The sequence below is a fragment of the Flavobacterium psychroterrae genome, from assembly GCF_018380615.1.
Lineage (GTDB): Bacteria > Bacteroidota > Bacteroidia > Flavobacteriales > Flavobacteriaceae > Flavobacterium > Flavobacterium psychroterrae.
Window position 1 is genome coordinate 1 of record NZ_JAGYVZ010000026.1, and the last position, 56,274, is coordinate 56,274.

At 33.4% G+C, this 56,274-nt stretch carries 52 protein-coding genes and 1 pseudogene; 23 read left to right on the forward strand and 30 right to left on the reverse strand.

The genetic code is table 11. The features are described from left to right. Positions 1-171: 171 nt before the first annotated feature. From KHA90_RS20835 to KHA90_RS20850, 4 genes are read right to left on the reverse strand one after another with little or no spacing between them, the layout of a single operon-like run. On the reverse strand, positions 172-942 hold the full coding sequence (locus KHA90_RS20835; RefSeq protein ID WP_213305977.1) for a hypothetical protein: 771 nt from the start codon (positions 940-942) through the stop codon (positions 172-174). Positions 943-968: 26 nt separating this feature from the next. Further along, the gene (locus KHA90_RS20840; RefSeq protein ID WP_317197410.1) at positions 969-1,703 is read right to left on the reverse strand and encodes an MIP/aquaporin family protein; all 735 of its coding nucleotides are present in this window, start codon (positions 1,701-1,703) and stop codon (positions 969-971) included. Between the two features lie 19 nt (positions 1,704-1,722). Beyond that, positions 1,723-3,219 (reverse strand): glycerol kinase GlpK, encoded by a 1,497-nt coding sequence (gene glpK, locus KHA90_RS20845; protein ID WP_213305983.1) that lies wholly within the window; start codon positions 3,217-3,219, stop codon positions 1,723-1,725. Positions 3,220-3,246: 27 nt separating this feature from the next. Further along, on the reverse strand, positions 3,247-4,824 hold the full coding sequence (locus KHA90_RS20850) for a glycerol-3-phosphate dehydrogenase/oxidase (RefSeq protein ID WP_213305986.1): 1,578 nt from the start codon (positions 4,822-4,824) through the stop codon (positions 3,247-3,249). Between the two features lie 154 nt (positions 4,825-4,978). On the opposite strand from KHA90_RS20850, the gene KHA90_RS20855 reads away from it, so the two are divergent. Continuing rightward, the gene (locus KHA90_RS20855; protein ID WP_213305989.1) at positions 4,979-5,749 is read left to right on the forward strand and encodes a DeoR/GlpR family DNA-binding transcription regulator; all 771 of its coding nucleotides are present in this window, start codon (positions 4,979-4,981) and stop codon (positions 5,747-5,749) included. 70 nt (positions 5,750-5,819) lie between these two features. Here KHA90_RS20855 and KHA90_RS20860 read toward each other — a convergent pair whose 3' ends face one another. The 4 genes from KHA90_RS20860 to KHA90_RS20875 all read right to left on the reverse strand — a co-directional run bounded on the left by KHA90_RS20860 (position 5,820) and on the right by KHA90_RS20875 (position 8,981). Then, complete coding sequence (locus tag KHA90_RS20860; protein ID WP_213305992.1) at positions 5,820-6,341, reverse strand: GNAT family N-acetyltransferase; 522 nt, start codon at positions 6,339-6,341, stop codon at positions 5,820-5,822. A gap of 24 nt (positions 6,342-6,365) precedes the next feature. Next, entirely contained in the window at positions 6,366-6,845 is a 480-nt protein-coding gene (locus tag KHA90_RS20865) for a DUF6691 family protein (RefSeq protein WP_213305995.1), read from the reverse strand. 27 nt (positions 6,846-6,872) lie between these two features. Beyond that, positions 6,873-7,436 carry a YeeE/YedE family protein gene (locus tag KHA90_RS20870; RefSeq protein WP_213305998.1) on the reverse strand — a complete coding sequence of 188 codons (564 nt, stop codon included), beginning with the start codon at positions 7,434-7,436 and terminating at the stop codon, positions 6,873-6,875. Between the two features lie 129 nt (positions 7,437-7,565). Beyond that, positions 7,566-8,981 carry an MBL fold metallo-hydrolase gene (locus tag KHA90_RS20875; RefSeq protein WP_213306001.1) on the reverse strand — a complete coding sequence of 472 codons (1,416 nt, stop codon included), beginning with the start codon at positions 8,979-8,981 and terminating at the stop codon, positions 7,566-7,568. Between the two features lie 288 nt (positions 8,982-9,269). Here KHA90_RS20875 and KHA90_RS20880 point away from each other — a divergent pair, with 288 nt between their 5' ends. The 3 genes from KHA90_RS20880 (at position 9,270) to cydB (ending at position 12,590) form a co-directional block, all read left to right on the forward strand. Then, positions 9,270-9,863: an HD domain-containing protein gene (locus KHA90_RS20880; RefSeq protein ID WP_213306004.1), complete on the forward strand. Its 594-nt coding sequence runs from the start codon at positions 9,270-9,272 to the stop codon at positions 9,861-9,863. A 301-nt stretch (positions 9,864-10,164) separates the two neighbouring features. Continuing rightward, positions 10,165-11,511 carry a cytochrome ubiquinol oxidase subunit I gene (locus KHA90_RS20885; protein WP_213306007.1) on the forward strand — a complete coding sequence of 449 codons (1,347 nt, stop codon included), beginning with the start codon at positions 10,165-10,167 and terminating at the stop codon, positions 11,509-11,511. Between the two features lie 2 nt (positions 11,512-11,513). After that, positions 11,514-12,590, forward strand: a complete 1,077-nt coding sequence (gene cydB / locus KHA90_RS20890) for a cytochrome d ubiquinol oxidase subunit II (RefSeq protein WP_213306010.1) — start codon at positions 11,514-11,516, stop codon at positions 12,588-12,590. 776 nt (positions 12,591-13,366) lie between these two features. Here the strand turns inward: cydB and KHA90_RS20895 are convergent. Both KHA90_RS20895 and KHA90_RS20900 read right to left on the reverse strand, forming a co-directional pair. Next, positions 13,367-14,152, reverse strand: coding sequence for a sulfite exporter TauE/SafE family protein (locus KHA90_RS20895; protein WP_213306012.1), 786 nt, complete (start codon positions 14,150-14,152; stop codon positions 13,367-13,369). A gap of 279 nt (positions 14,153-14,431) precedes the next feature. Further along, positions 14,432-15,058, reverse strand: a complete 627-nt coding sequence (locus KHA90_RS20900) for a Crp/Fnr family transcriptional regulator (protein ID WP_213306015.1) — start codon at positions 15,056-15,058, stop codon at positions 14,432-14,434. Positions 15,059-15,657: 599 nt separating this feature from the next. Between KHA90_RS20900 and KHA90_RS20905 the strand changes: the two genes are divergently transcribed. The 11 genes from KHA90_RS20905 to KHA90_RS20955 all read left to right on the forward strand — a co-directional run bounded on the left by KHA90_RS20905 (position 15,658) and on the right by KHA90_RS20955 (position 29,264). Continuing rightward, on the forward strand, positions 15,658-15,969 hold the full coding sequence (locus KHA90_RS20905) for a rhodanese-like domain-containing protein (protein WP_055095772.1): 312 nt from the start codon (positions 15,658-15,660) through the stop codon (positions 15,967-15,969). Positions 15,970-16,044: 75 nt separating this feature from the next. Next, the gene (locus KHA90_RS20910; protein ID WP_213306129.1) at positions 16,045-17,625 is read left to right on the forward strand and encodes an NADP-dependent glyceraldehyde-3-phosphate dehydrogenase; all 1,581 of its coding nucleotides are present in this window, start codon (positions 16,045-16,047) and stop codon (positions 17,623-17,625) included. Positions 17,626-18,000: 375 nt separating this feature from the next. Further along, a complete protein-coding gene (locus tag KHA90_RS20915; RefSeq protein WP_213306018.1) occupies positions 18,001-19,872 on the forward strand; it encodes a M1 family metallopeptidase in 1,872 nt (623 codons plus the stop codon). Between the two features lie 16 nt (positions 19,873-19,888). Continuing rightward, entirely contained in the window at positions 19,889-20,281 is a 393-nt protein-coding gene (locus KHA90_RS20920; protein ID WP_213306021.1) for an ACT domain-containing protein, read from the forward strand. A 179-nt stretch (positions 20,282-20,460) separates the two neighbouring features. Beyond that, complete coding sequence (locus tag KHA90_RS20925; RefSeq protein ID WP_213306024.1) at positions 20,461-21,078, forward strand: hypothetical protein; 618 nt, start codon at positions 20,461-20,463, stop codon at positions 21,076-21,078. Between the two features lie 74 nt (positions 21,079-21,152). Next, entirely contained in the window at positions 21,153-21,557 is a 405-nt protein-coding gene (locus KHA90_RS20930) for a GNAT family N-acetyltransferase (protein WP_213306026.1), read from the forward strand. A gap of 258 nt (positions 21,558-21,815) precedes the next feature. Continuing rightward, complete coding sequence (locus tag KHA90_RS20935; RefSeq protein WP_213306029.1) at positions 21,816-22,199, forward strand: hypothetical protein; 384 nt, start codon at positions 21,816-21,818, stop codon at positions 22,197-22,199. 175 nt (positions 22,200-22,374) lie between these two features. Beyond that, positions 22,375-23,457, forward strand: a complete 1,083-nt coding sequence (locus KHA90_RS20940; RefSeq protein WP_213306032.1) for an efflux RND transporter periplasmic adaptor subunit — start codon at positions 22,375-22,377, stop codon at positions 23,455-23,457. 96 nt (positions 23,458-23,553) lie between these two features. Beyond that, complete coding sequence (locus KHA90_RS20945; RefSeq protein WP_213306035.1) at positions 23,554-26,721, forward strand: efflux RND transporter permease subunit; 3,168 nt, start codon at positions 23,554-23,556, stop codon at positions 26,719-26,721. After that, positions 26,714-28,162 (forward strand): TolC family protein, encoded by a 1,449-nt coding sequence (locus tag KHA90_RS20950; protein ID WP_213306038.1) that lies wholly within the window; start codon positions 26,714-26,716, stop codon positions 28,160-28,162. Before KHA90_RS20945 ends, KHA90_RS20950 begins: the two co-directional genes overlap by 8 nt. A gap of 340 nt (positions 28,163-28,502) precedes the next feature. Further along, positions 28,503-29,264 carry a helix-turn-helix domain-containing protein gene (locus KHA90_RS20955; protein WP_244860492.1) on the forward strand — a complete coding sequence of 254 codons (762 nt, stop codon included), beginning with the start codon at positions 28,503-28,505 and terminating at the stop codon, positions 29,262-29,264. Positions 29,265-29,372: 108 nt separating this feature from the next. Here the strand turns inward: KHA90_RS20955 and KHA90_RS20960 are convergent, their stop codons facing one another. Then, on the reverse strand, positions 29,373-29,561 hold the full coding sequence (locus KHA90_RS20960; RefSeq protein ID WP_213306041.1) for a hypothetical protein: 189 nt from the start codon (positions 29,559-29,561) through the stop codon (positions 29,373-29,375). A 484-nt stretch (positions 29,562-30,045) separates the two neighbouring features. On the opposite strand from KHA90_RS20960, the gene KHA90_RS20965 reads away from it, so the two are divergent. Both KHA90_RS20965 and KHA90_RS20970 read left to right on the forward strand, forming a co-directional pair. Continuing rightward, the gene (locus tag KHA90_RS20965; protein WP_213306044.1) at positions 30,046-30,240 is read left to right on the forward strand and encodes a hypothetical protein; all 195 of its coding nucleotides are present in this window, start codon (positions 30,046-30,048) and stop codon (positions 30,238-30,240) included. 542 nt (positions 30,241-30,782) lie between these two features. Then, the gene (locus KHA90_RS20970) at positions 30,783-31,151 is read left to right on the forward strand and encodes a hypothetical protein (RefSeq protein WP_213306047.1); all 369 of its coding nucleotides are present in this window, start codon (positions 30,783-30,785) and stop codon (positions 31,149-31,151) included. A gap of 75 nt (positions 31,152-31,226) precedes the next feature. On the opposite strand, the gene KHA90_RS20975 is transcribed toward KHA90_RS20970, so the two are convergent. The 15 genes and pseudogenes from KHA90_RS20975 to KHA90_RS21040 all read right to left on the reverse strand — a co-directional run bounded on the left by KHA90_RS20975 (position 31,227) and on the right by KHA90_RS21040 (position 40,452). Beyond that, positions 31,227-32,579, reverse strand: coding sequence for a GH1 family beta-glucosidase (locus KHA90_RS20975; RefSeq protein WP_213306050.1), 1,353 nt, complete (start codon positions 32,577-32,579; stop codon positions 31,227-31,229). 212 nt (positions 32,580-32,791) lie between these two features. After that, positions 32,792-33,001, reverse strand: a complete 210-nt coding sequence (locus KHA90_RS20980; RefSeq protein ID WP_213306052.1) for a hypothetical protein — start codon at positions 32,999-33,001, stop codon at positions 32,792-32,794. A gap of 8 nt (positions 33,002-33,009) precedes the next feature. Further along, positions 33,010-33,426 (reverse strand): hypothetical protein, encoded by a 417-nt coding sequence (locus KHA90_RS20985; RefSeq protein ID WP_213306055.1) that lies wholly within the window; start codon positions 33,424-33,426, stop codon positions 33,010-33,012. A 138-nt stretch (positions 33,427-33,564) separates the two neighbouring features. Next, positions 33,565-33,849, reverse strand: coding sequence for a membrane protein insertion efficiency factor YidD (gene yidD / locus KHA90_RS20990; RefSeq protein ID WP_213306058.1), 285 nt, complete (start codon positions 33,847-33,849; stop codon positions 33,565-33,567). Continuing rightward, entirely contained in the window at positions 33,846-34,079 is a 234-nt protein-coding gene (locus KHA90_RS20995) for a hypothetical protein (RefSeq protein WP_213306061.1), read from the reverse strand. Before KHA90_RS20995 ends, yidD begins: the two co-directional genes overlap by 4 nt. 186 nt (positions 34,080-34,265) lie before the next feature. Beyond that, positions 34,266-35,162 (reverse strand): hypothetical protein, encoded by an 897-nt coding sequence (locus KHA90_RS21000; RefSeq protein WP_213306064.1) that lies wholly within the window; start codon positions 35,160-35,162, stop codon positions 34,266-34,268. A 5-nt stretch (positions 35,163-35,167) separates the two neighbouring features. Beyond that, the gene (locus KHA90_RS25510; protein WP_244860493.1) at positions 35,168-35,605 is read right to left on the reverse strand and encodes a hypothetical protein; all 438 of its coding nucleotides are present in this window, start codon (positions 35,603-35,605) and stop codon (positions 35,168-35,170) included. An 81-nt stretch (positions 35,606-35,686) separates the two neighbouring features. Then, positions 35,687-36,436: a hypothetical protein gene (locus KHA90_RS25515; protein ID WP_244860495.1), complete on the reverse strand. Its 750-nt coding sequence runs from the start codon at positions 36,434-36,436 to the stop codon at positions 35,687-35,689. Between the two features lie 3 nt (positions 36,437-36,439). Beyond that, complete coding sequence (locus KHA90_RS21010; protein ID WP_213306067.1) at positions 36,440-36,835, reverse strand: co-chaperone DjlA; 396 nt, start codon at positions 36,833-36,835, stop codon at positions 36,440-36,442. 11 nt (positions 36,836-36,846) lie between these two features. Then, positions 36,847-37,215, reverse strand: coding sequence for an excalibur calcium-binding domain-containing protein (locus tag KHA90_RS21015; protein WP_244860497.1), 369 nt, complete (start codon positions 37,213-37,215; stop codon positions 36,847-36,849). 12 nt (positions 37,216-37,227) lie between these two features. Further along, positions 37,228-37,449: a DUF4236 domain-containing protein gene (locus tag KHA90_RS21020; RefSeq protein ID WP_213306070.1), complete on the reverse strand. Its 222-nt coding sequence runs from the start codon at positions 37,447-37,449 to the stop codon at positions 37,228-37,230. Positions 37,450-37,540: 91 nt separating this feature from the next. After that, on the reverse strand, positions 37,541-37,699 hold the full coding sequence (locus KHA90_RS21025) for a hypothetical protein (protein ID WP_161595792.1): 159 nt from the start codon (positions 37,697-37,699) through the stop codon (positions 37,541-37,543). A 152-nt stretch (positions 37,700-37,851) separates the two neighbouring features. Beyond that, positions 37,852-38,519 (reverse strand): annotated as a pseudogene (locus KHA90_RS21030) (response regulator). 6 nt (positions 38,520-38,525) lie between these two features. Beyond that, positions 38,526-39,989, reverse strand: a complete 1,464-nt coding sequence (locus KHA90_RS21035) for a tetratricopeptide repeat-containing sensor histidine kinase (protein WP_317197409.1) — start codon at positions 39,987-39,989, stop codon at positions 38,526-38,528. 298 nt (positions 39,990-40,287) lie between these two features. Continuing rightward, the gene (locus KHA90_RS21040; protein ID WP_213306076.1) at positions 40,288-40,452 is read right to left on the reverse strand and encodes a hypothetical protein; all 165 of its coding nucleotides are present in this window, start codon (positions 40,450-40,452) and stop codon (positions 40,288-40,290) included. A gap of 358 nt (positions 40,453-40,810) precedes the next feature. On the opposite strand from KHA90_RS21040, the gene KHA90_RS21045 reads away from it, so the two are divergent. Beyond that, the gene (locus tag KHA90_RS21045) at positions 40,811-41,797 is read left to right on the forward strand and encodes a hypothetical protein (protein WP_213306079.1); all 987 of its coding nucleotides are present in this window, start codon (positions 40,811-40,813) and stop codon (positions 41,795-41,797) included. 95 nt (positions 41,798-41,892) lie between these two features. Here the strand turns inward: KHA90_RS21045 and KHA90_RS21050 are convergent, their stop codons facing one another. Further along, a complete protein-coding gene (locus KHA90_RS21050; RefSeq protein ID WP_213306082.1) occupies positions 41,893-42,303 on the reverse strand; it encodes a helix-turn-helix domain-containing protein in 411 nt (136 codons plus the stop codon). A gap of 366 nt (positions 42,304-42,669) precedes the next feature. On the opposite strand from KHA90_RS21050, the gene KHA90_RS21055 reads away from it, so the two are divergent. After that, positions 42,670-43,086 carry a lipocalin family protein gene (locus tag KHA90_RS21055; RefSeq protein ID WP_213306085.1) on the forward strand — a complete coding sequence of 139 codons (417 nt, stop codon included), beginning with the start codon at positions 42,670-42,672 and terminating at the stop codon, positions 43,084-43,086. Between the two features lie 92 nt (positions 43,087-43,178). Here KHA90_RS21055 and KHA90_RS21060 read toward each other — a convergent pair whose 3' ends face one another. From KHA90_RS21060 to KHA90_RS21070, 3 genes are all read right to left on the reverse strand, one after another. Continuing rightward, on the reverse strand, positions 43,179-47,168 hold the full coding sequence (locus KHA90_RS21060; protein ID WP_213306099.1) for a PAS domain S-box protein: 3,990 nt from the start codon (positions 47,166-47,168) through the stop codon (positions 43,179-43,181). Positions 47,169-47,179: 11 nt separating this feature from the next. Continuing rightward, complete coding sequence (locus KHA90_RS21065) at positions 47,180-47,629, reverse strand: response regulator (protein WP_213306102.1); 450 nt, start codon at positions 47,627-47,629, stop codon at positions 47,180-47,182. Positions 47,630-48,022: 393 nt separating this feature from the next. Then, positions 48,023-50,371 (reverse strand): mechanosensitive ion channel family protein, encoded by a 2,349-nt coding sequence (locus tag KHA90_RS21070; RefSeq protein WP_213306117.1) that lies wholly within the window; start codon positions 50,369-50,371, stop codon positions 48,023-48,025. 490 nt (positions 50,372-50,861) lie between these two features. Between KHA90_RS21070 and KHA90_RS21075 the strand changes: the two genes are divergently transcribed. The 4 genes from KHA90_RS21075 (at position 50,862) to KHA90_RS21090 (ending at position 56,176) form a co-directional block, all read left to right on the forward strand. Beyond that, entirely contained in the window at positions 50,862-52,463 is a 1,602-nt protein-coding gene (locus tag KHA90_RS21075; RefSeq protein WP_213306120.1) for a Na+/H+ antiporter, read from the forward strand. Positions 52,464-52,565: 102 nt separating this feature from the next. Next, complete coding sequence (locus KHA90_RS21080; RefSeq protein ID WP_213306137.1) at positions 52,566-53,024, forward strand: RNA methyltransferase; 459 nt, start codon at positions 52,566-52,568, stop codon at positions 53,022-53,024. Between the two features lie 432 nt (positions 53,025-53,456). Next, the gene (locus KHA90_RS21085) at positions 53,457-55,037 is read left to right on the forward strand and encodes a type I restriction-modification system subunit M (protein WP_213306123.1); all 1,581 of its coding nucleotides are present in this window, start codon (positions 53,457-53,459) and stop codon (positions 55,035-55,037) included. Beyond that, entirely contained in the window at positions 55,034-56,176 is a 1,143-nt protein-coding gene (locus KHA90_RS21090) for a restriction endonuclease subunit S (protein WP_213306126.1), read from the forward strand. The genes KHA90_RS21085 and KHA90_RS21090 overlap by 4 nt, the downstream gene beginning before the upstream one ends. Positions 56,177-56,274 lie beyond the last annotated feature (98 nt).

Genomic DNA, 56,274 nt, shown 5'->3' on the forward strand with positions numbered 1-56,274 from the left:
TAAACTGGAATGTTGTTTTTTAAAACTTTATTTATACAGCCAAGCTTAAACTCATAATCATATTTTACTCTTTTTTCCATAAAAATGCCCCCAAATAGTGTCTAACTTTTTGGGGGCAGTTCAAGTTAAAGAAAACTTGTCGGGTTTGATTGTTTATACAAAATAGTAAACCTAAAATAACGAAACGCCTATTTGCATACGAGTGTATTTTTCAGAAGGATTCCACATTATTCCTGCATAAACAGGAAGTTTATATTGCAGAATAGAGATTTCTTTTGATGCCTTTAAACCTGCATTTACAATATTGAAATTCTGATTCAAATTTGTCGAATATAAATTTGATTTTCCGTCAAGCGAAAAAGAACCGCCTATATAACCGTCTAAAGTTATTTGTTCATTCTTTATAATTGGATAACCTAACTCAACATAAGTCGAATATCTGTTTTTATAATTTAAGTCCGAAGTTAACTCCCGATCATTTCCGTATAAGATAATGTCTGCTTCAATACGTAAAGGAAATTTTTCCGGAAATCTATACGAACTTCTAAAATCAATAAGGTGTGTTGTAGCATTTTTATCATAATTAAAAACCTCCGGATGCTCCACATTTGTAGTATTGAATAAATCCCACAACCCTACAGTAAGACCTTTGTGTTTGTATTGAACGTAATAATCAATCTCAGTATATTTGCCATCAAACCCGTTTCCTCCCCAGATGCCAACGGAAAAATTTTGCTTTTTATCAAAGGTGTAATGAATATCTCCTGTAATAGTAATACTTGGATTTATGATTAATCCTCTCCAAAGATGGCTGGTTTCAAGTCCAACATTAAAATTTAGCCTACCGGGTTCTTTTGTAGTTGTAATTTCGGGCGGAATTTCCTGAGCATAACCAGCTAGTCCTATGATTAAAACCATAGAATAAATAAGTAATTTTTTCATTAAAAAGTTAAATTGAAATAAGAGTATTAATTAAGAAGTAAGTATAATCCAGCTGCTAAAGAAGATCCTATTATTGGGCCCAAAATAGGAATCCATGCGTAACTCCAGTTACTGCTTCCCTTTATGGGTAAAAGAGAATGCATAATTCTGGGTCCTAAATCTCGTGCCGGATTAATAGCATAACCCGTTGTACCACCTAATGATAAGCCAATTGCCCATACAACAATTGCAACAGGAAGAGCGCCTACAGTTCCCAAACCTATTGTTGCACTTGTATCTGTTGCAAGGGTTAAACTTGGTCCCGCGATATAAAAAATTGAAAAAATTAAAACGAAAGTTGCAATTGCTTCGCTCATTATATTGGAGAAATTATTTTTTATTGCTGGTCCTGTAGAAAAACAAGAAAGTTTAGCACCTTCATCATCTGTTGCTGCAAAATGATCTTTATGAGATAACCATACTAATAAAGCTCCCAGCATTGCACCAATCATTTGAGCAATAATATAAACAGGAACTAAATTCCAGCTAAATTTACCAATAAGAGCCAGTCCAAGTGTAACAATAGGATTTAAATGCGCTCCACTGGAAGGTCCGGCAATAGTTACACCGGCAAAAACTGCAAATGCCCAAGCTGTAGTAATAACGATCCAGCCTGAATTGTTTCCGTTAGTTCCTTTAAGGGATACATTTGCAACAACGCCGTTCCCTAATAAAATCATTACCATAGTACCTAAAATTTCTGCTGTAAAAGGAGTCATAATTTGATATGTTTTTAATGGTTTATTCTTCAATCCAGTTTGATGCGCGTCCCACAGCTTTGTCCCAATTTTTTACAAGAGACGTTACTTCTGTTTTTTCCATTTTTGGAGTAAACACTTTATCTATAGACCATTGTTCCTTTAATTCCTCTATGCTTTCCCAATACCCCACAGCAAGTCCGGCTAAATATGCCGCTCCCAAAGCTGTTGTTTCAAGTGTTTTAGGACGAGTAACATTAGACCCAAAAATATCTGACTGAAATTGCATCAGTAAATTATTGTTTGCTGCACCTCCGTCAACCCTCATTTCTTTTCCTTTACCACCAAAATCTGCTTCCATGGCTTTAACCAGGTCATTAACCTGATAAGCAATTCCTTCAAGAGTTGCTCGCGCAATATGCGCATTTGTTGTTCCTCGTGTTATGCCCACAATGGCACCTCTGGCATATTGATCCCAATAAGGAGCTCCTAAACCCGTTAAAGCCGGAACAAAATAAATACCGCCATTATCAGGTACACTTGCAGCGAGAGCTTCTATTTCTTCAGATGAATTGATCATTTTTGCTCCATCTCTTAACCATTGTACCGCTGCACCACCAACAAAAACGCTGCCTTCAAGAGCATATGTTACTTCTCCGTTAATTTTCCAGGCTATTGTAGTCAATAGATTATTTGTTGATGAAATAGGTTTTTTACCTGTATTCATTAACATGAAGCAACCTGTTCCATAAGTGTTTTTTACCATTCCTGAAGTGGTGCATAACTGACCAAAAAGTGCTGCCTGTTGATCTCCTGCAACACCTGCAATAGGAATTTTTGATGCAAAAAGGGTAGTAGAAGTTTCACCATAAATGGCACTGCTTTCTTTTACTTCCGGCAACATTGCTCTTGGAATATCAAATAATTCAAGTAATTCGTTATCCCATTCTAAAGTATGAATATTGAATAACAAAGTTCTGCTTGCGTTCGAAACATCTGTCATAAACAATTTGCTTCGGGTTAGTTTCCATATTAACCAGGTATCAACAGTTCCAAAGCATAGTTTTCCCTGTTCTGCTTTTTCGCGTGCTCCGGGAACATTATCCAGAATCCATTTCACTTTTGTTCCGGAAAAATAAGCATCCAGAATTAAGCCTGTCTTTTTTTGAATCATTTCAGCATGTCCCTGCGCTTTTAATTCGTCACAAAACTTTGCTGTTCTTCGATCTTGCCAAACGATAGCATTATAAATGGGTTCGCTTGTTTCTCTATCCCAAACAATAGTTGTTTCCCTTTGATTTGTAATCCCAATTGCTGCAATTTCTCTACCTGAAATCCCTACTTTTGCAATTACCTCGGCAGCAACGCTTACTTGAGACGACCATATTTCATTGGGATCGTGTTCTACCCATCCTGGTTTTGGGAAAATTTGCTCAAATGGCTTTTGTGAAAGGCTTACAATTTCGCCTTTATGGTTAAAGACAATAGCTCTTGAGGAAGTAGTTCCCTGATCGAGTGCTAAAATTAATTTATTTGGCATTGCTTGTATGTATTTGATATTAGATATTTATTGAAATTCTGATAAAAGAAATCCTTTTGATGTTTCTTTAAAATGTGCTATTTCTTTGCTAATCCAGGCTTCATCGTGTCCTAGTTCCTTGGCTAGTAATCTGGCGACCTTTTCTGAAGATTGTCTTGCTGCCCTGGCGTCTAGGAATAATAAACGAACGCGTCTTGCTAAAACATCGTCAATAGTTCTTGCCATCTCATGTCGAATCGCCCAAACTACTTCTGCCATTGTAAATTCATGGTCAGGATGAAGTTTTTCTTTTAATTCAGGTTCGGTTTGTTGTAATTCAATTATTTTAGAAATATCAGAACCATAGATATATAAATGATTTTCTCTTTCTAAAGTAGTTGTGGGTTTATTTCCATGAATAGAGAGGTGTTCAGTATTACATGCTTTTGCAGGTAATTTTCCTTTTTTAATTGCTTTATCAATAATATCTTCAGCAATTTTTCTATACGTGGTCCATTTTCCTCCGGTAATTGTTATTAACCCGGTTTCTGAAACTATTATTTTGTGGCTTCTGGAAACTTCTTTAGTGCTTTTTCCCTCTTCTTCAGGAGCAGCCAATGGTCGTAAACCTGCATAAACAGATAAAACATCAGCTCGGGTAGGTTTTTTAGCAAGAAATCGTTGTGCCGTTTCCAGTACAAATTCAATTTCGCTTTCTAAAGCAATAGGTTCTAAACTGTGTTTTTTAATTAATGTGTCAGTTGTTCCCACTACAATCCTGTTATGCCATGGCACAGCAAATAAAACTCTTCCGTCGCTTGTTTTAGGAATCATCAAAGCGTGATCGCTTGGTAAAAATGATTTATCAAATACAAGATGAATTCCCTGACTTGGCACAATATATTTTTTATAAACAGTATCATTTAATTTCATTATTGCATTTGTGAAAACCCCTGTCGCATTAATGATTGCTGATCCTTTTATGTCGTATTTATCTCCTGTTTCATGATCTATTACCTGAACGCCAATAACCTGGTTGTTGCCGTCTTTTAATAAATTGATCACTTTTGTATAATTTAAAAGGCAAGCACCTTTTTCAATTGCTGTTTGAGCAAGATTTATTGCTAAACGCGAATCGTCAAATTGTCCGTCATGATAAATAACGCCGCTTACCAAACCTTTTTCTTCAACGGTAGGAAGCATTTCGATAGTTTTTTTCTTTGATATGTATTTTGAACGACCTAAACTTAAACGTCCGGCAAGTAAATCGTAAACGGTTAATCCAACGGTGTAAAACCAACCGCCCCACCAATTATAATTAGGAATTACAAAAGATTGATTTTTAACTAAATGTCCGGCATTTTTAGCCATTAAACCTCTTTCTTTCAACGCTTCTCTGACAAGATGAATGTCACCTTGTTCTAAATAACGAACACCTCCGTGAACTAATTTAGTACTTCTGCTCGAAGTTCCTTTCGCGAAATCTATTGCTTCAATTAAAATTGTTTTATATCCTCGGCTGGCAGCGTCAAGAGCAGTTCCAAGTCCGCTTGCGCCTCCGCCTATTACAATAACGTCCCACTTTTCAGTATTTTTTAATTTCGATATTTGATCTGAACGTTTCATATGTGTTTGTTTTTGTTTCTTTTTATTGTCATTTGTTTCTGTATAACAAACTTAACGAAACAAAACGAAACCGAGCTAACAGAATAAGGTTTTTTTTAAATTATTTTTTTTATTGTATATTTAAACTTTTAAAATCTAAATAATATTGGATTCTATGGTGATAATAAACAAAAGGCAAGAAGATATACTTAAAGAACTGGACAAAAAAGGACATGTAAATGTGGCCGATTTGTGCGAAATTCTTAATGTATCGACCGTAACAATACGAAAGGACTTGAATTTTTTAGAAAATGAAAAGTTACTACATCGTACACATGGCGGTGCAAGTAAGCAGCCTATTTATGCTTTTGAAAAAAATATAAGCGATAAAGAAGGTTTACAAGTAGAGCAAAAAAAGCAAATTGCACAAGAAGCTTTAAAGTATATTAATAATTTTGATTATATAATTTTAGGTTCAGGATCTAATATTCATTATTTATCTCAAATTATTTCAGGGTTTCAAAAACTAACAGTTATTACACCTTCTTTAAAAGTTTCTATGGAGCTTAGTAACGAAGCAAATGTTGATACAATACAGCTTGGAGGTGATATTCGTAAAAGTTCAAACTCAGTTGTAGGACCAATTTCTGAATCAATTCTAAATCAATTTTCTTGTAATAAATTGTTTTTAGGAGCAGATGGACTTCATTTAGATTTCGGGTTAAGTACCTCAAATGCTCTGGAAGCGCATCTGAATCAAGCTATGATTTCAGTTTCAGAAAAAGTTATAGTTCTTGTAGATTCTACAAAAATGAATATTAGGGGTTTTGGTAAAATATGCAATTTAGATATGATCGACGTATTAATTACAGATGATGGTATTGATGCAGAAACTAAAATGAAACTTGAAGAAATAGGTATAGAAGTAATTGTTGCGAGGAAATAATTCGTTTTAATAAATAACCCGACAGGTTTTTTAAGAGCCTGTCGGGTTTGAGTAGTATTGAAATTGTTTATTAAATTAACTTTTTTTCGAATGCTTTTCTTGATGCTCCTCTAAAAAAAACTTCACCACAATACGTATAACTTAATCTATCCAAAATTTTGAGCATTGGAACATTGTCAAAATTCGTATCTACTTTAATGCTGTAAATATTTTGTTTGAGGCATAAATCCTCTATATTTTTAAAAAGTTTAGTGGCAATACCTTTCCCTTTTGCTAATTTTGAAACCGCGACACGATGTACAACAGCATAATCGCCATTAGTAAGCCATTTGCCTTGTATGCTTTCATAAGCAGGTTCTTTATCGAATATTATGGCGGCGTAACATAGAATCGAGTTATTCTCTGTAAGTACATAAGCACAACCATTTTTTATGTCATTCTGGATCGTAAGTTCATTAGGATAACCGTCTTGCCATTGCGTGCTTCCGTCTTGTCGCCTTTGTTCAATGGCATCTTGCAGGATATTCCAGATAAGAGGTATTTCCGCAATATCTGCTTTTCTTAAAATTAATTGTTCTGTTATGTTGCTCATCTTCCTTTGATATTATAAACTAAATTAATGAGGCAATTTATCTTTGATTAACCCATAAAACCAGGTTCCTAAAATAGCACTTAATAAAGTCACTACAATTACGGTAACTCCGGTGCCTATTTGAGCGAAAAGGGGCCCGGGACAAGCTCCGGTAATTGCCCAGCCAAATCCAAATAACAATCCGCCATATATTTGTCCTTTGCTAAAAGTTTTAGGCTGAATTTCGATTTTTTCTCCCTGAATGGTTTTGATATTGAATCTTTTAATAATCTGAACTGAGATGATTCCAACAAGAACCGCGCTTCCAATTACGCCATACATAAAGAAGGATTGTAGCTGAAACATTTCCTGAATACGAAACCAACTAATGATTTCGGCTTTTACGAATACGATTCCAAAAAGAATTCCAACCAACATATATTTAAAGTTCGAGAATCCTGAATCCTTCAATTGACTTCCGTTGATTCCTTCTGTATCTGTATTTTTATTTTCTAAAGTATTCATTTTTGAAATTTTAAGTGAAAGAATATCTTAAAGTGAAAGAATGTAAGGAAGAATTAAATTTGCCATAATAAAACCGCCAATCATAAAACAGATCGTCGCTACCAATGAAGGCCATTGTAAATTTGAAATCCCCATAATTGCATGTCCGCTTGTACATCCGCCGGCATAACGCGTTCCAAAACCAACTAAGAATCCTCCAACCACAATCATAATAAATCCACGAAGCGTGAATAAACTTTCCCATGAAAAAAGTTCTTTCGGCAATAAACCGGAACGATCCGTTATTCCGTAAGAATTCAATTGTTCCGAAAGCTTTGCAGTAATTTCAACCGGATTTGGATTTGCCAGAAAATAAGCTGCGATAATTCCGCCAAGGAAAATTCCGAAAACAAAGAATAAATTCCAACTTTCTTTTTTCCAATCGTATTTAAAAAACGAAATATTCGCAGGAATACAAGCTGCACAAATATGACGAAGAGAAGAACTAATCCCGAAAGATTTATTTCCGATAATCAACAAAATAGGAACAGTCAACCCAATCAACGGACCTGCAACGTACCAAGGCCAAGGTTCTTTTATAATTTCTAGCATATTTTTAAGGTTCTAAGGTGCTAAGATTCTAAGCTACTAAGGTAAAAAACTTTGTCATTTAATTTTTTGAAGATTCTGAGTAACTAAGCTTAAGGTCAAAAATCTTAGAACCTTAGTAACTCAGAACCTTTATTTTAATACTTTACTCTGGCAAACAAAATCTGATTTTGGAATATCGGTTTTTGCAATCGCTCCAAAACCACCATCAATTTCGGTAAAATTTCTGAAACCTCGGGCTTGTAAAATCGAAGCTGCAATCATGCTGCGATATCCGCCCGCGCAATGTAGATAAAAATGCTCATTTGGGTTAATATCTTTTACCCAGTCATTTATATAAGCAAGCGGTTTACTGTAAGCATCATCAATATGTTCTGCTTCATATTCCGTTTCTTTACGAATGTCAATTATCTTATCTTCTTTAATATTAAATTCAGAAGCAAATTGTTCAGCCGAAATTCTGTTTACCGTATCCACTTCAAAACCAGCTTTTTCCCATGCTTCAAAACCACCGTCAAGATGACCAATAATCGAATCAAAACCTACACGGCTTAAACGCGTTACTGTTTCTTCTTCAAGACCAACTTCTGTTACTAATATAATAGGTTGTTTTACATCGGCAACTAAAGTTCCTACCCACGGCGCAAAATCACCGTTGATTCCTATATTTATAGATTGAGGAATATATCCTTTATAAAAATCACCGCTTTTACGGGTGTCTAAAATCAATGCTCCGGTTTCTTCGGCCACAGCCTCAAAATCTTTCACATCAATTGCTTTCATTCCGTTATGCAAAACCGATTCAAAGCTTTCATAACCGCCTTTATTCATTGCCACATTCATACTAAAATAGGCTGGAGGAGGCAATAAGCCATCTGTAACTTCGGTGATAAATTCGGCTTCGGTCATATTCGCACGCAAAGCATAATTGGTCGCTTTTTGATTCCCGATTGTTGAAACAGTTTCTTTACTCATGTTTTTTCCGCAGGCACTTCCGGCTCCATGGGCAGGATAAACGATAACATCATCTGCCAGGGTCATAATTTTATCTCTTAACGAATGAAATAAAATCCCCGCCAGTTGATCTTGTGTCATTCCGGCTGCTTTTTGGGCAAGATCCGGACGACCCACATCACCAATAAATAAAGTGTCTCCGGAGAAAATAGCGTGATCTTTTCCGTTTTCATCAATCAATAAATAAGTAGTGCTTTCCATGGTGTGACCCGGAGTATGCAAGGCTTTGATTGTAATTTTTCCGATTTTGAATTCTTTTCCGTCTTTAGCAGAAATGCAATCAAATTCGCAAGCCGCATTTGGTCCGTAAACAATTGGTGCATCAGTTTCTTTGCTTAAATCAATATGACCGGAAACGAAATCAGCGTGGAAATGAGTTTCAAAAATATATTTTAATTTAACCGAATCACGTTCTAAACGATCCAGATAAGGCTGGATTTCTCTAAGCGGGTCAATAATAGCAGCTTCGCCATTTGAAGTAATATAATAAGCACCTTGTGCAAGGCATCCGGTGTAAATTTGTTCTATTTTCATGATAAGTATTCTAAAAATATGGGAATACAAAGGTAACCTACTTTTTTATTAAAAAGGGTGACTAATGTTACACAAATTTGATTTTTATGTAAAAAATGGAATTTTCACCATATAAGTTATATAAGTAAATTTAAGCCTTCGCGCAATCACTTTATGCTAAATTAATTTTTAACATATAAGTAATATAAGGCTTTACATAATTTGCCTTATGCTAAAATGAACTTATATAACTTATATGGTGAGAAAAGAAAATCTACGTAATTTTACAACTCTACAAAAATCATTGCTATGAACACAGAAGATTTATTGAATCAGATTGCTTTTATAAAGGAAATTGATAAACTGAAATACATTGAGCGTAAAACGAAACTATTTAATAGCGACCGAAATGAAAATGACGCAGAACACAGTTGGCATCTGGCTTTGATGGCGATTGTTTTAGCAGAACATTCAAATGAACCAATAGATGTTTTGAAAGTCGTAAAAATGGTATTGATACATGATATTGTAGAAATCGACGCTGGAGATGTTTTTATATATGATACTCAAAAAAATCATAATAATACTGATGAAGAACGATTGGCGGCAAATCGTATTTTTGGTTTGCTGCCAAAAAAACAAGCTAATGAAATGATTGCTATTTGGGAAGAATTTGAAGCTGGAGAAACTAACGAAGCAAAATTCGCAAAATCAATGGACAGATTGGAACCTTTACTTCAAAATACATCAAATAATGGTGGAACATGGAAAGAGTTTGGCGTAAATTATGAAAAGGTCTACGAAAAAAAGAGTGCCATAAAAGAAGGTTCCAAAACGATATGGAATTACGCCGAAGGATTAATTAATGAAAGCGTAGAAAAAGGAATTTTGAAGAAGGACTGATAGTTTTAGAAAAAGTTCCGGAGGATCAAAACATATTGTAGGGATGGATTTTAGTCCATTCTTCACAAAGTTTAGACATAATCTTGTCATTTCGACGAAGGAGAAATCTCCGCAAGTAGCTCCTCAACGAGAATCAAATCTTTGTCGAGTTTCTCGCGGAGATTTCTCCTTCGTCGAAATGACAAACTTTGGCAAAGTTGTTGAAAAGTTTAACAAATATCAGGCGATAAACTTTTTTTAAAGGCAGGAATTTCGGGTTTTAATGGGTAAATTTGTGGGACTTCATAAATAAAATACCACTATGGAAGAAATGCTTTTTTATGACCGAATGCAATTCGCCTTCACAATTACTTTTCATTATCTTTTTCCGCAACTTACAATGGGTCTTTCGCTGATCATTGTTTATTTTAAATGGAAATACCTACGAACAAAAAACGATCAATACAATCACGCCACTCATTTCTGGATGAAAATCTTCGCTCTGAATTTTGCAATGGGCGTTGTCACCGGAATTCCAATGGAGTTTCAGTTTGGAACCAACTGGGCAAAATTCTCTGAATTAACTGGCGGAATCATTGGTCAGACTTTAGCCATGGAAGGAATGTTCTCGTTTTTCTTAGAATCTTCTTTTCTGGGAATCTTTTTATTTGGAGAAAAAATAATTGGACATAAATGGCATTTTGTCACCGGATTATTAATTATGATTGGTTCCTGGGCAAGCGGATATCTTATTATAGCGACACATTCCTGGATGCAGAATCCTGTAGGCTATGAAATTCTTGAAAACGGAAGATTTGTGCTGACGAATTTCAAAGCATTATTTCTGAATCCTTGGTTATGGCCTTCTTATTTACACAACCAGGCAGCGTCTTTAGTCACGAGTTCGTTTGTTGTGGCTGGAATTGGTGCTTTTTATATTTTAAGTCAGAAGAATGTTTCTTTCGGACGATTATTTCTGAAAACGGGCGTAATCTTCGGATTGATTTCGAGTATTATTGTGGCAGTTCCTACGGGAGATTTATTGGCTAAAAATGTCGTGAAATACCAACCTGTAACTTTTGCCGCAATGGAAGGGATTTTTCATACCGAGAAAAAAGGATCTGAAATTGTCTTGATTGGTCAGCCCGATGTAAAAGACAAAAAACTGGACAATAAAATAGCCGTTCCTAATATCTTGAGTTTTCTGACTTACGGAAATTGGGAGCAGGAAATCAAAGGTTTAGATCAGTTTGAAGAAGATTTGCATCCCACTAATATTTCGGGATTGTATTACGCATATCATATAATGGTAGGACTTGGTACATTATTTATAGGTTTGATGGTTTTGGCACTTTTTCAATTGGTTAGAGGAAAATTATTTGAAACCAAATGGATTTTATGGTCGTTGATGTTTATGATGCCATTTCCGTACATCGCCAATACAACAGGTTGGTATACAGCAGAATTAGGGCGTCAGCCGTGGCTGGTTTATAATTTATTACGAACCTCTGCAGGAGCATCGCCAACAGTTTCTTCCGGAAATACCTTGTTTACTTTACTCGGGTTTATAGGATTATATCTTTTACTAGGAATGCTGTTTTTGCTTTTAATTGGAAAAATCATCAATAAAGGACCTCATAATGTTGATCTTAATTCAGAAAAAATATAATTATGGAATTTTTTTGGTACGTAGTTTTAATGGGAATTCTGGCCGTTTATATTGTACTTGACGGTTACGATTTTGGAGCAGGAATAATTCATTTGTTTTTTGCTAAAGAAGAGAAAGATAAAAAAGCAATTACAAGCGCGATTGGTCCGTTTTGGGATGCAAATGAAGTTTGGATCATTGCTGCGGGAGGCGTTTTGTTTTTTGCTTTCCCTACTTTATACGCTTCATCATTCAGCGGATTTTATTTACCGCTGATTATGATTTTATGGTTGTTGATTTTCCGTGCGATCGGTTTAGAAATGCGCGGACAAGTGCATCACCCAATGTGGGAAGCCATTTGGGACAAAGCTTTTGGGATTGCCAGTTTACTTTTGGCATTGTTCTTCGGGATTGCTTTGGGGAATATTGTTCGCGGTGTAAATTTAGGAATGGTAACCAATGGGGTTTCGACTCAGGAAGCACATTTTTTCTTTTTACCTTTATGGAATCCAACTTTTAGTCCGCAAGCGAATGAATTAGGAATTATAGATTGGTTTACGCTTTTTTTAGGAATTGTAAGTGTCGTGGCATTAACAATTCATGGTGCCAACTGGATTATTTATAAAACAAATTCGGCGTTGAATCCAAAACTTAAAAATGTAGTTTTCAAACTGAATATTGTTTTACTGGTTTTGGTTTGTATTTCGTTGCAAATATGGCATTTTATTGAGCCGAGACCGTTTCATAATTTCGTAGAAAACCCGATTCTTTGGTTTTTTCCGCTAATGACTTTTGTTGGAATTTTAGGATTATTTAAAGTACGTTCATGGCAAAAAGACGGAATGGGATTTTTGTTTTCGACTTTGTTTCTTGTTGGAGGTTTTGCATCAACAGCCGTTTCGATTTTTCCAAATGTTTTGCCTTCAACCAATAACGTAAATCCGTCATTAACAATTTATAATACTGCCGCCGGAGAATACGGATTAAATGCCGGAATGAGCTGGTTTTTTATCGCTTTGTTTTTGGTAATTATATATTTTATTATTCAGTATCGCGTTTTTAGTGGTAAAATGGATGAGGTTGGGTATGGGGAGCATTAAAGGTTTTTTGCCACTAATTACACAAATTTTCACAAATTAATATATGAATAGCCGTTGGTTTTAACCAGCGGTTTTTTTTAATTTAAGTGTTATGGCTTTAGCCAAATTATTAAGTTTGTTTTGGCTAAAGCCAAGAATAATTCGTTTAATATTCCGTGGGTTAAAACCCACGGCTAGTCAAGTTTTATTTTTAGAATTTACTCAGGTTTGCGTTAGGGATAGTAGCCAATGTCATTAAGTTAAGCTTTTAAAAAAATAAAATCATTACAAATAAAATCCGTTTTTATCCGCGTTTTTACGAAGTAAATCTGTTTTATCCGCGTCAAAAATTAGACGCTGATTTTACTGATTCGCTAACACGAAAACGCTGATAAAAACAGATTTTTTCTAATTACTTTCTTGATTAAACTGTTAAGTAATTTTATAGATTTCCCCTTAACTTAATGACATTGGAATAGTAGCGATATCCTTTTTCTTGCTTCTTTAGCAAGGAAAAAATATAGCGGATAGCCCTTTCGCCATGGCGAAAATGCACAAAATATACAAATCCGTTTACTCGAAATGAATAAACGGATTTTTTTTGTTTTTGTCATTTCGACGAAGGAGAAATCACATGTACAGAATCGACAAAGATTATTGCTTATCTGTGCGGAGTTACTTGATGAGATTTCTCCTTCGTCGAAATGAAAAAATTGTGGTAAAGATTTACTATAAGTAAACTAAAATTTAGACAAAAAAAATCTGCCGAATCTGCTAAATCTGCGAGAGAAAAAACTTTAAAATAAAACCTCTTTAGTAATAATATAAAACCCCATTACAAGAACAAACCAACCGAAAATGGGTTTCAGTTTTGCTCCGTCGATTTTTTTAGAAAGCTGGCTTCCTATTAACATTCCGATAAGTGCCATTGCGGTAACGCCTAATAAAAAGCTATAATTTATGGGAGTTCCTATGTATAAATCGCCCGCAAAACCTATGGACGAATTTATGGTGATGATTAATAATGATGTCCCTACGGCTTGTTTCATGGGTAAATTGGCGAAAAAGAGTAGGGCAGGAATGATGAGAAATCCTCCGCCCGCACCCAGAAATCCGGTTATGATTCCGACTACGAAACCTATTATACTTAATTGTATGTAATTGGTTTCGGTGGTTTTGAGTTCGGGTTTGTTTTTTCGGATCATTGAAATTGCTGCCGTAATCATTAATACTGAAAAAATAATCATTATCAAAAAATCTTTTGAAACGGAATAGGAAGCGATAGAAAATAATGTCGATGCAATTTGTGGAAAAATAACTTCGCGAATTATTAGAATAGAAATCACAGACGGAACAGCAAAATATAATGCCGATTTCAGTTTTAGATTTCCCATTTTGTAATGGCTGTAACTCCCAAATAAAGCGGTTGAACCCACAATAAATAACGAATATGATGTGGCTTGCTCCGGATTTATTTTAAACAAATATACTAATATAGGAATGGTCAATATCGATCCTCCTCCGCCAATTAATCCCAGCGAAATCCCGATAATTATCGAGGCAAAATACCCTATATATTCCATTTGCATTTGTTTTGTGCAAAGGTGATTTTATAAATAGAACTTTACAGTAACATTTATCACACAAGGTTTTTTTGTTACTAGATTTATTGCCCACGGATTTGGCGGATTAAACTGGTTTCCACTGATTTATTTTTTTGGTTGTCAAATTGAGCGGAGTCGAAATGCTTTGCGGGTTCTCGACTCCGCTCGAACTGACAAAACAGGGCTTTCAAAATCAAGAAGAAAAGAAAAAAACCTGCGAAAACCCATTCAATCTGTAAAACCTGTGGGCCTAACCATTTACTTCAAAAGTTCGATTTGATTTCGATTTAGTTTTACTAAACCTCTTTGTTCCATTTTTTTGAGTAATCTTGAAATGACTTCTCTTGATGTGTTTAATTCGGTTGCGATTTCCTGATGTGATAATTTTACTTCAGAACAACCACAAGCTTCTGAGTGACGTTTGAGATAAAATTCTAGCCGCTCGTCCATAGAACGGAAAGCGATATTGTCAACAACTTCGAGGACTTCTTCAAAACGGCTTCGATAAGTTTCAATTACAAATTCGTACCAGGATCTGTGTTCCATCATCCATTTGTCCATCATTTGCAACGGAATCATCATTACCGAAACATCTTCGACAACTTTTGCCATGATTTGGCTTTTTTCGCTTTTGGCGGTGCAGATCATCGAGATTGCGCAGGCTTGTCCCGGTTGTAGATAATACATTAAAAATTCGCCGCCATCTTCGCCTTCGCGGTAGATTTTGATTTTTCCTTTGGTAATTAAAACGGTGTTTTTGATATATTGTCCGGTTCGCATTAATACTGTTCCGGCTTCAAAATCTTGTAAGCTTCCGTTTTCCTCGATAGTCGAAATAAGTTCGGGGGAGAAATTTGGGAATATGTTTTTTAGTGAGTTTTGCATTTGGTTATGTTGGTATTATTAGCCCACGGATTTTACGGATTGAACTGGTTTTCACAGGTTTTTCTTTTGCTACTAATTTTACGAATTAATCTGTGGCTATTTTTTTAACACATAGAGACATAGCTTTTAGAAATCATGAAAGGCGTTTCACTTTTAGTACATACACATAGCTATGTGACAATAATGTGTTATTTATTTTCTTCCAAAAATTTCACGAATCTACACGAATTAATTAGTGAAAATTTGTGTAATTCGTGGCAACTTTTTTAATCACTTTAATCATATAATCTGTGGCAAAAAAAATAAATGCTCACAAACGATTTTATCAAATAGAAATTAAAACATATAATTTATTACAAAGATAGCAGATTGAAATGGTTATAATTATGAGAAAACTATATTTAGATGTATTTTATCAAAATGAAAAAATCCTATTTTCTATCGATTTTATAGACTGTATTTTTAAAAATAGTGAGTAAATTTGTATTTCACTGATTATTATACTTTCTCTAAAACGTTTTCTGAGAATAATAATCGAAATCGCATTTGGCACGTTTTTAATTAATAGAAACGTCTTAATTTTACAAAAAACAGATACTATGAATTTATCACAAGAAGATTGGGTTAATCAGCTTGCTGCTGACGAGAATGCAGTTATACTGGACGTAAGAACTGAAGACGAATTTAATGACGGCTATATTGAGAATGCCGTAAACATTGATATTAATAAAGGTCAGGGTTTTATTTATGAAATCGAAGAATTAGATAAAAATAAAAATTATTACGTGTATTGCCGTTCCGGAGCCAGAAGTGCTAAAGCATGTCAGGTTATGAATGAGTTAGGTATCAATAATGCCTACAATTTACTTGGCGGAATTCTGGATTGGGAAGGCGAAACCATAAATCCATAAAACAAATTAAGAGGCAATAAAAAGCCTCTTTTTTCTTTTAAGCGCTATTAATAACCAAACATAAATTACCAGATGATGAGTTTAATACCAGAAGAATATCAAATAAAAACCATTATAAATCAGGATACTTATCTTGTAAACGGAGAATTGAAAAAATGGACAGGACAAACCACGCCTGTTTTTTCGACCATTTCTTCTACAGAAAAATATACGCCAACATTATTAGGATCAATCCCGTTTATGGGAGAAAAAGAAGCTGCTGAAGTTGTTGAAGCTGCAAATGGAGCTTATAATAAAGGACAAGGATTATGGCCAACAATGAAAGTTGCTGACCGTATTAAATGCATGGAAAATTTTGTGCGACAAATGAAGGAAACCCGCGAAGAAGTAGTAAAACTTTTGATGTGGGAAATAGGCAAAAACCTTGGCGATTCGCAAAAAGAATTTGACAGAACGGTAGAATATATTCAGGATACAATTGATAGTTATAAGGAATTAAACGGTCGTAGTTCGCATTTTGAAAAAGTTCAGGGCGTGAATGCTATGATTCGTCGTGGACCTCTGGGAGTTGTATTGTGTCTTGGACCATACAATTATCCGCTAAATGAAACTTTTTCATTGTTGATTCCGGCAATAATTATGGGTAATACAGTTATTTTTAAACCTGCGAAACATGGTGTTTTATGTATTTCACCATTATTACACGCTTTTAGAAGCAGTTTTCCTAAAGGTGTTATTAATATTGTTTACGGTCGAGGTCGTGAAGTGGCTTCTCCGATAATGAAATCAGGTAAAATTGATGTTTTGGCGTTAATTGGAAACAGTAAATCTGCGATTGCGTTACAGGATCAACATCCAAATAAAAATAGATTGCGTTTGATTCTTGGTTTAGAAGCTAAAAATCCGGCGATTATTTTACCGGATGCTGATTTAGATCTGGCAATTCAGGAATGTATTGCAGGAAGTTTGTCTTTTAACGGTCAGCGTTGTACGGCTTTGAAAGTGCTTTATGTGCATGAATCAATTGCCGAAGAATTTAACAAACGTTTCTCTGAAAAAGTGGATGGTTTGGTATTTGGGAATCCGTGGGAAAAAGGAGTTTCGTTAACGCCACTTCCTGAAGCCGAAAAACCAGCATATATTCAGGGATTAATTGACGATGCAACTTCTAAAGGAGCAAAAATACTGAACGAAAAAGGTGGAAAACATACGGAGAATTATATTTTTCCAGCCGTTTTATATCCTGTAGATAAAAATATGCGTGTGTATCACGAAGAACAATTTGGACCGGTTGTGCCTATTATTTCGTTTAAACATATTGATGAACCTCTTGATGATATGGCCGAATCAAATTATGGTCAACAAGTAAGTTTGTTCGGGAAGGATATTAAAACTCTGGCTCCGCTCATTGATTCCTTAGTGAATTTAGTTTGTCGAGTAAACCTGAACAGTTCTTGCCAGAGAGGTCCGGATGCGTTCCCGTTTACAGGCCGTAAAGACTCGGCAGTAGGGACTTTGAGTATTCCTGATGCATTGCGTTCATTCTCCATTCGTACATTTGTGGCTTCAAAAGATATCGCTTATAATAATGAAATTTTGCAGGAATTGCTAAACAGCAAGGAATCGAATTTTATTAATACCGATTATATTTTGTAGCTATTAAGGTTATATATTAATTGTAGAGACCGTCTTTTTCTTTTAGAATTAGGCGGTTTTTCTATTTGAAGCTGCGGAGATTCTGAGAGGCTAAGTTTCTTTAGTTTGGTATTTTGAAGAATGACATCTTTGTCAAAATAAAATCTGCTCAATCTGTAAAACCTGCGAGAAATAAAAACCAAATCCCGTATGAAAAAGATTTGTATTAGCATAGAAATCGAAATGACAAACAAATTAAAAAAATCTTTGCGTCCTTTGTACCTTTGTGGCAAGTTAACCAAAACATAAAAATATTTTTAGAGATTCTTGTAACTTATTGTTAAAAAAATCTTCTAATATTATAAACAATATTAAATCAAAATTCAGAAACCACTTATGAGAAAAAAATCACTTCAATTACTGTTTATTGCCTTTTTGTTTTTGGCACAAAATAGTTTTGCACAAGATCTTTATATGCCAAGAAATATAAAAGATGCTTACACGAAAGGAACGCGCTCGATGGACGGAAAACCCGGAAAAAACTATTGGCAGAACCACGGGAAATATACTATGGAAATTAGCGTAGATCCAAAAACGAAAATCGTTACCGGAACTGAAACCATTGTTTACGAAAATAATAGTACCGATACTTTAAAAAATTTACCAATCAGGTTTGTAAACAATCTGCATAAGCCATCTTCGCCAAGAAGCGGAAGCGTAAGTGATGATTTTTTAAGTGATGGATTAACAATTACGTCATTAAAAATTGCCGGAGAAGTTTATAAAGAAGATGGCAGAAAATGGGGAACGGTTGGGAATATCAAAATGAAAAAACCGGTTCCGCCACATACTAAGGTAACCATTAATATCGATTGGAATTATCCTTTATCAAAAGAGAGCGGAAGAGAAGGACAAATAGATGAAACAACATTTTTTGTAGCCTATAGTTATCCTCGTGTAAGCGTTTTTGATGATTATAATAAATGGGACAGACTGGCTCACACAGATCGTCAGGAATTTTATAATGATTTTAATGACTATACATTTTCGGTAAAAGCGCCTAAAAATTATGTGGTTTATGCAACGGGTGATTTATTAAATCCTGATGAGGTTTTACAACCGGAGTTTTCGGCACGTTTAAAAAAATCATATACAACAGATGAAATTCTGCACATTGCAAACGAGCAAGAAATGAAAACCGGAATTGTCACAAAACAAAACGACTGGAACGTTTGGAAATTTGAAGCCAAAAATATCTCAGATGTTTGTTTTGGTTTAAGCGATCATTATTTATGGGATGCGAGCAGCGTAATTGTCGATAAAAAAACAAATCGTCGTGCGAGCGTTCAGGCGGCGTATGATATCAAGGGAACTGATTTTGTAAACTCGGTAAAAAACAACCAATATGCTTTGGATTATTTTTCACACAGTTGGCCGGGAGTTCCATATCCGTTTTCTAAAATGACGGCTTTTCAGGGTTTCGCAGATATGGAATATCCTATGATGTGTAACGATTCGCAAATGGGCGATCCTGTTTTTGCACAATTGGTTCAGGATCATGAGGTAGCACATACTTATTTTCCTTTTTATATGGGAATCAACGAAACGCGTTATGCTTTTATGGATGAAGGCTGGGCAACTACTTTTGAATATTTAATAGGAATTGCAGAACATGGAAAAGAAGCTGCAGATAAATTTTACAAACAATTTAGAGTACAAGGATATATCAAAGATAAATCAACCGAAGAAGATCAACCCATAATCTCCATGTCATCTCAGGTTTCTGATGCAGGTTACGGAAATAATTCTTACGGAAAAGCTTCTTTATCCTATCTCGCTTTAAAAGATTTATTGGGCGATGATGTGTTCAAAAAATCTCTTCATGCTTATATGGACAATTGGAACGGGAAACATCCAATTCCTTGGGATTATTTTAATTCATTCAATACTGCTTCAGGAAAAAATCTGAACTGGTTTTTTAATAACTGGTTTTTTACCAATAATTATATCGATATCTCGGTTAAAAATGTCGCTAAAAATGTAGTTACTGTTGAAAATGTTGGAGGTTTCGCGATTCCGTTTGATGTAATTGTCACCTATTCAGATAATACCATAGAAACTTTGCATCAAACTCCTTCAGTTTGGCAAGCAAATTCTAAAACTGTTGCTGTTGCTTTAAAAAGTAAAAAACAAGTGAAACAAATTGCTGTTGATGGCGGTATTTTTATGGATGCAACACCAGAGGATAATACTTTTGCTGTAAAATAATTTTAATAATTCAAGAATGTCTGGACAAAAAGATTTACAGCAATTACTCAAAAGTATGAAACCGGAATATAATTCAGGCGATTATGTTTTTTGTAAAGTCGATAATTTAGAAAATGTAAATCTCAATGAAGTTGAAATGTTTTTTAAAGAAAAAGAAGCCGTTACACTAATTCTTAAAAAAGAATTGGCTGATGCATTAAAACTGGATTATTCAGTCGTGATGCCATGGATTACGCTTACAGTTCATTCGTCATTAGAAGCTGTAGGTTTAACAGCAGCATTTTCAAAAGCACTTTCAGAGCATGAAATTAGCTGTAATGTGGTAGCTGCTTTTTATCACGATCATATTTTTGTTAATAAAAAAGATACCGATAAAGCGATGAAAATCCTGTATTCTTTCTCAAATTAATTTGATTTTTAATTTTTGTAAGAAAACGAATATCGTAAAAAAGGAAGTCTAAACTTATAGATTTCCTTTTTTTTGTTATCAAAACCTTTCTTTTTCTGTAAATAAAACAAATGTGGGAAACCGTAAACATAATTCAAATTAAAAAACTACGTTTGCAAAAAATAAAACCAACATTGTTAATGAAAAGAAAATTACTATTTATCGTTTTGTTAATTGCTCTTAAAACTGTAGCGCAAAACAATTCAAAAATTGCATTTCAAAAGAGCAGATATGAATTAGCTGTTGCATCATACAAAAAGGCAGATTTTGAAAAAGCAATTGATTTATTTTATGTTGCTTCTAAAATTAAACCTGATAGTGAAATAGGTGTAGAGTCTATTAAAAAAGTAGATACTCTAAAAACGATTTTAAGGCAAAATATAATGACCCATGCTTTGGGTACCTGGAAAATGATTGGTGATAAACCAGTCTGGGCAGCAAAACAAGCGAGTGATTATACAAATAAAGATTTTGATGAAATTGTGCTAATAACACAAAATGAGATTTTATTTTATCAGAGGAATACAAAAACGCAGGAAAAGAAACTGATTAAAACCGAAAAATTAGCGTACTACAATAAAGAACAATCAGATTCTTTGTTTTCTGATATTATTTTATCAGATGGTACAATCTGGAATTGCAATATAAATGACGATGGAAATGAATTACATGTTATTAATGTAGGTAAAACAGGAGAGAACGGTGTAGAAAAAATAACCAGCAATAACATAGAACGATTTTATGTTAAAGTAAAATAGACAAAAGGGAATCAAATTGATTCCCTTTTTTTATGCATAATAAGTAAATTTGTACTCTTGAAGAAATACTATTTATGGAAATAAGAGAAATCAAAGCTTCACAAACCTGGCAAATCAGGCATGAAGTAATGTGGCCGGATCAGCCTTTTGAATTTGTACAATTAGAACAAGATGATTCAGGATTGCATTTTGGCTTTTTTGATCAGGAAAAATTAGTTTCAATTGTTTCTTGTTTTATTACTGATCAGGAAATGCAGTTTAGAAAATTAGCAACTTTAGAAGAATTTCAGCAAAAAGGAATCGCTTCTGAGCTTTTAAAATATATTTTGAAACTCGCAAAACAGAAAAAAATGAAAAAAGTCTGGTGCAATGCCAGAAAAAACAAGAAAACTTTTTACGAAAAATTTAAGATGATTGATACTCGTAAAACTTTTAATAAAGAGGGACAGGAATTTACTATAATGGAAATTTTACTGTAGAAATAACAACGAAATTACTGAATAATATATAGAGCATCAATTATTTACGATTTTGATGGGTTTTAGATTATCAAAGATTGATTCTTAAAAGTATTCTAATTTGTGGTCTTTTTTTTATGATTTTTTCGCATAAAAAAATAAGAATTTAATATTAATGATACTTAATAAAACAATGAAAACGTTTTCGCTTTTGTTAAATGTTAAAGCTTATAAAAAAATATTTTTTTGTTTCGATACTTTGCTTACTTTCGCACCCAAATGAGAAAGTTAATAGTATTTTTAGTATTCATGAATTTGCTTCTGTTAGGCGGAGGTCAATATCTTAATGCTGGTACTCCACAAAACTTTCACAAGCATACTCTTGAGAAAAAACACCGAGTAAAATTTACGAATCAGGATCAGGGATCTTCAATTATTGAAGATGCAGATATTGATGCTGAAGAAGAATATCTTGGAAGTGATGATCTTAAAGATGGACTTACTAATAAGTTTTTTGCAACAAACTACAGTTTACTTGATAATTGGTATCTTTCCTTTTCAAGCCAGACTATTGTAAATGATTACAATCGTTTTAAAATCTTCGTGCCATTTTGTGGCAACTCAAATCCTATTTACATTACTCAACGAGTTTTAAGAATTTGATTCAACAGTATACATCGGTTACCTAAGTTGTGATCCTGCATATCTTGTTGATGTATTTTTTTTCTACTTCATCTTATATGAAATTTAAGTTCTAACTAAGGCTGCCTGATGCATTTTTTCATCTAAAGGAATCTCTGTATTCCAAGCATTCAATCGCTTAATTTCCAATAAAATCATGAAAAGAATTATCTTGTTCACAGGCTTAATTGCCTTTGTGTGCCTTACTAGTTGTACTACTAAAAAAGAAGAAAAAGAAGAGGCGGAAAAGTTTACTGTAACTAATCCGGTAAAAATTGACACTTCGTTTACGAAGCAATACGTTTCACAGATTAAATCTGTACGTAATATTGAAATCCGCGCCCAGGAAAAAGGTTTTTTACAAAATATTTATGTTGATGAAGGACAGTTTGTAAAAAAAGGGCAACTGTTGTTTAAAATTATGCCAAATATGTATCAGGCTGAGCTACTTAAAGCACAGGCTGAACAAAAATCTGTTGAAATTGAATTGCAAAATTCAAAATTACTGGCAGATAAAAATATCGTTTCTAAAAACGAACTAAGTGTTGCCCAGGCAAAATTGCAATCAGCAAAAGCGGAAGTTTCACTAGCAAAACTACATTTATCATTTACTGAAATCAGAGCGCCGTTTGATGGAACAATTGACCGAATTCCGTTAAAATTAGGAAGTCTAATTGACGAGGGTGAATTACTAACAAGCCTTTCAGACAATAGTGAAATGTTTGCTTACTTCAATGTATCTGAACCGGAATATCTACAATACCAAACGGACATAAAAGACCGTGCTGAAAACAAAGTTTCATTGCTTTTAGCTAACGGAGAACTTTTTAAATACAAAGGAAATGTAGAAGTTATAGAAAGTGAATTTAACAATGAAACTGGAAATATCGCTTTTAGAGCAAGATTCCCAAACACTGGAAAATTACTTAGAAACGGAGAAACCGGACAAGTTCAAATGCTTGTTCCTCTTAAAAATGCGATCGTGATTCCGCAAAAAGCGACTTACGAAATTCAGGATAAAAAATACGTTTTTATCGTTGACAAAAACAATAAAGTAAGTTCTAAGGAAATTACTATTACTGGCGAAATCCCTGATTTATATGTTGTAAGCAGCGGAATTACTGAAAATGATAAAATTTTACTTGAAGGAGTTCAGAAAGTAAAAGAAAATGACAAGATCAACTTTACTTACATAGCTCCTCAAAAGGTGGTTAATAATTTACGATTAAAAGCAGAATAAGTAATTCAGTGTCAGTATTCAGTAACAGTTTACAGAATATATTTCACATTTTACAATGCTATTCCAATTTGGTTTAATCATTAAAAAAATATAAAAATGTTTAATAAATTTATTCAAAGACCTGTATTGTCGATAGTAATATCGTTAGTCATTGTCTTTTTAGGGATCTTGTCGGTATTGAATTTGCCTATTACGCAGTTCCCTTCGATTTCTCCTCCAATGGTAAATGTTACGGCAGATTATCCTGGATCAAACGGAGAATTGATGATTAAATCAGTTGTTATTCCGTTAGAAAGAGCTCTAAACGGAGTTCCCGGAATGAAATATATGACTTCTGATGCAGGAAATGATGGTGAAGCGAGTATTCAGGTCGTTTTTAACTTAGGAACAGATCCTAATCAGGCTGCAATTAACGTACAGAACCGTGTAGCTTCGGTTACTAATAAATTACCTCCGTTGGTAGTGAGAGAAGGTGTAAAGATTACTCGTGAGGTTCCGAGTATGTTAATGTATGTGAATCTTTATAGTACGGATAAAAATACCGACATGAAGTTCTTATACAACTATGCCGATATCAACGTATTATCAGAATTAAAAAGGGTAAATGGTGTAGGATCAGGAGATATTCTGGGAACACGAGAATATGCAATGCGTATCTGGTTAAAACCGGACCGTATGTTAGCTTATAAAATATCTGCTGATGAAGTAATGGAAGCATTATCAAGTCAGAGTTTAGAAGCTTCTCCCGGTAAAACTGGGGAAAGTTCCGGTAAACGTTCTCAGGCTTTTGAGTATGTATTAAAATATTCAGGACGTTTTACTACGAAAGAACAATACGAGAATATTGTTGTAAGATCTACCAGTAACGGAGAATTGTTACGTTTAAAAGATATTGCAAAAGTTGAATTTGGAAGTTCGATGTATGATATTTATTCAAATTTAAATGGTCGACCTTCTGCGGCAATTGTATTAAAACAATCTTTTGGTAGTAATGCTAATCAGGTTATTGAAGATGTAAAAGCAAAATTAGAAACTATTAAAAAGAAATTCCCAAAAGGAATGGATTATGAAATTTCGTATGACGTTTCTAAATTCTTAGATGCATCTATCGAAAAAGTAATTCATACTTTGATCGAAGCTTTTATCTTAGTTGGATTAGTAGTTTTCCTTTTCTTAGGAGACTGGCGTTCTACTATTATTCCGGCAATTGCGGTACCTGTTTCCTTAATTGGAACATTTGTTTTCATGACATTCTTCGATATTTCGTTGAACTTAATTACATTATTTGCTTTGGTTTTAGCAATTGGGGTCGTTGTCGATGATGCGATTGTAGTAATTGAAGCCGTTCACGCCAAGATGGAAGAAGAACATCTTTCTCCGCTTAAAGCGACTAAAAAAGCGATGCACGAAATTGCAGGAGCTATTATAGCGATTACATTCCTGATGGCTGCCGTATTTATTCCGGTTGCTTTTATGTCTGGTCCTGTGGGAGTATTCTATCGACAATTCTCGATTACAATGGCAACAGCAATTATCCTTTCGGGTATTGTGGCCTTGACTTTGACACCGGCACTTTGTGCAATGATGCTTGTAAACAATCACGGTAAACCTAAAAAACGTACTCCCGTAAATGTATTTATTGATGGTTTCAACAATAAGTTTAACCTTGCTCAGGGCAAATATCAAAATGTACTTGCTAAAATTGTAAACAGAAGAGCCGTTACTATTATTGCGCTTCTTGTTTTTTGTGCAGGAACATGGTTGATTAGCAGCACGGTTCCTTCAGGGTTTATCCCAAATGAGGATCAGGGAATGTTTTATGCCATTATTCAAACACCTCCGGGTTCATCATTAGAAAGAACAAATGATATTGCAGTTAAATTGCAAAAAATAGCCGAAGATGTCGAGGGAGTAAAATCAGTTTCGTCATTAGCAGGTTATGAGATTTTGACCGAAGGTACAGGATCAAATGCAGGAACTTGTTTGATCAACTTAAAAGACTGGAACGATCGTAAACAATCTGTTCAGGAAATTATGGATGAACTGGAAGAAAAATCAAAAGATATTCCGGGTGCTAATATCGAATTTTTCCAACCGCCTGCAGTTCCGGGATATGGAGCAGCAGGAGGATTTGAACTTCGTTTACTTGATAAAACAGGTTCTAGTGATTTCAAAAAATTAGAAGCTGTAAATAAAGATTTTGTTGAAGAACTGAACAAACGTCCGGAGTTATCTAACGTATTTAGTTTCTTTAGTGCGAGTTTCCCTCAATATATGATGAAAGTCGACAATGATTTGGCACAACAAAAAGGAGTTTCTATTGAAAACGCCATGAATACTTTGTCAACTCTTGTGGGAAGTAACTACGAAATCAGTTTTATTAAATACGGAATCAACTATAAAGTAATCGTTCAGGCTGCACCGGAATATCGTGCACAACCGGATGATATCCTGAAGCTGTATGTTAAAAACAACCATGATGAAATGGTTCCTTTTTCAGCTTTTATGAAATTAGAAAAAGTATACGGTCTTTCTGAAATTACAAGACACAATATGTACACCTCAACTGAAATTAGTGGTGGTGCAGCTCCGGGATATAGTTCCGGAACGGCAATTAAAGTAATTCAGGATGTTGCCGCTAAAAAATTACCAAGGGGTTATGACATTGACTGGGCAGGTATTTCTGCCGATGAGGTTGCTCAGGGTAATCAGGCAATTTGGGTATTCCTGATTTGTTTAGGATTTGTGTACTTGGTTTTAGCAGCACAATATGAAAGTTTTATTCTGCCATTATCAGTAATTCTTTCATTACCTGCAGGTATTTTTGGAGCTTTCTTATTATTGAAAATAACAGGATTAGAAAACAACATTTATGCTCAGGTTGCCATGGTAATGCTTATTGGTTTACTGGGTAAAAATGCCGTACTGATTGTAGAGTTTGCGATACAACGACACGCAGCAGGCAGAACTGTTCTTGAAGCAGCAATGGAAGGAGCTAAAGCGAGGTTCCGTCCTATTTTGATGACTTCATTTGCATTTATTGCAGGTTTATTACCTCTTGCTTTTGCTAGTGGACCGGGTAAAATTGGAAACCGAACTATTGGTACAGCCGCTGCCGGAGGTATGCTTATAGGAACTATTTGTGGTGTATTTGTGATTCCGGGATTGTATTACATTTTTGGAAAAATAGCCGAGAAACACAAATTAGTGAAACATGAAGAAGAGAATCCATTAACAGAAGAAATTGATAACAATCATGTATAAATTCAAATCATATCAATATGGTATTGCATTAGGTATATGTCTTACGGTTGCAGGGTGTAAAGCCCCTGCGCCTGAGGCAGCACCTACTACAAGTACGCCAGTTCCTGAATCATTTGGCACAACAGCTCAAACTCAGGATTCAAACAACACCTCAGCTTTACAATGGAAAGATTATTTTAAAGATCAAAACCTTGTAGATCTGATTGATGTTGCCTTAAAAAACAATCAGGAATTAAACATTACTTTACAAGAAATTGAAATCGCAAAGAATGATATTCGTGTAAAAAAAGGACTTTTATTACCAACACTTGGCGTTCGCGCCGGAGCTGGAGTTGAAAAAGTGGGTAGATATACAAGCCAGGGAGCCGGTGATGCTACTACAGAAATCAAACCCGGAATTGAAACTCCTGATCCGCTTGGTGATTTTACCATTTCTGCTTATGCCAATTGGGAAGTGGATATCTGGAAAAAACTGCGTAATTCTAAAAAAGCAGCGTTAAACAGATATTTAGCAACAGTTGAAGGTAAAAACTTTGTAATTACAAATCTTATTGCCGAAGTTGCTGATTCTTATTATGAATTATTAGCTTTAGATACCCAGTTAGATATCGTAAAACAAACGATTACATTGCAAAGTAATGCTTTAGAAATTGTGAAAATTCAGAAGCAGGCTTCAAGAGCGACAGAATTAGGCGTTAAGAAATTTGAAGCTGAGGTTTTAACTTCAAAAAGTCTGGAATTTGGAATTTTACAACAAATAAAAGAAACGGAAAATAAAATCAACTTTTTGTTAGCGAGATATCCACAGGAAATCAAAAGAACAACCAGCACAAACTTCTTAAGTTTATTACCTGCTGCTGTAAGTTCAGGAATTCCGTCACAATTATTAGCAAATCGTCCTGATGTAAAACAAGCAGAACTGGAATTAGTTGCGGCAAAGTTAGATGTAAAAGTAGCTCGTTCTGAGTTTTATCCTTCATTGGATATTTCGGCTGCAGTGGGAGTAAATGCTTTTAAACCATCGTATTTGTTTACATTTCCGGAATCAATTTTATATTCTTTAGCTGGAGATCTTGCTGCACCTTTGATTAACAGAAATGCAATCAAAGCCGAATTTGCTAGCGCAAATGCAAGACAACTTCAGGCGTTATATAACTACGATCGTACAGTTTTAAATGCTTATTTAGAAGTTTCGAATCAGCTTTCTAAAATTGAAAACCTTCAAAAAGGATACGATCTTAAATCACAACAAGTTGATGCTTTGAATACTTCTATTGATGTTTCTAATGATTTGTTTAAATCGGCGAGAGTTGATTATTTCGAAGTGTTAATGACGCAACGTGATGCATTAGAAGCCAAATTAGAACTGGTTGACACCAAAAAAGAACAATTAAATGCTGCTGTCCATGTTTATAGAGACTTAGGAGGCGGATGGAAATAATATTGCCTGTTAATTTGTAGATAAAAAGCCTTTCAAGAGTAAATTTTGAAAGGCTTTTTTATTTTTAAATGATCGAGTCTAACCTGTGGGGTGTATTTTTATTAAAAAAAATATTTAACACATAGAAACATAGATTTTATGTGTAAAAAAGAACTTTAAAAAGAAATACATTTCTTTCACATAGTCCGCTATGTGTGTTTTAAATAAGTGAAACGCCTTTTTTAAGACTTCAATAATTCTATGTTTCTATGTGTTGAAATTAATTGTATCCAACGGGTTGGTCTTATAAAATAGATTATTTTTATAAAATGAAATTTGAGTTTAAAACTAAAACAGAGATTTGTCAGCAAGTAACGATATAATACGAAAAATAATAAAACCTCAACCAGAGCTTTCTGATTTTGTAGAAAATTTATGGATGCTTGAAAATACATCAGATTCGCCACATGAAATTGTTGTTTTGCCTAACGGAAGATTTGATATTATGTTTTTTTATTCGCCGGAACAATCTTTTCATATTATGCGAATGGGTTTGGAAACAGAACCTGCGCAAACTGCGATTCCGCCAAAAGCACTGTTGTTTGCTATAAGTTTTAAACTTCTGGCGATTGAATATTTGTTAGATGTAAAAGCGGCTTCAATAATAAATACTGCTGATGCTTTGCCAAAAGATTTTTGGGGAATTACAAAGGAGGACCTAAATGATTTTGACCAATTTTGCGATAAAGTTTCCGTTAAAATGATTTCGCTTATCAAGCCGGATATCGATCCCAGAAAGCAAAAATTATTTGAATTGATTTATGCCTCAAATGGGGCAATGTCAGTAAAAGAATTATCGGAGAAAGTATTTTGGAACAGCCGTCAGATCAACCGTTATTTTAATGATCATTTCGGAATCTCCTTAAAAGCGTATTGTAATATTGTACGATTCAAGGAATCATTGGAACATATTAAAGAAGGAAGACTTTTTCCTGAACTGAATTACACCGATCAAAATCATTTTATTAAAGAAATCAAAAGACTTTCAGGAGTTGTTCCTAAAGAATTATTCAAAGATAAAAACGACCGATTTCTACTATTCCATACGCTACCAAAGAAATAGTTTTGGAAATAAGAAAAAGAAGGATAATAAAACAAAAAAACGGGGACCGTAACATATAAATTTACTTTCCCCGAAAATAGTAATAAATTAGATACTAAAAATATATTTTTAGTGATCAGTGTCAGGTGTAGGTGGAGTTGTCACACCACCATCACCAGGGCCATCAGCGTAAGTCGCTTTTAATGGTTGAACAGTTTTTTGTATATCCTGTTTGGTTTGTGTCTCGTATTCGTCAGGAGTACAAGAAAATATAGTAAACAATAGCGCAAAAGCGATAAATAGGATTAAATTTTTCATTTTTATTTAATTTAGAAATTAGACATAGGTATTGCTGTCCGGCTTTATCCAGAGCTTGTTAATGGCAATACCAATTGATTTTTGAGAAGTAAAGCTTGTAGAACTGTAAGACGTTGTTTTATACTTCTCGGATAAACTCAGTCTTACTGTTTTCTACATTGCTATTGAACTAGTTTTAAGTTTTTTGTTTAATCTGCAGATATAAACTTGAACTAATTTCTATTGCAAAGTAAAGGCGCTTTGAGGCCTTTGTTGATAAGGGATTCCCGGAATTCCCGCGTTTTCCCGGGATTCCCAAAAATTCCTTAAAACAAAATACATTGCATGGGAATTTAGGATTGTTTGAACGTGTTATTTGAACGCAAAAACCAATCTGACCTTTATATTATAGAGGCAAAAAAACCTAAAAAGGTTGTCTTGGACTATTAAAAAAAGACAAAAAATGTAGTGTTGAAAAAATCAATCATAGAATTACATTTAGTTTGTGGAAAATAAAAATGAAGAGTCGAAAGAAGTTCCTGATAGAGGAAATCTTTTCTTTAATTTTGGAGATATATTTTCTGAAAAAATAGGTCAGAAGATATATCGAGGAAAAATAATTATGGTTGGGATTGGATCTGTCGCGTTAGTGTCTTCTGCTGTTTTATATTTTGTGCAGAAGAAAGAGGAGACAGAATAGTTTCTGAATGAAACTTTGAAGCATTTTGAGAATCAAAATGCATGAAGAAGTAAAAAGAATAATTTTTTGAGGAGTAATTGAAACCTTTAAAAAGTTTGTTTTTTATCATATTAATATCTGTTTGTTTACACCTTAAAGATAAGAAAAAAATGCGTATAAACCTAATGAAATCAATGAAATAAGTGCTTTTTTTGCTTTAAAATGTGAATTTTTTTTCGGAAATTCCCCTCCTGTCATTACTGAATTTTAAGACAATAAAACTGGATTTTTACTCATCGCTGGATTTTGGAATAAAATTATTTATATTTATATCCGTTGGGTGTAATTAAAAAAAAACATATATTTCGACGCGGATTTACACGGATCTTTTTTAATTCCATATAAAAATCTGCGAAAATCTGCGTTTTTGCAAAGCAAATCTGTTTTATCCGCGTTCTAATTTATACAGTTTGTATTTTAACTTAATTGCACCCAACGGGTTTATATTTATAAAACATTATAATAAATGTTCATTGTAGAACTATCAGTTTAAAAATATCCTTATGAAAAAGTTTCTAGTAGTATTAATTGTTTTATCCGCTTTTGGTTGTAAAAAATATGTTGTCTCGTTTGAGCAACCCACAAATATGAAATTGGACAACTTAAAACTGGAGGTACTTCTGGATAAGAAGAAAGTTCAGGATATTAACTTAAAAGCAACAAATGCAATGCCTGAATATGAAACAGCAGAACTGCCAATATCAGATGATGGAAAACATTTACTTCAGTTTAAAGTAAGAGATACCACTTTTAGTTATGAGATAAAGTATCCTGAAGAAAGATATATTATTGTATCAGCATTTTTAAAAAATAATGGCAAGCTTCATGTTGGAATCTTAAAACAGCAATATAGTTTTAGAGTTCAGCGATAAATGATTTTATTTCAAATGCAAAAAGCCTTTCACATTTAATTGCAAAAGGCTTTTTGTGTTTTTGAAACATCAGTTTTAAGATAAAAAATCCTTAAACCATAATCCTGAATGTTTAATAGTTCTTTGTTGTGTATCAAAATCAACATGAATTAACCCGAATCTGGCATTATAACCTTCTGCCCACTCAAAGTTATCGGTAAGACTCCAAACGAAATATCCTTCGACGTTAAGACCGTCTTTTTTGGCTTTTAGAATTTGTTCTAAATGATCCTGAATATAATGGGTTCGTTTGATATCATATACTTTTCCGTTGGTTAGAATATCGGGAAAAGCGGCACCGTTTTCGGTAATAATGATTTTTTTTATGTTTTTGTATTCGTTGAATTTTTTAAGGACTTCGTAAAGTGCGGGCGGATAAACTTCCCATCCCATATCAGTTGAAATCACATTTCTTTTTTCGGCACTGATTAATTCGGCACCAATATACGGAATCAGTATTGATGATTTTACGACTTCGCGGGTGTAACATTGCAGTCCTATAAAGTCAAAGTCGAAAGCAAGATTATTGAGATCATCTGCTAAAATGTAATTATTGAGTTTTTTTAGCACAGGCAAATCCGCTTGCGGATAACCTAATCCTAAAATAGGCTCAATAAAAGTACGGTTTAGCAAAGTATCGACCCGTTTTGCAGCATCAATATCTTTTTGGTTTTGCGTTGCAGGTTCAATATGTGTACACGAAAAAGTAGTTCCTATATTAGCATCCTGAACTTTATCACGAAGTATTTTTGCACCCGCTGCGGTTGCCAACGTAACGTGATGCATGGCTTTAAGATAATTGGTAATGCCTTTTTTTCCCGGAGCATGAATTCCCAGAAAATATCCCGCGCCTGTGAATACCGAAGGTTCATTAATTACCATCCAGTTTTTGACCCGATCGCCAAAATGTTGTGCACAAACAGCCACATATTCTGAAAACCATGTAACTGATTCCCGATTGGTCCATCCGCCTTTTGTTTCTAAAACATGGGGCAAATCCCAATGATAAAGCGTAATCCACGGTTCTATCCCGGAAGCTAATAAAGAGTCAATGATTTTGTTGTAATAATCAATTCCGGCTTGGTTTACAGGATGAATTCCTGTAGGCATAATTCTGGTCCAACTGATCGAAAACCTAAAATTCGGAATGTTTAGTTCGCGTATTAAGTCAATATCATTTTGGTATGAATTATAGAAATCGCAAGCGGTTAGCGCATGATGTCCGTTTTTTACTTTTCCTTTTTGAGCTGTAAAAACATCCCAGATAGAGGAACCTTTTCCATCGGCATCATGAGCCCCTTCAATTTGGAAAGCGGCGGTTGAAACACCCCACAAGAAATCATCTCCAAATTGGTTTTTGTTTAAAAATGAGTTCTCAATTTTATTCATTCAAATAAGTTTTCCTTTATTTTAATTGTAATGTATTAATGAAGGAAAGACGATTGCATGGCTCTTAAAAAAAGCCATTCTTTGAAGGAAACCAGAAAATTTAGATTGAAAAATTTCATAACGTTTAGTTTTATTCAAATTAATAAAACTAATGTGAATTAAACGTAAAGTGATTATTATCAAATGATTAAATAAACAAAATAAGAAGATATTTAATCTTCCCATCCGCAAAGCGTGAGCCCTAAACCTTGTGCCTGTTTCAGGGATGTTTTTACCGTTTCATGGCTACAAGATGATAAACCCCGGCAGGTTTCTTTAAAATGATATTTTTTAGCACCGGTTGAAGCGCAGATATAAACTGAAGTTTCGGGCAAATCAAAAGAAGTAAATACAATAAAGAGTAGGATTAAAATGTATTTCATTAGAGTTTTTATTTGACAATTAATTGATATTCATTTCCTTTAAGGTCAATGGCTTTTAGTTTTCCGTATGAAATCCATTCCGTATTGATTTCGATATCGGCAATAGAATCACAAATTAAAATTCCTGCGCCATATTTTCCCTGAACATTGATGTTCCCGTAAACCGAATCGCCTTTTATATTGATTCCTTTTACATCATAATTGTATTCATATTGTCCCGGATTTCCGGTTCTGTATTCGTAATGGTACGTGTTGTTAATATGATAGGTTTTGGCTTCGTCCGGTGTAATTGTTTTTCGGTCATCCGGAGTAATTCTGACAACTTGTTTGTAAAAAGAATTGATCTGAAGTGGAGGAGGAGCAGAAGCTTTTTTACAGGAAAAAATTAAGAGTAACAAAATTAAGGTTAGGTAGTTTTTTGACATAGGCGTTGGGTGAAATTTATAAAACAGATATTTAGTATGATTTAAATCAAAGAATCCGGATCGATTATTAGTTGCTAATCTAATTAGAAATGCATTGTCTAAAATGCGTATTTATACTGGATTTTAATATTGCACTGACTAAAAATTGATTAGCCTTTCAGCGATTTCTTCCCTGTCAATAATTATTTGAGAGGGAAGAATCATTTGTATCTGATTATTTATTGGATTTTTAAAAATTTGAAAGTTTCCCCGACAATTTTTATATCGAAATTGAAATGCTTTTAATCCCTTAATAAATCCCTCTTTATGAGTTGTTTCAAATACATGATTGGAACAGGATTTTTTAAAAATGCATCTTTTTCTTTTAGAAGGAGGAATAAATTTCCAATACAATTGAATAATGAATAGTATTAGATATTTCATTTTTTCTGAAAAACAACCATTTGATTATTTGTTGTGTAGCCTGGTCGACCTCCAAATCCAAAACAGCCACTATCTGGATGAACAAATGTTGATACACTTTCTAAGCGTACATATTCCCAACCTTGATTTGTAAAGTTTTTTATTAAGCTTTCAAGTTGTTCAGCAACATGATTTGAAGTTCCTTTTTTAGGATCAATTGAAGCGATAAATGGTACTACTTTGTATTCCATAATTTTAAGTTTTAATTATTATTATTATTATTATTTGAGTTTTTAATTATTCAAATGTAAAACCAATAAAAACCAGTATTTTATGGAAATCCGTAAATGCAAAAGAATTTTAAGAAGTTCTTTAAATAGAAAAAAAGAGGACGAAAAAAGTTCCTCTTTAAATAAATTGATGATGTAAATTAGTATTTACTTTTTTAGAATAAAATCTTTAATCATAGTTTCCATATTCGATGGCAAATCAGCATTTTTAATCTCAAAACGACTTATTTTCATTTCTGTAAACGATTTTGTCCAATATGCTTTTATTACTTTCTCTTCGTATGCATTATTATGATTTGGATTTATCCCGATTACTAGAATTTCCAGATTTGATAAATCCTCATTTGCTTTGATAAACCCGAAATCCTGTTCATGCATTTTTTTATCCCAATCCTGCGTGTTTAATTTGTTTTTTCTAATCAGTTCAGGAGTAATATAAGTTGTCCGGTTTCCCTCTTTTATTACCGTTCCTTCATAGAACATATATCCGTCAGTTAATACAATAAGTATATTTCTGTAACTATTTTCAATACATTGATCTTTTACTTTACTATCAAAAAAGTTCCAAATATCTGAACCAACATATTTATTATCTTTTATTGCCGAATCATAAATTTTTGATGTTTTCGTAGCATAATTTGAGTTAATTGAATTTAGTAAATCCTTCGAAGCATTGTTTTTATCAATAGCAATTCTCAAATTTTTAGCGATTGAATTTATTGCGGGATCAAGAGGTTCCGGATTAAAAAACAATTGCATTTTATCATCCATTTGTCTTATTCTTTTCGATTTTAAATGTTGGGTAAAAGCCTCAGAAATTGATTTAATATATCCCAAATCCCGTTGGTAATATTCCATTGTAGGATTGGGATTTTTTTGAAGACTAATTCTATCCGATAAATCAAGTAAAATACTAATATTATAATTTTCTTCAGCCGGACTTTTTACTGCGATTTTTTTTTCTTCTTTATCAGAATCGTTCTTGCACGAGATCGTTAAAACCAGCAATAAAGACATTGCGGTTACTGTCAAAATGTTTTTCATAGCTATTAGTTTTTAGAATATACTAAATGTTGAAAATCAGGATCTACTAAGTTTAATTTACTTAAATGCTCTTCTGAAAAAAGATCACAGCTTTCTAATAATTCTGTTTTTTCAGTATAGGGTAAAGCTATTTCGGTATTAATTGCCTGAAACCATCCTTCTTTATATTGATGATGATAATGCAGATATTCTTTTACAGGAAATACAAAACCATCAATTTTAGATTGCAGTTCAGCCACTTTTCCTGTTATGGTAACAATTTGCTGTTTAAAGTCATTTACTTTATTGATGTAATCTGCTTTTAGTTTATCTAAGTCGATTAATTTTTCTTTTTTACCTCTTATAAATGCTCTGATTTTATCGATATTTTCAAATTCCTTCATTACAAAATCAAAAACAAGTCCCCAGATTATGTAAACAACGAAACCTGCAAATATGATCATCCAAAATTCAGCTTCGCCAAGAGCAATATTTAAATTATAAGGAGCGGAATCTGTGGTTTTATTAAACTCATATATTTTCTTTTATATTTGATATGCCAGTAAAGCATCAAACAAAAATGTGGTAACAAAAAGTGCCATGATCCTGAAAATATTCTTGATTCCTTTTCCTTTTTGAACCATATGAATTACATAACCTAAACCCATAAATACAAACGGAATTGTTGTTACTAAAACGCCTTCAAGCCAACTTGCATTAAAAGAATTCGTTAAAGCATTTGCATCAAAAATGGCAGCTGTTAAACTATCATTTGCAAATTCCTTAAAAAATGCAGAATATGAAGCCGAAATATAAAATACTAAAACATAAAGTGTTATAGGAAGTAATAAAAACAATCCAATATAAAACTGCGCTTTTAATCCCTTACCATCTTCAATTCCGTATTTATCAGGATTGCGTTTTACCTCGATAATTTCGTTTTTTATCTGATCAATTTCAATATTTACATCCTGTTCTTTCTTTTCGTAGATTCCAATTGCAGCTTCAGATTTTTTAAGCTCCGTTCTGTTTTTTTCCTGCTCTTCCTTATAAGGTTGCTTTAATCTGTCTTGTTCTACTTTTTGTTCTCGGCATTGATCTTCAAAACTCATATATAAATTTTGTAAACAAGCTTTTAGAACAATAGGTTTTCCCGTTGCCTTTATTGATGCTGCAAATCCACTTTGATAATACGTAATTCTAATTTGCTCGTGATCATTTTCATTTTCTTCAAAAGCATTTGCCAGCGCATCTTCTGCTTTTTTTAAACTAAATAATTGTGTAAGTGACTTCATTATTTATGAATTTAGCTGATTAATAATTTCTTCTTTTCCAATGTTTTTCTGAACGCAATCAATGAGATAACTCGCTAACTCGTTAATGTTCTCGTCCAGGAAATTAAATTTTCTACAATACTTTTTTAGCATATTTTCTTCATCATCGGTAATTTTTCCATCTGCCCAAATGATTCTTGTAAAATCGTATAAATATTCAATTTTTGCATTTAAGGTTTCAGGTACAAGCAATTGCGTATTAATTGGATTTAGGAAAAGTTTATCCAGTTCATCTTTTGAAATTCCTCGTTCATCAGCAAAGTGATATAACATCTGAAGTTCTAAAACATTAAATTGATCGTCTGATAATGCCATTTGATATAATCTTAAAAAATGGCTTTGCAATTCTAGTGTTATCATGTTTTTCTATTTTATTTTTTAGGCAGGTTTTCACACGCGCGTCCATTTCCGTCACCATCTAAGTTCTTGTAACAAGTTTTGTTACTTTCAAAAGTTGCTTGTGCCTGAGGCTGAGTCTTAAAATCTCCACAAGTTTTAGTTGGGCAATTTGAGTTTGACGAGTTTGATGAATTTCCTGTTGAACCAGATATATCAGTTGTATTTTCATTTGATCCATCTGATGAATCAGAACATGAAATCCCTAATCCCAATGTCATTGCTAATAAAACAATCAACATGCATCCTTTATTTTTGTTTGAATATGATCTTGATCTCGTGTTGGTAAAATGTCCCTGAACATATGTTCCGTCTTTTCTATAATATCCTTTTCTGTATCCCATTATTGTTTAGTGTTATATGATATAAATTAAAAATGTTATCAATCCTGTAAATGCAAATAATATCATGCATCCGCTATTTTGATATCGTAGCCCGGAAATACCGGTTTTTGTAGAATATCCGCTTTTGCTAAATGTTCCCATTTTTGTTCTTAAACTTGGAGAAATACCGGATTTACTTATGTTTAATCCAAATCCTCCTCCAAGTTTTACTCTTTTTTGAAATCGAAAGCCCATGATTTTTTAGGTTTAGTTAATTAAAGTTTTTTCTAAATTCGGAAACTTCTTTTGACGAACCCTTTTTCATGTCAATCGAAGTCAAAAAATCCTACTTTCTTTTTTTATAGTGATTATTTGTACTGGAATTTTTATACTTTCCTCCTTTATGAGAACTACCTTTTCCACTTTTGTAATGACCACTTTGGGCTTCAATACTACTGCCCAAAACAAGGAAGAATAAACTAAATAAAACGACTAATTTTTTCATAATTTTAAATTTAAATTGATTTAATTATTCAAATTTAAACCCAATTAAAACCAGTATTTTACGGAAATCCATAATCCCAAAAACTTTCTATTTTAACATAAAAAAAAGCTCCCGAAGGAGCTTTGAATAGTAATAATCAGGAGAATATAATTTTAAATAATTCCCATATCTTTTGCAATAAAAACCAGTTGTATTGTATTGTTTGCTTTAAAAAAGTCCTTTAGTTTAGAAAGTCTTTTTTCCATGGCGCTTTTACTATTTGGCTTTTTGCCTGACTCTTTAAATATTTGAATAATATCATCTTGCGAAATTCCTGCTGATAAATGTTTCAGGATTTGAATGTCTAAATCATCAATTTCAAAATTATTTTTTTCCTGAAGCGCCGATGCAACTTCATGCGAAATAAATTTTTGATCAGAAGTTGAGGTAATATGAATTGCTTTTTTGAGATCCTCAATACTGTTTCGTCCTTTTAATACAAAGCCGTCAATATCTGCGTTATCAAAAAGTGATTTAATCCGAAAGTTTTTATCTTCGATAGAGTAGGCTATGATTTTAATATTGGGCTGAAGTTCACGAACTTTTTCAACAAGTTCGTCACCAGAAGTAATTTTTACATCACGATGATCTTTTTTAAACGAAAGATCGCTAATTAATAAATCATACGGATCATTGTCCAGAATCGCTTTTCGGATTTTTAAAAAGGATCATCACAATATTTTGCGTGTTGAAAATTTATAATATCTAAACTTTTTAAGGTTTGCTCGATTCCTAAATTTATATCTTCGAGATCCTCGGCAATTATTACTTTTTTAAACATATATCTTTATTTAGGCAGCGTTATTTTTACTTTAAAACCTTTATCAGGTTCAGTGTCAAAAGTAAGGGATCCTTTTATTGCCAGAATACGGATTTCCATATTTTGTAAACCATTTTTGATAATTTTATCTTTTTCACCGCCTTTTCCGTTATCGGTGTAATCTATAGAAACTATTTTTCCGTTGCTTTCAAACTTTACAACCACTAAAGATGCCTGACTATGTTTTTTCATATTCACCATTAATTCCTGTAAAACCCTATAAATGGCAACCTTTTTTACCTCATCGATTAATTCCCAATTTACTTTTTCGATATTATTAATAATGACATTTGTTTTGTCACTATTATATGTCGAAAGCATTTCTTTTAAGTTTGCCGAATAATTTTCCTGAGTATCAACATCATTATTTTCTCTTGAAATTCCGCGAACGCGATTATAAATATGATCCAGTTTTTGAATAAGATTTTCCTTTATACTTTCATTCGATAATAATTGTGTTTGCGAAAAAATGATCGTGTTAAAAACATCATTTGCTAATTCGTCGTGAATATCTTTTGCAATTCTGGTTTCAGTATCGTAGGCAGTTTTTATTTTTTCAATTCTATTTCGATTTTTATAATATCTAACAAGAAGTATAATTATAATTACCAGAAAAATAAACCCTGCTATAAAAAATATCCTTTGATATTTTGCTTCTTGTAAAGCATATAGATTTTCAATTTTTTCTAAACGAAGTTTTTGGTTTTCGTCTTTTTCTTTTTTAGAATCGTATTTAATTTTGGCAAACTTATTTTTAAAGTTATTTCTAATCTTGATAATACTGTCATTTAAGACAACATATTTTTGCGCATATTCTGAACTTTCAATTTTTGAATCATTAGAAATTAAGAAAGACAGCGCTTTCAAACGTTCATCAATACTATGAAATTTTGTGGCAGTTTGATAAGCAGAATGTGCGTATTGATTTGATTTTTCAGCATTGGTCTTTAAATAATATTCGGCAAGGTGTAAATTACTTTCGATATTGCCATAAGGATCATCTACCTTGTTTCTTGATTCAAAACTATTCTGCATTAATGAAAGCCCTTTTTCATTGAAACCTTTTTTAAAATAGGCATAGCCTAAATTATCCATAATTCTGGCTTTGCTTGCTAAATCCTTTTGAGCGAGTTCTTTATTTACTATAGATTCTAAAATGTTTATTGCTTTATCGTATTTTTTTTGTTGAATATAAACAACAGCAATATTGTTTAAAGGAGATTGCTTTGAAATTTCATCTTTACAATCTTTTATAGCTTCCTGATAATAAAAAATAGCGTCATTATATAGGGAGAGTTCTTTATCTGCAATGCCAAAAAAGTTATTAATTGCTGCGCTGTAAACATCTTTCTTCTTTATATAAGGTAAGGCTTCAGTTAACGTTTCTTTACTACCATAATAATCTCCATTTATTTGCTGTATTGAAGCCATTTGAATCAGGTTAAAGACAATATTTGCACTATCTTTTATACTTTCAAAAGCTATTTTAGATTTGTTGAAGTTATAAAAAGCGCTGTTGAAATTTTTATTCTGAAATTTTGTAATTCCTATTTCACGAAGATTAGTTGCTTCTTTTTTAATAGACGATGTATTATTAGGTTTTATGTTTTCTTCTTTACAGGAAAGAAAAAGCAGAAAAAAAAGAAAACAAAAAAACGGGGACCGTAGCATAAAAGTTACTTTCCCCGAAATTAATAATAAATTTGTAATTAAATACTTTAATTAACCACTATTGTGGTGGTGGCGGAACTTTTATAGGTAAATCACCTGGCCCGTCAGCATATGAAGGTACTTCAGGTTTAATATTTGCTTTAGTATCTTCGAAATCATCAGAAGTACAAGAAATCGTAGTAGTCAATAGAGCGCACGCTCCCAATAATAGTAGCTTTTTCATCTTTTTTTAGATTTAAAAATTGGACATGGGTATTGCTGTCCGGATCTTTTCCGGATGTTTGGTTAATGCAATACCAAAATTGTTTTTGGGAAGTGAAGTGCGTAGAACAGTAAGATTTATTTATACTTCCCAGATAAATTTCGTCTTACGGTTTTCCGTACTTTTAATTGAACTAGTTTTGTATTTTTGTTTTAATACGATATCGAAACAAGAACTAATTTCTTAGGCAAAGGAACAACGCTTATGAGCCTTTGTTTATGGGGCATTCCGGGAATTCCGTTGTATTTTTTGAAGTCCTGACAATTCCGTAAAATTCCGTAAAAATCCAAGTGAGAAATCCTTGAAATTCCTAAAGCTTATGCAAAAAAATACTTTTGAAGATTATAAATTAGCTGTTAAAAAGAAGTATGACACAGAAAAAAACAGCTCGCATCATGTTTATTTAGAAAATCCTACGAGAGCAAGACTTCGTAATTTATGTTGGGAATTATTTCAGCAACAAAATAGGACTCAAGATGATTTAAGTGTTTTCAATTCTTTATTAGGATTGCCTTTTGATATAAACAAAAGGAATAAATTTGATGAACAAAGTGATAAATTCAGGCCTATCGAAACTTTTTTTAAAGGAGAAACTGATCCCACAAATATTGATGCAGTAAATATGGCTGCAATTTTGGTCGACTATAGTGGAAGACCTTTTAATAAATTTAGAATTCTGAGTTTATATGAAGATGATATTTTAGTTGATAATGAATTAGATTTATCAAATACTCCAAAGGAAGAAATTGATAGTTCCCGAATTCTGGATAAATTTATTGAGGAAAAAGAAAGAGAAAAAGGAACGGAAAAAGGTGTTTTCGAGGTAATACATTCAACACCACAAGGAATAAGTTCATTTGCAGATGTAGAGAAGAAGCCAGAGAAAATAGAGAAACCACAAGAACCAACGAAACGAGGAATACCACCCATAACTAAGAAATACGCTATTCTGATAGCTTCAATATTTTTATTTGTTGGATTTGTAGTTGTCTTTTTTGCTTTTCCAAATAAAGACTGCATGCAATGGTCTGGCGATCATTATGATATTGTAGATTGTGAATTGAAAATAGAAGGTATTGGTAAGTCGGTTAATATTGAAATTTTAGATCCAACTTTAGTTAATCTTAAAAAAATTAAAGTTTGTGATACCACAACTTATTTTGATAAAAACGGAGTTGCTATTATATGGTATGCAAAAACAGCAAATGGAGTAGATTTTTTTAATGTACACGGAAGACATCCTGAAAATAATAGTCCATTAAGACCTGTGACGCATTATATCCTGAATAAGTATGTTAAAAGATAAACTATATAAGTAATTTTATTTTCTATTTTTCAGAAACAAAAAAAGGGAAGAAGCTTCATTACGAAGTCTCTTCCCTTTTTTTATGTTATAACGTATTATTTAGCGTTTAATAATTTCTCTACATATTCGAGTTTATCTTTTTCAGCCTGCAATAAACGTTCGTAAAGTTTTTTATTTTCATCAACAACTTCCATCAATTTATCTAATGGATTGAAAGAACAGTGATTTCCAAAATTTACATTACTGTCTTTTGTATCTGTAAAATTATTAAAATAATTAATTGCAGCTTCGTCCGAAAAGTTTTTAATGGCTTCAACACTTACGCCAAGGGCTTTTGCTACTTCGGCAAGTTTTTCATCATCTACAGTTTCACTATTTTCTATTGCAGATATTGCTTGTTGGTTTGTTCCCATTGCTTGCGCCAAAGCTTCCTGCTTCATATCCCGAAGTTCACGAATACGGCTGATTTTTCGCCCTATGTGATTTTGTTTTGTAAGTGTGCTCATAATTCAAAGATAATAATTAAGTATAATCAGGCAATATGTAACAAACATATTAGGCGCTGTATTGTACGGTTAAAATAAGTTGGAACAGTTGAATCAGTTATTTGTTTGCTTATGAAGTAAAAATACAATTTTTCAGAGACCTAATTATATAATAAATAAATTTGTGAGAAAAATAAAGCAGATGATTATTTGGTATAAAATGCTGGTATTTAAAGGTTAATATTACTTTATTGTTAGTGTTATAGGGATTTTGTAAGTGATTATTTAGTTATTAAATGAAATTATGTAAATCTTTCCGAAAATTATAGAACATTTCTGATAGACTTTAAAAGTAATTTAGCATAAATAATTTTAAACAAATCAAACATGAAAACTAAAAGAATATTATTCGCATTATTATTGAGCATTGGTTTATTTGCAACATCTTGTAGCAGTGATGACAATGACGGGGAAACAATCGTACCAATTCAAGGTAAATACAACCTAAGCCAAACTGGAACAATTGTTAATGGACAAGAAGTTTTAATTGACGCTCCACAAAACGCAGCTGGATGTAACAGAGATTATTTAGATCTAAGAGTAAGTAATGCAGCAGTTATAGGTGATTATAATGGTTCTAATTGTGCATTAGTAGAAACTACAGGAACTTACGTAAGATCTCATAATGATTTAACGCTTACTATTGGTACTACAAGTTCAACTAGCGATATCATGAATCTTACTAACAAAGAGTTAAAAATTAAAGACAAAACTACTGGTATTATCACTGTTTATACAAGATAATTTATCAAATAAGTAAATCTTAATTCATTAGTAGAATTAAAAAACAAAAACGGAAATGACTTTAAAAGTTATTTCCGTTTTTTTTGTTTCGTTTAATTTTGAATCACCGGGATATAAATATCAAAAGTAGCGCCTTTGTTTTGTTCGCCTTTTGCGGTGATGAACCCATTATGGTTTTCTACGATTTTTTTCACAATGGCAAGACCAATTCCGGTTCCTGTATATTCCATTTTTCCGTGTAAACGCTGAAAAACTTCAAATATCTTTTTACTGTATTGAGGTTCAAAACCAATTCCGTTATCCGAAATACTAATGTGGCAATATTCAATATCTTTTGATAAAGCATCATGATCTAAATCCGATCCTTTCGCAATTTTGCTTGTTATTTTTATTACGGGACGAATATCCGGTTTCGAAAATTTTAATGAATTACTGGCAAGATTGTATAATAATTGTCTGAATTGAAACGGAATAATACTGACTTCGCAACTTTCATTACTTTCTATAATACCTTCTTTTTGTTCCAGTTCTTCTTTTAAATCTTCTTTTACCTCATCAATAATTTGAGAAAGATTTACTTTTTCAAATTTTCTTTCCTGAATATTAGTTCTCGAATACGAAAGTAAATCGTTGATAAGTGTTTGCATTCTTTGCGCCGCATTTTGCATGCGCTTGAATTTATCTTTTCCGGAATCAGATAAATTCTGAGATTCTTTCTCGATAATTTGTGTTGCAAAGGTTTGTATTTTCCTTAACGGTTCCTGCAAATCGTGACTTGAAATATAGGCAAACGACTGAAGTTCCTTATTCATTTGCTCCAGTTCCACATTTTTTTGCTCTAATTCTTTTGTTCTCGCCGTAACTTCTTTCTCTAATTCCTGGGTAAATGCTTTTTCAGTTTGAATATCTGTAAATGCGCCAACCCATTTTATAATTTTATTTTCTTTATTTAAAACAGGCTCACCTATTACAGAGTGCCATCTGTAATTTCCATCTTTTCTTAAAACCCTTACATCTGTTTTGTAAGGTTTGCCTGTTTCACGGCTACGAGTCCATACTCTGACATTTTCTTCAAAATCATCAGGATGAATCATTGCTTTCCATTCGGCTAGACCAGTAGGATGAATTCCTGTATATTCTAACCATTTACCTGATGCAAATAAGGCATTACCTTTTTCATCTGTTTCCCAGATAAGCTGCGGGATACTTTCGGTTAATGATCTGAAACGTTTTTCACTTTCCTGTATTTTTTTTCTGGCTTCTACTTTTTCGGTTACATCAATTATGGTGATTTTTAAGCCAGATATTGCGTTATCGGCTTCACGCATTGGCGCGTATTCAAAATCGATGTAAAACTTTTGTTCGCCCTCATTTCCGTTAATTAATAATAAAGATTCAGATTCTGAGTGTATTTTTCCGGTTGTGTAAACTTCATGTAAAAGTTTGCCATATTTTTGAGCTCGGAGTTCCGGGAATATGTCGAATATTTTTTTCCCTTCAACATCTTCTTCTTTTTTTCTCCAGATATTTTTCAAAAGTGCTTCATTGGCAATTTCAACTACCATATCTTTCCCTTTAAGAATCGCTTTTGGAACAGGAGATTCCATTACCAGTTTACGAAATCTTTTTTCACTTACTTCAAGCTCGTGCTGATGATTTTTTTCATCGGTAATATCCCTTACGGTTCCCAGTAGTTTTTCAGGATTTTTATCTTCATCATAAAAAAGTTTTCCTTTGGCTTCAACCCAATGAATCGATTGATCTTGCCACATTACCCGAGCTTCATAATGAATATATCCTGACGTAATAGCTTCTTTAAAAGCGCGTTCGCGTATGTGTAAATCATCAGGATGAACGTGATTCAATAATTGCTGATGACTTAATTGTTCGTCATTTTTATATCCTGTAACAATTTCAAGATATCTTTTTGAATATTGTAATACTTTTGTTTTTACATTAAGTTCCCAGGTTCCTAATTCACTGGCTTCAACAATAATATTTAGTCTTTCTTCGTTGAGTTCTATTTTCTTGCGGGCTTCTACTTTTTCACTTACTTCTGTCGCCGTTACAATTATGCCCGAAATTTTTCCATCTTCTTCTTTTAAAGGATGATAAAGAAAATCAAAATAAAAAATTTCCTGTTTTCCATAGCGATTTATTGGTACTTGTAATTCATTGCCATGATAAGGAATACCGGTAGAAATAACACCATCTAAAAGCGGACTTACAATTTCTTGTACTTCCGGCAATGATTCAAATAATGGTTTGCCAACAAATGTATTTTCGTCTTTACCAACTAATTTTAAGTAAGCTTCATTCGCCATTTCGACCATATGGTTTGGACCACGTAAAATTGTGATTCCAATAGGAGCTTGTTTTACAGTATTTCTAAAACGTTTATCAGCTTCCTCAATTTTTTGTCGGGCAAAAACCTGAGCTGTGTTATCAAGAACCCAAATAGCTATTTTTGTTACTTTGCCATCAATGTTTTTCAGTGGGGCATAAACAAAAGTTACATAGATTTTTTCTTCTTTTCCATGTCTTATAAGTTGCATTTCGACTTCATTTGCATAAAAGGGAAGTCCATCATCGATCACTTTTTGCAGTGCATCTTCATAATAAGGTTTTACTTCGGCAAATGTGTCCCAATATGGTTTTCCTGCAATTTGTTCATACGTTTTTCCTGCAACTTCAATAAAACTATCATTTACAATTTCGCTTATCAAAGTTTCGGCGTCAAGCACACAAATACCAATAGGCGATTGCAAAACCATACTTCGTAAATTCTGCTCGCTTTCCTCAATTTTTTTCTTAGCTAAATTAAGGTCAGTTAAGTCAACTCCCGTATTCATTACGCCGTATATATTGCCGTTTACATCATATATAGGTGTTAAACTATAATTGAAATAATAGGTTCCTAACGTTCCGTCAACGGTAAGGTCAAGCGGAGTATTTTGTGTATGAAAAGATTTTCCGGTGGTTAAAACTTCATTAATTTGTTCAAACACCAATTGATTATCGAGTTCCGGCACAACATTTTTAAAGGATTTACCAATAACATCATTGCCTTTTCCCCAAACTTTAATAATAGAGTCATTGGCTAATTCAACCGTCATTTCTTCCCCTACGTATAAAGCAATCGGGAAAGGGGCATTTTCAACCAGTTCTCTTACTTTTTGTTCTCTTTCTTCGACCTTTGCGCGGGAGATTACTTGTGCTGTTACTTCTATCGCTATTCCCATAACGCCAGAAATTGTTCCATCAGGTTCTTTCAGCGCTTCGTAAACAAAATTTATGTAAGTATCTTCAATTTTGCCATTGCGTGAAAACTTAACAGGTTGCTCATTAGCAACAAATTTTTTACCGGTTTTATATACGTTATCTAATACATCTTCAAGATATTGACTTTTTGTATCAGGTAGTGCTTCAAAAATTGGTTTATTAATTACATCTTTTTCCTCTTTTCTCCACAATTGAATCATTTGTTGATTGGCAATTTCTACTACATGTTTTTCACCTCTAAAAACACACATAGCAACCGGAGCCTGCATAATATTATTTTTAAAACGGATATTACTGACTTTAAGAGCTTCTGTGGCTCTCACTTTTTCGGTAATTTCAATAACGGTAACTAAAACGCCGCCTACTTTTCCATCTTCTGTTTTAATGGGCGTGTATGAAAAATTAAAATAGCATTCCTCATCAATTCCGTTTCTCTTTAAGATTAGTTTTATATCAGGATTGCTAATAGAATTTCCTTTTCTTACATCATCAAACATAGGACCTATAATATCCCAAATTTCTGCAAAAGTAATACGTGAAGTAATTCCTAAAGCTTCGGGATGTTTGCCAGGACCAAGTATCTGGCTGTAAGTATCATTGTATAATTGCGTAAAATCTTCACCCCAGACAATGTACATTGCAAAAGGATTGTTGAGCATTACGGCTGTCATGGTACGCAGACTGTGCGGCCAGGTTTCAGGATTGCCCAAAAGTGTTTTACTCCAGTCTTTAGCGCGCATTAATTCTCCCATTTTGCCGCCACCGGCAAGAAAATAATGTTCTTTATTTGTAAAGCTCATTCTAAAAACAATTAGGGTTGAAGAATAAATTCTGCTCTAATGGGTTGCTTAAAATTATTTTGAGATGCTGTAATTAAAGCATTTTCGATTACCTTTTTTAATTTTGAAAAATCTCCAGGTTTACGAATGTAATAGGTAGCGCCTTTTTCGTACATTAAATCGACAATTTCATTGTCCAGAGAAGTAGAGAAAATAATTACAGGCAAGTCTTTAAGTTCCTTTTTTTCTTTAATTTCAGTCAGACATTCGTGCCCATTTTTGCGGGGCATATTAAGGTCAAGAAAAAGAATGTCGGGTAAATTACTGGTAGTAGTTTTAGTTAAAAAATTCATTAACTCTACACCATCGTTAACAGTTACAAGATCTGTAGCCAATACTAATTCATCAAGTGCTTCTTTAAAAAAAGCGCAGTCATCTTCGTCATCATCAGCTAGTAAAAGATTGTAATTCTGTTTGTTCATTTTGGAATAAAATAAAAATTGAGTGAGTTTTTTGTTTGAAATTGTTCCTTTTCTATTTAAAAACAGGAGCTGATTTTGCTCTCATTTAAAATTGAAATGAATATATTTTGGCTAAGATAAGACTAATTTTATTACAATTAATCAAGTGCAATCTAATAAGTTTGACGTTTTGAAGACCTCATTCGTGATTTTTTTATTTTTAATACCCGTAATTCAAATTTGTTTAAGATGTGTGATCTACTTGTTAAACAAGATTTGCATTTTATAAATAATAATGCCAAAATAAAAAATGTAATATTTATAAAATCAGGTATTTTTCATTATCAAATTATAAAAAAAATCCGTCAAATATTTAGTCTGACGGATTTTTTAAGATATAATTTAAATTTTATTTTATGTAGATAACGTTAAGCCTTTAGCTTTAAAATTACTAAACAATACCTGACGTGCAATGCTTACAGTTTCTTCTGTTCTGTAAATACTGCACCAGAATTTTATTTGCAATTTGAATGTTCCCTCAGCAATAGCAGTATAATAAATTTGAGGTGCTTTAGAATTATTGACTAAAACCATACTTTCAAGAGATTCTAATATTAATGTATTAATTTCTTCCGGCATGATATCACCGCTAACTTCTGCTGCAATTTCGACTAGTTTAAAATTGTCCGTATACGTCCAGTTTGTAATATTTTGTGATAATAAATTACCATTTGGGATAATAATTTCGGCACCGTTTGCTGAGTTGATTTTGGTTGTACGCAATCCCATAGATTTTACGCGACCGGATTCTGAACTAATATTGATCACGTCTCCAATTTGTATGGGTTTATCAAAAATTAAAATAATACCCGAAACAAAATTGTTCACCACACTTTGAAGTCCAAGTCCAACACCCACACCCAAAGCTCCCAATAAAATACTTAGTTTGTCTAATGGCATTCCGGATGCGGCAACGGCCAAAAGATAACCCACAATTAACACGACAAGTCTTGTAATCAGTAATTTAGAATGTTGTCTTTTGTTGATGTTTTCTTCATTTTCATCATCAACTTCTCCAAAAAAGTACGCTACATAATTTTGTAATAAATGTGCAACCCAGATAATTATAAAAAACAAAACAATGTTTCCTAAAGTAAAAGTGATGCTTCCTATAGTATTTGGATGCGTTAATAACGAAGTTAAACCGGCACGCAGCGATTCCCAAATATTTAAATTAGAAGCAATGACAACAAGCCACATATAACTAATTAAAATAATGAAAGGTTTTTTTAGGGTATCTGATAAAGTCTCAAAATCAAAAATCTTTTCAATACCACGTTTAACTCGCGTTGTATAAATTTGTAAAAGAATAATTTCTAACACTATTTTTAAAAGTACGCTTAAGGCAACAATCTGCGTAAGCGAAATAAAAGCAGTAATACTTAACATGTTTGCCAAAGAAACGCGTCCGAAAATATTATTTAGCAATGCCAAAACATTTAAGCCAATAAAAATTATTGTCGCCCATTTAAAAAATCCTTTTATGTAAAGTTGATCTTTTAGCGTTTTTATCTGAACAAATCCATAACGAATTGCAAAAATATTGATGGCAATAAATGCACAACGCTGAATAAATCCTACTGCAATAAACAAGTCAAGGAAACAAAGCACAAAAAATAATGCTAATAGAAATAACCAATTTTGCATCGAGGTTTTTTTCCAGTTGTTTTTAAACAGTAAAGTGATAAATCCCAAAAGCACCAGTTGAATTAGCTCTATAAACATTGCCGGAGCATATATATTACTCACAACCGCAACATTTAAACCTACAACTGCAACCGGAATTACAATGCCCCGATTTAAATATTTGAAGTTAAAATGAGACAGATTCTCGGCGTGACCGTTGTTTTTCAGGTATTTTAAATTGCGTGCAATATACCAGCCCAGTAAACTCATCAATAACACCAGAAAAATTAATCCGCCAATTCTATAACTTAAATAGTAAGCTGCGACATTTTCCTCAATGATGATTTTGTCCTTAATATTTTGTCCTACTATTTTTTTTGATGTAGAATCGCTCGTACTCCATAATACAGGATATTCTTTTTTAAGCATACTGATTCCTGATTGTTCAAGTTTGCTGTCAACAGTGATTAAAGCATTCGAAACGGCAATTTTTCTTTCTACAGTAAGCCTTTTGTTTTTGTTTAAAATACCTTGATTTTTAGTCATTAAACTATCTGTGCTCAGGTATCTGTTTTTAAGATTAGCCAATTCACTTTTAAATTGCTTGCGGCGAATCGTATCTTTTATAAGTCCCATCAGGGTTTTATCCTTGCGCAAATCAATCACACGGTCTTTGATTTTTTCAAGCGTTTGATTGCGTAAGTTGATAGCTGTATTTTGCTCGTCGAGTTCCTGTTCGATTTCTTTCAGGACAATGCGATACATTTGCTGGTTACGAACATTAGGATTCGCACCTTTTAAACTCGATAAAATAAGGTCAAGTTTGCTTTGTGTTCTTTTAATATCTCCAAATAAATGATGACTGTTTCCGTCAAACTCCGTATCATTATGAGCAGATTCCAGTACCTCTCCGGCCTTTTCAATAGAAATTAAATAATCACTATCTGTAGCAGTATCGTCAAATAGTTTGGGACGGTTTTCTGTTTTTGGCGGTGCAGTTTGAGAGTAGGTAAGCGGTGCATAAAACAGGACTGTTAATAAGGCAAGTAAACCAATAAAATTTCTTTTCTGAATCATAATTTAGGGCAATAAATTTAAGGTTCAAATGTAATTTTTTTTACGATATTTATGATGGAAAGTATGATAAAATTTGGTTAAATGAGATTTTGAGGGTTTGGAGTTTTGTTGGTTGCGTATAATTGTTTTGCCACTCCGATAGCTATCGGGATAAATGAATTAAAATGATTTTTTATTCGTTGCGTATAATTTTAACACATAGAAACATAGTTTTTGATGTAGAAAAAAGGCGTTTCACTTTGCATGAATTTACATAGACTAAAGTCTACAAGGATAATGTTAATCTATTTATCCCGATAGCTATTGGGACTGACTAAAAAAAACACAAAGAGAAGCAAACACAAATCAGAAAAAATCTGCAAAATCTGAGAGCAAAAAAATATAAGCAAACAGAAACAAAATCTTTTTAATCATCTTAATCTGGGGCAAAAAGAAAACTTTAAAAATATTATATTCGTACTCTCACCAGAAATACCAAAACAATAAAAAAATGGAAAATATTACCGTAATCATCATGTTACTATTTGGAGTCGCTTTTTTGAGCCTTATCAGTAAAAAATACAATTTTCCTATTCCTATTGTGCTGGTACTTTGCGGAGTTGTTATTAGTATTATTCCCGGACTTCCAGTCATTGCACTAAGTCCCGAAGTAGTTTTTATTATATTCCTGCCGCCGCTTTTATATCATGCAGCGTGGTATACCAGTTGGTCAGATTTTAAACAAACCATTCGCCCAATAACATTGGCAGCTGTCGGTTTAGTACTTTTTACCACCGTTGCCGTGGCTTTTGTGGCACATATGCTTATAGATGATATTTCCTGGCCGTTAGCCTTTTTATTAGGCGCAATAGTCTCTCCGCCAGATGCAGTTTCGGCAACTTCAATCACAAAAGGTTTGGGTTTGCACCCGAGATTAATTGCGATTCTTGAAGGCGAAAGTCTGGTGAATGATGCCAGTGGTTTGGTCGCTTACAAATATGCTTTAACAGCCATTACAGCCGGAAATTTTGTTCTTTGGCAAGCCGGACTGAACTTTGTTGTGATGTCGGTTTTAGGAATTGGGATAGGTTTAGGTGTTGGCTATATTATGAGTTTTATTCATAAAAAGTTTGTGTGCGATGAGGTTATCGAAGCAACTTTAACATTGCTGACACCTTTTGCATCGTATTTAATTGCAGAACATTTTGAGAGTTCAGGAGTTCTGGCCGTTGTTGCAACGGGACTTTTCCTTTCGGCAAGATCGGGAACGATTTTTACGCACGAAAGCCGAATGATGACGGGAACAATTTGGAGTGTTTTAACGAATATTCTAAACGGATTGATTTTTATCTTAATTGGATTGCAGTTGCGCCAAATCATACTAGGAATTGGAGATTATTCCGGTTGGTCATTGTTTGTTTGGGGAGCTTCGGTAAGTGTAGTCGTGATTGTAGTGCGTTTTTTATGGGTGATTCCGGCGACTTTACTTCCCCGATTTATAAGTAAAAAAATCCGACTGCAGGAAGAATTCGATTTCCGGAATATGATTGTTTTTGGCTGGTCCGGAATGCGTGGCGTGGTTTCGATGGCAGCGGCTTTGGCATTACCTTTAATGATGAATGAAACAGAAGTTTTTCCTTTGCGCAACCTCATCATTTATCTTGTTTTCTGTGTTATACTTTCCACTTTAGTCATTCAGGGATTGACATTACCGTGGCTGATTAAAAAACTAAAAATCGAAAAATATTCTATTCTTGCCGAAGAATACGAGATTAGAAATATTATCGTTTCACAAACCATTACGCATATCGAAGATAATTTTTCGTTACTCAACGACGATTTGCTTCACAACATCAAAAGCAAATACGAAGTAAAATTCAACCGCCTCCAAAAAACCGAACTCCCATCCAACTTCTTCGGAAAAGGAAAACTTATGGGTGGCGAAATTTTCAACGATTTTACCAAAATTCAAATTGATCTTTTGAATGTTGAACGCAATAAACTGGAATCAATGCACAAATCCGGTTCTGTTAATGAGGAGATTTTCAGGAAGATTGAGAAAGAGTTGGATTTGGAGGAGACCAGGTTGTGGATGGAGATGTATGAGGAGTAGTATTCAATCAGTGATTTATAAATGAGCATTTTGTAAGGCTGGTCTTCGTTTCCGACCAATAAAAAATTGACTTATGTACTTACAGTTTGTACTTTTGCCCTTATGAATGATAACTTTATAAATGAATATTTTGGGATAGGAATTCAAAACGGTAAAACGCCTGAAAATTTGGGTGTTTTGTGGCGATCGGCTCAAAACTTAGGTGCTACTTTTATATTTACCATAGGCAATCGATATGCTAAACAAGCCTGTGATACTCATGATGCTGTGAAAGCAATTCCTTATTTTCATTATGATACTTTTGAAGCTTTTTTCGAAAACTTACCGAAAGGAGCGCGATTGGTTGGTGTTGAATTAGATGAAAAAGCTTCTGATTTAGAGACCTTTGAACATCCAAGACGTTGTGTTTATTTATTAGGAGCAGAAGATCATGGATTATCTCATAAAGTAATGGCTAAATGCCATCATTTGGTAAAATTTAAATCAGAAAAAAGTTTAAATGTGGCTGTGGCAGGAACTATTATTATGTATGACAGAAACTTGTCAAAACCACGCTCTTAAAACTTAATCTAGTAATTCCACTCACAAAGTGTTCGTAATTGCTTGCGCAGTTGCCCACGTTGTAAACCTTCTAATACATTTCAGTTAAAATTTATTTGCTTATTAGTATCGCTATAAAGTCAGCAAATTTCACAGAGCTTAGATATTGAACGTAGTAAGTTAGAATCGATGTAAAAATAAGTTTTGTTAACGAGGAGATTTTTAGAATGATTGAGAATGATTTGGATTTGAAGGAGACGAGGTTGTGGATGTATGTATATAGGAGTAGGGGGATTTTGACCTTTGAACCAGTAATTCGGAAATACCGAACTACTGGAGTTTTAATCAATTTTTTATTCACTTTTACGGATTTCCACAGTCTTATTACTGAAATATTCAATACTTTAGCCATTCGATAAAAATCGGATTAAATACAAGTTTTCACAATATTTCATGACCCAACAACAAATAAAAAATTTAGAAAAAGAACTCTGGGATGCCGCTGACGAATTAAGAGGGAACTCTAAGCTTACAGCTGGCGAATACAAGGATCCTTTGCTCGGATTAGTATTATTGCGTTTTGCACAAAATCGCTATGAAGATGCCAAAATTAGTATCGCCAATTCTTTACCTATAAATCCTCGTACAAACGCACAACGCGAAGCAACCAAAGATGATTATGCCGCTGCAGGAGCAATTCTTTTACCTGAAAAAGCCAAATACGAATACCTTGCTGCACTTCCGGAAAGTGAAGATATAGCGGAAGCTATTAATAATGCAATGAAATTGATTGAGGCTGAATACCCTGATTTAGCGGGTATTCTTCCTAAAAGTTATCAGGAGTTTGATGATAAATTACTCCGTGATTTAGTTCGCGTTTTCAATAAAGATGCGGTTCGACATGCTAAAGGTGATGTCTTTGGACGGATCTACGAATTTTTCTTGATGAAATTTTCTATGCAAGGTGCAGGTGCACAAGAAGGTGGTGAATTCTTTACACCTCCATCATTGGTTAACTTAATTGTCAATTTTATTCAGCCTAATCATGGTATAATACACGATCCTGCTTGTGGTTCGGGCGGAATGTTTGTACAAACAGCTCATTTTATTCAGGACCATGAAAACAAAAGTGTCAATGAAGCCATTACGGTTTATGGTACAGAGCTGAAAAGTAACAATGCCAAATTGGCTAAAATGAATTTAGCCATTCACGGTATCGAAGGCAAAATCATAGAAAGCAATAGCTTTTATACCAACCCACACAACCTTACAAGAAAGTGCGATTTTGTTATGGCTAATCCTCCATTTAATGTGGATAAGGTCGATGCCAAAAATAAGTTTTTAACCGAAGATGAACGTCTTCCTTTTGGAGCACCACTTACTGGTAATGGAACTGTGAGTAACGGAAATTATTTGTGGATGCAATATTTCTACTCATATCTAAATAAAACAGGGCGTGCTGGGTTTGTCATGGCTTCCTCAGCTACGGATGCAGGCAATGCTGAAAAAAGAATTCGTAAGGAATTAATAGAAACCGGAGCTGTAGAATGTATTGTTTCAGTGGGAAATAATTTTTTCTACACCCGTTCTTTGCCTTGTCATGTTTGGTTTTACAACAAAGGCAAGAAGAAAGAAAACAAAAATAAAATCCTGATGATTGATGCACGTAATACTTTCCGTAAAGTAAGTACGACAATCAATGATTTTAGTGAAGAACAATTAGAAGGTCTTACCACCATCATGCAGTTATTTCGTGGTGAAAAACCAGAAGTAAGTAAAAACAATGCTTGGTTTAACGAAAAATTTCCAACCGGAAAATATGAAGATGTAGAAGGTTTATGCAAAATCGTAGATCTTGAAGATGTTGTTTCCCAAGATTACAGCTTAACTCCTGGTCGTTATGTCGGTGTAGTCGTTAATCTTGATATGGACTTTGATTACCAAGGACGTATGATTGAAATTCATGATGAATTAGCAATTTTAAATGAAGAAGCAACTCAATTGATGCATCAAATTCAAAGCGTGCAATTATGAGAGAGGGTTGGAAAAAAGTTAGTTTAAGTGAATTAGGATTTGTAGGCAGAGGAAAATCCAGACATAGACCTAGAAATGCTAATTTTTTATTCGGAGACAGATATCCGTTTATTCAAACAGCTGATGTTAAGGCGGCTAATTATAAAATCACGTCATTTACTACAATGTACTCTGAAGACGGTTTGAAGCAAAGTAAACTTTGGCCTAAGAATACCTTATGTATAACAATAGCTGCAAATATTGCTGATTCTTCAATTTTAGCAATAGAAGCATGTTTTCCTGATAGTGTAATTGGATTTATTGCCGATGATAATAAATCAGATGTTCGGTTTGTGAAATATTTATTTGATTTACTTCAGGTAAGAATTAAACAAATCTCACAAGGAGCAGCTCAAGATAATTTAAGTCTAGAAAAATTAGAAACAATTAAATTTGAAGTTCCTGAATTACCTACACAACGCAAAATAGCATCAATATTATCGGGATATGATAATTTGATTGAGAACAACCTGAAACGCATTAAATTATTAGAAGAAAAAGCGCAACTTACTTATGAGGAATGGTTTGTAAAAATGCGCTTTCCGGGTTATGAAACTGCGAAATTTGATAAAGTCACTGGATTACCTGAGGGGTGGAAAGAAAAAAATTTCGGAGAATTAACAGAAACAATGCAATATGGATATACAGAATCTGCGAGTAACGAACCAGTAGGGCCAAAATTTTTAAGAATAACCGATATTGTCGGATTCAATATTAATTGGGAAAATGTTCCTTATTGCCTAATTAGTGATAAAGAAAAATCAAAATATTTACTTAGAGAAGGAGATATTGTTGTAGCACGTACAGGAGCAACAGTAGGTTATGCTAAAAGAATCAATAAAAATTGCCCTGAAGCAGTTTTTGCTTCATACCTGATAAGATTAAAATTAAAATCTGAAATTGATGATGTGTTGATGGGAGTATATGTTGAATCTAAATCATTTCTTAAGATGGTTCAAAACATGGCTGGTGGGGCTGCGCAACCTAATGCTAACGCTCCTGTTTTACGTCAGATTGAGATGATTGTGCCTAGCAAAGATATGCAACTTAAATTTAGACATTTAGTAATTGAACCCGTTGGGTGTAATTATTTCAAGTAAAAAATACGGACTAGATATTGTTCAAGATACTGAAATTCAGTATCTTGATGTCGCCAAACAAAACAATATCTATGTCAAATATAATAAAAAATTATCTA

Coding starts and splice junctions, on each gene's coding strand:
- KHA90_RS20835 (WP_213305977.1), bottom strand. CDS start 942: ATGAAAAAATTACTTATTTATTCTATGGTTTTAATCATAGGACTAGCT.
- glpK (WP_213305983.1), bottom strand. CDS start 3,219: ATGCCAAATAAATTAATTTTAGCACTCGATCAGGGAACTACTTCCTCA.
- KHA90_RS20850 (WP_213305986.1), bottom strand. CDS start 4,824: ATGAAACGTTCAGATCAAATATCGAAATTAAAAAATACTGAAAAGTGG.
- KHA90_RS20855 (WP_213305989.1), top strand. CDS start 4,979: ATGGTGATAATAAACAAAAGGCAAGAAGATATACTTAAAGAACTGGAC.
- KHA90_RS20860 (WP_213305992.1), bottom strand. CDS start 6,341: ATGAGCAACATAACAGAACAATTAATTTTAAGAAAAGCAGATATTGCG.
- KHA90_RS20865 (WP_213305995.1), bottom strand. CDS start 6,845: ATGAATACTTTAGAAAATAAAAATACAGATACAGAAGGAATCAACGGA.
- KHA90_RS20870 (WP_213305998.1), bottom strand. CDS start 7,436: ATGCTAGAAATTATAAAAGAACCTTGGCCTTGGTACGTTGCAGGTCCG.
- KHA90_RS20875 (WP_213306001.1), bottom strand. CDS start 8,981: ATGAAAATAGAACAAATTTACACCGGATGCCTTGCACAAGGTGCTTAT.
- KHA90_RS20880 (WP_213306004.1), top strand. CDS start 9,270: ATGAACACAGAAGATTTATTGAATCAGATTGCTTTTATAAAGGAAATT.
- KHA90_RS20885 (WP_213306007.1), top strand. CDS start 10,165: ATGGAAGAAATGCTTTTTTATGACCGAATGCAATTCGCCTTCACAATT.
- cydB (WP_213306010.1), top strand. CDS start 11,514: ATGGAATTTTTTTGGTACGTAGTTTTAATGGGAATTCTGGCCGTTTAT.
- KHA90_RS20895 (WP_213306012.1), bottom strand. CDS start 14,152: ATGGAATATATAGGGTATTTTGCCTCGATAATTATCGGGATTTCGCTG.
- KHA90_RS20900 (WP_213306015.1), bottom strand. CDS start 15,058: ATGCAAAACTCACTAAAAAACATATTCCCAAATTTCTCCCCCGAACTT.
- KHA90_RS20905 (WP_055095772.1), top strand. CDS start 15,658: ATGAATTTATCACAAGAAGATTGGGTTAATCAGCTTGCTGCTGACGAG.
- KHA90_RS20910 (WP_213306129.1), top strand. CDS start 16,045: ATGAGTTTAATACCAGAAGAATATCAAATAAAAACCATTATAAATCAG.
- KHA90_RS20915 (WP_213306018.1), top strand. CDS start 18,001: ATGAGAAAAAAATCACTTCAATTACTGTTTATTGCCTTTTTGTTTTTG.
- KHA90_RS20920 (WP_213306021.1), top strand. CDS start 19,889: ATGTCTGGACAAAAAGATTTACAGCAATTACTCAAAAGTATGAAACCG.
- KHA90_RS20925 (WP_213306024.1), top strand. CDS start 20,461: ATGAAAAGAAAATTACTATTTATCGTTTTGTTAATTGCTCTTAAAACT.
- KHA90_RS20930 (WP_213306026.1), top strand. CDS start 21,153: ATGGAAATAAGAGAAATCAAAGCTTCACAAACCTGGCAAATCAGGCAT.
- KHA90_RS20935 (WP_213306029.1), top strand. CDS start 21,816: ATGAGAAAGTTAATAGTATTTTTAGTATTCATGAATTTGCTTCTGTTA.
- KHA90_RS20940 (WP_213306032.1), top strand. CDS start 22,375: ATGAAAAGAATTATCTTGTTCACAGGCTTAATTGCCTTTGTGTGCCTT.
- KHA90_RS20945 (WP_213306035.1), top strand. CDS start 23,554: ATGTTTAATAAATTTATTCAAAGACCTGTATTGTCGATAGTAATATCG.
- KHA90_RS20950 (WP_213306038.1), top strand. CDS start 26,714: ATGTATAAATTCAAATCATATCAATATGGTATTGCATTAGGTATATGT.
- KHA90_RS20960 (WP_213306041.1), bottom strand. CDS start 29,561: ATGAAAAATTTAATCCTATTTATCGCTTTTGCGCTATTGTTTACTATA.
- KHA90_RS20970 (WP_213306047.1), top strand. CDS start 30,783: ATGAAAAAGTTTCTAGTAGTATTAATTGTTTTATCCGCTTTTGGTTGT.
- KHA90_RS20975 (WP_213306050.1), bottom strand. CDS start 32,579: ATGAATAAAATTGAGAACTCATTTTTAAACAAAAACCAATTTGGAGAT.
- KHA90_RS20980 (WP_213306052.1), bottom strand. CDS start 33,001: ATGAAATACATTTTAATCCTACTCTTTATTGTATTTACTTCTTTTGAT.
- KHA90_RS20985 (WP_213306055.1), bottom strand. CDS start 33,426: ATGTCAAAAAACTACCTAACCTTAATTTTGTTACTCTTAATTTTTTCC.
- yidD (WP_213306058.1), bottom strand. CDS start 33,849: ATGAAATATCTAATACTATTCATTATTCAATTGTATTGGAAATTTATT.
- KHA90_RS20995 (WP_213306061.1), bottom strand. CDS start 34,079: ATGGAATACAAAGTAGTACCATTTATCGCTTCAATTGATCCTAAAAAA.
- KHA90_RS21000 (WP_213306064.1), bottom strand. CDS start 35,162: ATGAAAAACATTTTGACAGTAACCGCAATGTCTTTATTGCTGGTTTTA.
- KHA90_RS25510 (WP_244860493.1), bottom strand. CDS start 35,605: ATGATCATATTTGCAGGTTTCGTTGTTTACATAATCTGGGGACTTGTT.
- KHA90_RS25515 (WP_244860495.1), bottom strand. CDS start 36,436: ATGAAGTCACTTACACAATTATTTAGTTTAAAAAAAGCAGAAGATGCG.
- KHA90_RS21010 (WP_213306067.1), bottom strand. CDS start 36,835: ATGATAACACTAGAATTGCAAAGCCATTTTTTAAGATTATATCAAATG.
- KHA90_RS21015 (WP_244860497.1), bottom strand. CDS start 37,215: ATGGGATACAGAAAAGGATATTATAGAAAAGACGGAACATATGTTCAG.
- KHA90_RS21020 (WP_213306070.1), bottom strand. CDS start 37,449: ATGGGCTTTCGATTTCAAAAAAGAGTAAAACTTGGAGGAGGATTTGGA.
- KHA90_RS21025 (WP_161595792.1), bottom strand. CDS start 37,699: ATGAAAAAATTAGTCGTTTTATTTAGTTTATTCTTCCTTGTTTTGGGC.
- KHA90_RS21035 (WP_317197409.1), bottom strand. CDS start 39,989: ATGGCTTCAATACAGCAAATAAATGGAGATTATTATGGTAGTAAAGAA.
- KHA90_RS21040 (WP_213306076.1), bottom strand. CDS start 40,452: ATGAAAAAGCTACTATTATTGGGAGCGTGCGCTCTATTGACTACTACG.
- KHA90_RS21045 (WP_213306079.1), top strand. CDS start 40,811: ATGCAAAAAAATACTTTTGAAGATTATAAATTAGCTGTTAAAAAGAAG.
- KHA90_RS21050 (WP_213306082.1), bottom strand. CDS start 42,303: ATGAGCACACTTACAAAACAAAATCACATAGGGCGAAAAATCAGCCGT.
- KHA90_RS21055 (WP_213306085.1), top strand. CDS start 42,670: ATGAAAACTAAAAGAATATTATTCGCATTATTATTGAGCATTGGTTTA.
- KHA90_RS21060 (WP_213306099.1), bottom strand. CDS start 47,168: ATGAGCTTTACAAATAAAGAACATTATTTTCTTGCCGGTGGCGGCAAA.
- KHA90_RS21065 (WP_213306102.1), bottom strand. CDS start 47,629: ATGAACAAACAGAATTACAATCTTTTACTAGCTGATGATGACGAAGAT.
- KHA90_RS21070 (WP_213306117.1), bottom strand. CDS start 50,371: ATGATTCAGAAAAGAAATTTTATTGGTTTACTTGCCTTATTAACAGTC.
- KHA90_RS21075 (WP_213306120.1), top strand. CDS start 50,862: ATGGAAAATATTACCGTAATCATCATGTTACTATTTGGAGTCGCTTTT.
- KHA90_RS21080 (WP_213306137.1), top strand. CDS start 52,566: ATGAATGATAACTTTATAAATGAATATTTTGGGATAGGAATTCAAAAC.
- KHA90_RS21085 (WP_213306123.1), top strand. CDS start 53,457: ATGACCCAACAACAAATAAAAAATTTAGAAAAAGAACTCTGGGATGCC.
- KHA90_RS21090 (WP_213306126.1), top strand. CDS start 55,034: ATGAGAGAGGGTTGGAAAAAAGTTAGTTTAAGTGAATTAGGATTTGTA.